The sequence below is a fragment of the Brachybacterium phenoliresistens genome (genome assembly GCF_000576425.1).
GTDB lineage: Bacteria > Actinomycetota > Actinomycetes > Actinomycetales > Dermabacteraceae > Brachybacterium > Brachybacterium phenoliresistens.
This window is the reverse complement of sequence record NZ_KK069991.1, coordinates 205,133-260,515: the sequence shown is the minus strand read 5'-3', so window position 1 is coordinate 260,515 and position 55,383 is coordinate 205,133. Positions and strand designations below refer to the sequence as shown.

Genomic DNA, 55,383 nt, shown 5'->3' with positions numbered 1-55,383 from the left:
GGCGAGGATGGTGGTGGGCGCCGGGAAGAACCGCGGGTCGATGATCAGCGCGCGGGCGCAGACCTCCCACAGCAGCACCAGCACCACCGGCGCGGCGATCGAGAGCACCAGGTCGCGGGTGCGCAGGGCGTTCTCCCGCGCCCGATGCGCCCGGGCGGCGACCAGGGTGCGGTCCTCACGGTCGGCGGGTCGCGGCGACGGGGCGGGGGCCGATGCGGCGTCCGGGGCAGGGGTGGTGCTCATGCGGTCTCCTCGGCCGCGCGGACGTCCTCGCGCAGCAGGTTCCAGATGCGGGCGCGCAGCTCGCCGAACTCGCCGGTGCGCTCGATGTCGACGGTGCGCGGCCGGGCGAACGGCACGGTGATGTCCTCGCGCAGGGTGCCGGGGCGGCCGGACATGACGATGATCCGGTCCGACAGGATGATCGCCTCGTCGATGTCGTGGGTGACCATGAGGACGGTCTTGCGCTCCTGCTCCCACAGGGCGACCAGCTCCTCCTGCATGAGCATGCGGGTCTGCGCGTCCAGGGCGCCGAGGGGCTCGTCCATGAGCAGCAGCGGGGAGCCGGTGGCGAAGGCGCGGGCGATCGCGACGCGCTGGCGCATGCCGCCGGACAGCTGGTGCGGGTAGGAGGCGGCGAAGTCGCCCAGGCGCACCCGGTCCAGCCACTGCCGGGCGATGTCCTCGCGCTCGCGGCGGCCGGTGCCGGCCATCCGCAGCCCGAAGGCGACGTTGTCCAGCACGGTCATCCACGGGAAGACGCCGTGCTCCTGGAAGACGAAGGCGGCCGGCACGGCGTGCTCCGCGCCGGTGAGGGCGACCTCGCCGACGGTCCGCTCCTCGAGGCCGCCGAGGATCCGCAGGAAGGTCGACTTCCCGCAGCCGGACGGGCCGACGATGCAGGTGAAGGAGCCGGGCTCGAGGTCGAGGGAGAAGTCCTCGAGCGCCCACACGGGCTCGGTGCCGGAGAAGAAGACCTTCGAGACGTCCTGGGCGCGGACGGAGGCCTGACCTCCTTCCGACGGCGGCGTCGGACCTGGGTTCATCGGAGCACTCCTGGAGGGTTCCCGGCAGCCCGGAGCTGCGGCGGGGGTGGGGCACGGGGCACCCGATCCTACTGACCGTCCCACCCTCCGATCCGCGCGTCTCGCACCGTGGTCGGCGCGCCGTGCCGCCGGGGGTGCCGGCGGGTCCCGGGCGGCGCGGGAGTCACCGGCCGCGACGGGCGCGGAAGAAGGCGCGCAGCAGGTCCCCGCACTCCGCGGCGCGGACGCCGTCGGTGAGCTCGACCCGATGGTTCAGCCGTGGCTCGCGCACCAGGTCGTAGAGCGATCCGGCGGCTCCGGCCTTGGGGTCCGGCGCCCCGACGACCACCCGCGCGATCCGGGCCAGCACGATCGCCCCCGCGCACATGGTGCACGGCTCGAGGGTGACCACCAGGGTGCAGCCCGTGAGGTTCCATCGGCCGCGGATGCGCGCGGCCTCGCGCAGGGCGAGGATCTCGGCGTGCGCGGTGGGGTCCTCGTCCGCCTCGCGGCGGTTGGCGGCCCGTGCGATGACGGCGCCGTGCTCGTCCACGACGAGGGCGCCGATGGGCACATCGGCCGGCTCCCGCCGCGCGGCCGCCGCCGCGTGCTCGAGGGCGAGCCCCATCAGCTCGTGGTCGCGGGCAGTGGCTGCGGTCATGCCCCCATTGTCGCCGACGCGGTCAGCTCCCCGAGGCGCCGGGTCGACCCGCGACGGCGTACCGCGCGCAGGCGAAGGCCTCGTTGCGGGCCAGCTCGACCAGCTCGAGGTCCAGGCGATCCGGGAACAGGGGGCGCCCGGCGCCGAGCATGACCGGCGCATAGGAGATGAGGACCTCGTCGAGCATGCCGGCGCGCGCGAACTGGGCGGCCAGGTCCCCGCCGCCGACGATCCACACGTCCTTCCCGGCGGCCGCCTCCTCGAGCCGGGGGCGCAGCGCCGCGACGTCGCCGGAGACCACGGCGACGTGGCCGGCCGGGGCCGCCAGGTCGCGGTGGGTGAGGACGAAGCTGGGCTGGGAGTAGGGCCAGGGCCGCGGGCCCGACTCCTCGTGCTCGAGGATCCAGGCGCAGGTGGTCGCGCCCATGACGATCGCGCCGATGCCTGCGATGAACTCCTCGTAGTTCATCGGCCCCGCCGCGTCGAGGGGCTGGGACAGGAGCCAGTCCAGGCTGTCGTCCGCGGTCGCGATGAAGCCGTCGAGGCTGCTGGCGGTGTAGTAGCGGTAGGCGGTCATGACGGGGCGTCTCCTCCGGTGAGGGTCCTGCGTCGCCACAGGATGGGGTCGGGGTCGGGCGGGGCGTGCTCGGGGCCGATGCCCGCATCGGCGAGCATCCAGCGGGCGAGCTGGCGGCGGTGGGCGGAGAAGGTGAGCTCGTGGGCGACGATCTCGGCGAGCAGGAACGACTCCGGCGGTTCGCACAGGGCGTCGACGATGCGGTCCTGCCAGGCGCCGCGGTGCTCGACGTCGCGGATCATCGCCAGCCACCGCGGGGCGACGTCCCGGTGCCGCTCCCGGAGCGCGGGGACGGCGTCGGGCACGTCCAGGTCGGGCGCCGCGGCGCCCTCGATGCTGGCCAGCCACGGCTCCTTGCTGACCACCAGGTGGCGCAGGACCTCGGCGATCGAGGTGTCGGGGCCGTCCCAGGCGCGCGGGGCGCTGCCCGGCAGGCGCACCCGGCGGCAGGCGTCCTCGTCCAGGGCGGCGGCGGAGTCCAGCAGGGCGTCGATGTCGTCGAGATCGTGGGAGACCAGCAGCGCGAGCACGTCCCCGGCAGGGTGCTCCCGTACCCCTCCGGCGTCGACGTACAGGACCGTCGGCGAATGGAAGTGGATCCCGTTGGGCGCCGGCAGCCAGTGGCCGCGCTCGCGCGGCGGCGGCATCGCGCTCGGCGGATGCCCGTAGGCGCGGCGGAACGCCCGGGAGAAGCCCTCGAGGGAGTCGTAGCCGGCGGCGAACGCGGCATCGGTCGCGCTGGTGCCGCGCTGGATGCTCCATGCCGCCTGCTCGAGGGCGACCCTCCGGCGCAGGGCGGTGGGCGTCTCCCCCGCACCGGCCCGCACGGAGCGGTGGAAGTGGAAGGGCGAGAGGTGCGCGCTGGCGGCCATCTCCTCGAGGGAGGAGCCGTCGGCGTCCAGCACCGCATCCAGCAGGCGCCGCAGGGGATCGTTCTCGCGCATGCCGCCAGTATCCGCACACCCCGCGCCGGGGCGCTTGACCGTGCTTGCTCACCTGCTGCGACGGGCGCCTGCGCCGCCACGGACCCGCGGCGCGTGAGAACCGCCTCCCGCGCGCCCGGCGGGACGGGGATCGGGGTGTGCGCGCCGGGGCGCTCCGGTAGATTCCCCCCATGCGCGTCCTCGAGATCGACCACCCCCTCGTCGCCCACAAGCTCACCGTGCTGCGCGATGCCACCACGCACTCCTCGGTGTTCCGCCAGCTCGCCGATGAGCTGGTCACCCTGCTGGCGTACGAGGCGACCCGCCAGGTGCGCGTGGGCGACGTGGAGATCAGCACGCCGGTGACGGAGATGACCGGCACCAAGCTCACCAACCCCAAGCCGATGGTCGTGCCGATCCTCCGCGCCGGCCTGGGCATGCTGGACGGCCTGACCCGCCTGCTGCCCACCGCCGAGGTGGGCTTCCTCGGCATGGTCCGCAACGAGGAGACCCTCGAGGTCACCACCTACGCCAACCGGCTCCCGGAGGACCTCACCGGCCGCCAGTGCTTCGTGCTGGATCCGATGCTCGCCACCGGTCACACCCTCATCGCCGCCGTCGAGTACCTCACCGAGCGCGGCGCGAGCGACGTCACCTGCGTGACGCTGCTGTGCGCCCCCGAGGGCCTGGCGGCCATGGAGGCCGCGGTGGATCCCGAGATCGACCTGACCATCGTCACCGCCTCCATCGACGAGAAGCTCAACGAGAAGGGCTACATCGTCCCCGGCCTCGGCGACGCGGGCGACCGCCTCTTCGGCGTCGTCGACTGATCGTCCCTCCCCTGCCCCTGGTCCCCTGCCCTCTCCCGGCGGCGCGGACCGGGCAGCCGCGTCATCCGCGGACACGCCGCGACATGGGGCGTCATCCCCGGACCGGCGGCGGCATCGGGCGAGAGCCACGCCACATGCGCGACATCGCCGCAGGCAGCGGGCTCGTCCGGGCGGCGGGCGCGCCCCGCGGGAGCACCGCGGCCCTCGCACCGGTCCCAGATCGTGGAACGTCGATTGCGCTCCGCCGCGCGCCGCAGGCATTGTTGCCGCTATGACCTCGCTCGCGCATCGCTCCGAGGCCGCCCGCCGGGCGGCCCGCTCGATGATGCGCTCGATGCGAATGATGATGTGCATGTGCATGATGCACCGTCAGCCGAGCCTCTGAGCGCTCGAGAATCCTCCGGGGTCGGCTGACAGGAGCCGGCCGAGAGGCGCGGGCTCCAGGTGCCACCGGGAGCACAGCCCGCAGATCCGCCCACCACAGGCGTCGATCACCACGGGATCCCGGGTCCGCCACCGCTCGCGCAGCAGCGCACCGCATCCCCGGAGCCACATCATGACCGTCACCCTGGACCGTCCCGCCGCCCGCACCGCCGCCCGCCCCTACGACCGCGGCGTCGCCTCCGCCTCGCCGGCCCCCGCCGGACAGGCCGTCACCATCACCCTGACCGTGACCCTCCCCTCCGGCACCGCCGATGTGGAGGCCGCGAACCTCGCCGACTCCCTGCGGGCCCACGCCCAGCGCCTGACCTCGGGCCGTCGCGCCCGCGCCAGCGTGCACGTCTCCTCCCCGCACCCCTTCACCGCCACCACGCAGGGCGCCGCCCGGACCCTGCCGCCGACGGGCCAGACCCCCGCCGCCTCGCCCCTGCGCCCCCGCCGGGCCGGGATCGTCTCCCCCACCTCCCCCGCCCGCCGCGACGCGGAGGCCGCCCGCCGCCGCGTGCTGCAGGCGACCGCCGTGAGCCCCTCCTCGGCCGCGGTCCCCACCGGCGCCGCGCTGGTCATCGACCTCTACGGTCGCCGCGTGCGGATCGACGGCCAGGACGTCGACTTCACGTACAAGGAGTTCGAGCTGCTCGCCCACCTGGCGCGCAACGCCCGCACCATCATCACGCGCGAGGACCTCATGAACTCCGTCTGGTCCGGCGCCGGCACGGAGACCGGCGAGCGCACCGTGGACGTGCACGTGCGCCGCGTGCGCAGCAAGCTCGGCGAGTACCGGAAGCTGATCAGCACGGTGCGCGGCGCCGGCTACCGCCTGGACCCCGGAAGCGACGTCGCGATCCTCGGCTGAGGCGAGCTCCACCACCGGGCCCCCACGGCGGGGCCGTGGTGCGGGGCGCCCGTCACGAGGGCGCCCCGCACCCTTGTGCCCGCACGACGGCGAGTCCTTTCCGCACGCCCGGGCGGCCCTGGCGCGGATTTCTTCGCGCGCCCGGCCCGCGGCCGCCGGACCGCCGCAGCCGCATCCTGCGGGGAACGGGATCGGCCCGCGGATCGGGGCTTGCGCCCTATGCCGCCGCCCCGTGCGGAATGCACCGCCGCGGCCCGCGCAGACGTCGACCGGGAACCGCAGACCGATTCCGAATTCCGCATTCTGCTCTGCACCCGGTCGCGCCGCGAACCGCATTCCTCCCCGAGGGAAAACCTCTCGGACATCGGCCCGGACCGCGACAATCACCCCGCAGACACGCGCCCAGAATATGCGCCAGACACCCGCCCATAACCTTCCAGCGGACGACCGACCACAATCTCGAGTAGCCAGATTCGCAGGTCACGGGATGATCACGGACCGCTCTCAGGAACTTCCAAGACGCCCTTGACCCGTGTGCCGCAGGTCACGTAGGTTCAGTGCCGTGCCAGGATCAGTCCAGGTCGCACCCAGTTCGGGCCGCATCGCGGCGGGCGCGCCTCGATGCCTCCCGGCGCGGCACGCATTCGATGGAAAGGTCAGTGGAATGTCAAACAAGACCGGTCGGCGTTGGTATGCGAAGGCGGCGGTCGCGGTGGCCGCATCGGCTCTCGCCCTGAGCAGCGCCCCTCTCGCATATGCCGAAGGTGAACACGACGGCGGACATGGCGGCGGGCATGGCGGCGGTGACGCCTGCACATTCTTCCTCGAGCACATGTGGGCGAATGAGGACGGAATTCCTCTGCTCGGAAGCCCCTCGCACCTGAACGAGTACCACACGGATCCCACGTACGACAATCTCGTCCTCTCCCTCGCGAGCGGCGCCATCGGCAACTCGCAGATGCCGGTCATCGACATCTACGGCGGCCCGCTGGGGTGGATCCCCGTGTTCAACCCCTCCCACGTCAAGGGCCACGGGACCGACTACGTCACCCTCCTGACCTCCTGCGGCGGCGTCGGCATCCCGCTGAACAGCAACGACCTCACCGCGCTGAACGTCGACTCGGTCGAGCAGCTGGCGGACATGTCCGACCTGATCATGCCGGGCCTGCCCTCCCCCGAGATGCTCACGGACCCGACCTACATCTGGAAGACGACGGACGCCTCCGACATCCTGGCGCGCGTCACCCCCGAGACCCTCCTGAACATGGAGGAGTACGCGGGCTTCGCCGGCGACCACTTCGACACCTGGCGCCTGCTGTGGGAGACCGCGCTGAGCGACGTCTCCAGCGGCAACCCGACCGGCGTCCTGGACGTCCTGAAGATCACCGACAACATCCATACCCTCGAGTCGCTCTCCGGCCCCCTCGGCGGCGTCACCGAATCGGATCTCCTCGGCGAGGGCGGCGTGACCGACCTCCTCGGCGAGCAGGGCACCACGGGGCTGCTGGGTCCGGACGGCGTCGGAGGCCTCCTCGGCGAGGACGCGACCTCCGGCTTCCTGGACGGCCTGCCCACGGACGACCTGCTCGGCGGGGACGCCGCCGGCGGCCTGCTCGGCGGGCTCCTCGGCGGGGACACCACCGGCGGCCTGCTCGGCGGCGCGGGCGGCCTCCTCGGCGGCGGTGGCAGCGACGGCGACGGCGACGGTGACGGTGACGGCGACACGATCCCGGGCACCACCAAGTTCTCCTCGATCGCGGACGGCAGCGCCGACGGCGCCGGGGTCGCCCAGTGCCAGGGCTCGCTCACCGGCGACGTCCTGTCGATCACCTGCGTGTACGCCCAGATGCCCTCCGAGGACACCACGGTGGCGCTGAACATCGGCGATGACACGCTCGAGCTGGAGTCCTCCGGCGGGACCAGCGGAGGCGCCGTCGGCTCCTTCGAGCTGACCGAGGACCAGAAGGCCTCGCTCGCCGCCGGCGATGCCACGCTCACGGTGACCTCCACCGGTTCGACCTCGAGCGAGCTCACCTCGTCCCTCGCGCCCTGCTGATCGGCGCACCCTCGAATCCCTGACGTCCCCGTGACGTGCAGCGCGGGACGGGGCGGAGCCGTGGAACCACGGCTCCGCCCCGTCTCCTCGTGGGCCCTCCCCGGGCCCGCTCCGCGCCCGTCGAGGCCCCGTCACCGGCGCCCCGACGGCCCTCCCCCACGGCACGAGCACGACGACAGGAACGACCCCGCATGACCCGCACCGCCGAGACCCGCCCCGCCCTGCGCCCGCGGCCCCGAGGATGGCTCGGCCCGCTCCTGCAGCGCCTGCACTTCTACGCCGGGATCCTCGTGGGCCCCTTCATCCTCGTCGCCGCCACCAGCGGCGCCCTGTACGTCATCTCCCCGCAGATCGAGGAGGTCGTCTACGCGGACACGCTGCACGTGGCTCCGTCCGCCACGACGCTCTCGCTCGGCGAGCAGGTCGAGATCGCCCAGGCGCACGTCGACGGGCAGGCGCCGCTGTCGGCGATCCGTCCTGCCCCGCGCCCCGGGGACACCACGCGCGTGATGTTCGCCCAGGAGGGCCTCGGCGAGAGCGAGTCCCGGGCGATCTTCATCGACCCCGGCACCGGCGAGATCCGCGGCGACCTCACCGTCTACGGCACGAGCGGCTCCCTGCCCCTGCGCTCCTGGATCGACCATCTGCACCGCGGCCTCCACCTCGGGGACGTGGGCCGGCTCTACAGCGAGCTCGCCGCGTCCTGGCTGTGGATCGTCGCCTCCGCGGGCCTCGCGCTCTGGATCGTCCGGGCGGGCCGGACCCGGATCGGCCGGCATCGGGAGCCGTCCCGCCCCCGGGCCGGCGGCCGCCGCCGGCTGCTGCGCTGGCACACCGTGATCGGGTCCGTGGTCCTGCTCGCGGCCCTGTTCCTCTCCGCCACCGGGATCACCTGGTCCCAGCACGCCGGGGCGAACGTCACCGGCCTGCGGGCGAGCCTGGGGTGGGCCACGCCCGCGATCAGCGCCTCGCTCGGCGGGACGGAGCCCGCCGCGGACGAGCACGCCGAGCACTCCGGGCATGCTGAGCACTCCGGGGGGTCCGAGCACGCCGGCCATCACGGCGGGACGACCGATCCATCCGGCGCGGCGGTGGATCCGATGGATCCGATGCACGTCGACCACGTCCTCGAGGTCGCGCGCGGCGTGAACATCGACTCGACCGCCGTGGAGATCCTCCCGCCCGCGCAGCCGGGCACCGCCTGGGTGGTGCAGGAGATCCACCGCAGCTACCCGACCGAGGTCGACGTCGTCGCCATCGACGGCACCACCCTCGAGGTCGTGGACCGCGTCGACTTCGGCGACTACCCCCTGATGGCGAAGCTCGCCCGATGGGGCGTGGACATCCACATGGGCACGATGTTCGGGCTCGTGAACCAGATCGTCCTGTTCCTGGTCGCGATGGGGATCGCGAGCATGGTCGTGCTCGGCTACGCGATGTGGTGGAGGCGGCGTCCCCACGGGGCGCCCCGGGTCCTCGGCGGCCGGGCCCCGCGCCGCGGCGCCCTGCGCGCGGCGCCCTGGTGGGGCCTCGCCGCCGTCGGCGCGGTCGCCGTGGCCATCGGCCTGGTCCTCCCGCTGGTCGGCTGGACGCTGCTGGGGTTCCTGGCCGTCGACCTGGCCCTGGCCCTGCGTCCGGCGCGGGCACCGGCCGCATCGCCGCGCTGAGCGGCGGGACGTCCCCCGGGCGGCGCGCGCCCGGCTCGCTATCCTGACCCTCGGTGCCGCTCGGCGCCATCGGCCCCGGACCGGAGGACTCATGGGCGGCACGCACGCGCACGGCGGATCCCACGACCGCCTCGACCTCCCGGCGTCCCAGGCGCGCCGCGCACGGATCGTGCTGGGCGCGATCACGGGGCTGCTGCTCGTGGCGACGCTGGTGGGGCTGGTGGCCCTGTGGCCCTCCTCGGCGGACCGCCCCGAACGGACCTCCCTGCTCGCCCCGGGCGTGGAGCTGATCAGCGCCACCGTCACGTCCGTCCCCTCCGGCGCGGCGCCGACGGAGGCGGTGGAGATCTCCGCGGAGGTGACCTCCGGGGACGACGCCGGGCTGACGATCCCGGTGGAGGTCCCGCCCGAGGTCGCCGGCAGCGGGCTCGAGCCGGGCGACCGCCTGCGGGTCATGTCCGTCGTCCCCGTCGACGAGGACGGCGAGGTCATCGAGGACGAGTCCCTCGGCGGCGGCGTGTCCTACTACTACTTCGACCACGACCGCTCGCTCCCGCTGCTGCTGCTGTTCCTGGTCTACCTCGTGGTCGTGGCGCTGGTCGCGCGGGGACGCGGACTGCGCGCGGTGGTGGGCCTGTCCGCCGGCGTGGCGGTGGTCGTGTGGTTCATGCTGCCGGCCCTGCTCACCGGGACGGAGCCGATGCTGGTGGCGATCGTGGGCTCGGCGGCGATGATGTTCCCGGCCGTCTACTTCGCCCACGGCGTGTCGATCCGCACCACCACGGCGCTGCTGGGGACCTTCGGCGGCCTGGCCCTGACGGTGCTGCTGGCGATGGCCGGCGCGGATCCGGCGGGGATGACGGGCGCCGAGGGCGACTCCGCCGCCATGCTCTACGGGGCGGATCCGGGGCTGTCGCTCTCGGGCGTGTTCATCGCCGGGGTCGTCGTCTCGGCCCTGGGCGCGCTGAACGACGTGACGATCACGCAGGCGTCCTCGGTGTGGGAGCTGCGGGCCGCGATGCCCGGCGCCTCGCGCCGCCGTCTGTTCACGGCGGCGATGCGGATCGGGCGCGATCACATCGCCTCGACCGTGTACACCCTGGCCTACGCCTACATCGGGGCGGCGCTGCCGCTGCTGCTGATCGCCTCGACCATCGACCGCTCGCTGCTGGCGACCCTCGTGTCCGGGGAGATCTCCGCCGAGGTGTTCCGCACCCTGGTCGCCTCCATCGGGCTCGTGCTCACCATCCCCCTGACCACCGGGATCGCTGCGATGCTGGCCGGCTCCGCGGACGGGGCCGATGCCGGTGCGGCGGGAACGCCGACGCCTGAGGGGGCGGCACGGATCACGGGGCGGCGGCACAGCTCGCGCACCCGGCCCGTCGCGGAGCGCCCGGCGGGCGATGACGGCGCGGAGCGGTCGCAGACCCCGGAGCGCTGATCCGGGACGAGGCCGAGACACAGGACGCGACGAGGGCCGTCCGAGGTCAGCGCGCCCGGATCGGACCGGGGCAGGATGCGGGACCGGAGGAGAATGCGACGAGCGGCCCGGAGCTCTCGCTCGGCTTGCGCCGGGGGCTCACGGACCGCTCGTCAGGCCTGTCGTCCGTCAGGGGTGGGTGCGGGCGACGAGGCTGGACGGGACCTAGCAGGGGGGACCATTCGGTCCCGTCCGGCCGCTTCCTTCGAGGGGGGATCGATGGAAGCGACACGTCTTCAGTTCTCAACTCCTGTGCTGCCGTCCCGGCTCCGTGCCCGGCCGACCGCACGTCCCGATTCTAAGCAGGTATCGCCGCGCATGTAAATCGGAACGCGGGATCCGATGACGCAGGTCGCCGGAGAGTTTCCCGCCGGCTCCCGCCTGGGGCGACGGAACGCCCCTGTTCGGCCATATTTGAGCAAAGAATCCGTCAAGCACGTCTGGAGTCTTCCGGGGAGATGCCCCTGAGCTGACCGAACGCCGCGGGCGAAGAAGCGTCCGACCTGCAGATCCCGCCGGCGGCCCGCTCCGATCCCCGTAGAGTGGGCGTGTGACCTCGCGCGCCTCACGCGCGCGTGAGGCATCCGCCACAGGAACGAAGGGGACAGGCATGATCGCGCAAGCGCGCATCGCATCGGAGACCCGCGCCGCCGTGCATCTCGCCAGCGAGACGATCGAGCTGCACGGCGCCAACCTCACCGAGGTGCGCGCCCGGGTCAAGCAGGTCTTCATCAACGCGTCCCGTCGCGCGGACGCCCCGCTGGACGTGGTGATCGTGGAGGGCGAGACCCGCCATCACCTGCGCGTCGAGCCCAGCGGCAGGATCGCGGCCCGCCCGGCGGACTCCCGCCCGGTCCACGGCCCCGCGCTCGAGCCCGAGCCGGCCTCCGCCCCGGGCGAGGACCTCGAGGCCACCGTGCTGCGGCCCCTGTCGCTGACCGCCCCCGCCGAGGACACGGCCAAGGACACCCGCTCCCCCTGGGCGCCGCTGGGCGCCGGGTCCTCCGCCGTCCCCGCGCCCGCCCCGGCGCAGGTCGGCGCGGGATCCGCCTCCACCGCACCGGAGCCCGCCCCGGGCGCCGTCGAGGGCGCCGCGGCAGCAGCGGCCGCGTCGACGCCCGCGGCCCCGGAGGCCCCGCCGGAGGAGGATTCCGAGAGCACGCGCGCGCTGCCGGTGATCCGCGACGACGCCGCGGCTCCCACCTCCCCCGCCTCCTCCCCTGCGCGCTCGGACACGGACGTCCCCACCGGCCGGCGGCGCGCCGCGCCGCACGAGGAGGACGACGCCCTCGCCCCGGAGGACACCGAGCCCTCGGCGCCGGCGAACTCCGCGCCCGCCGCGACCTCCACGCCGGCCGGGCCTCCGCGTCCCCCGGCCCCCTCGTTCGCATCGGGCGCCCCGGCATCGGCGCCCGCGCCGACGACCCCGGCGCCCTCGGCTCCCGTGCCCGGTGCGCCCGCCCCCGCCGGGGCCCCCTCCTCCTCGACCGCTGCCGGCGGTTCGACCCCCCGCCCCCTCCCCGCAGAGCAGGCCATGTCCCAGCATTCCTCCCCCACCGCCTCCACCCCGTCGCACCTGGCCGCCGCCCCCGAGGCCGCGCCCGCGGCGACCGCACCGGCCGCGGCACCCCACGGCTCCGCGCCCGCGGCCCCGCAGCACGCCTCCCAGCCCGCCCGTCCCACCTTGCAGGACCTGCAGTCCGCGACCACGCGCACCGCGAGCGACGCGGCGACCCGCGGCTGGCAGGGGTTCGTCCACCGGCTCACCGGCGGCGCCGTCTCCCCCGCCCCGGGCCGGGCCGAGGCGATCGAGCGGGAGAACCTCGCCCGCGTCCGCAAGGCGCTGGACGGCCCCAAGAACATCGCCGTCGTCAACCTCAAGGGCGGCGCGCACAAGACCACGGCCTCGCTGATGATCGCCGCGACGCTGGGCGTCGCCCGCGGCGGGAGCGTCCTGGCCTGGGACAACAACGAGACCCGCGGCACCCTCGGCTGGCGCGGCCGCCCGGCGGACCACCAGCACACCGCGCTGGATCTGCTCCACAACCGCGAGCGCCTGCAGGCGCCCACGGCCACCGTCGCGGACCTGGACCAGTACGTGCGGCCCCAGGGCGACACGCGCTTCGACATCCTCGCCTCCGACGAGGACCCGGGATCCGCGTCCTCGATCGACGGGCCCGCCTTCGAGGAGCTCAACAGCACGCTGTCGCGGTTCTACCGCCTCAAGGTGATCGACACGGGCAACAACGTGCGCGCCTCGAACTGGCTCGCCGCCGTGCACAGCGCCGACCAGCTCGTGATCATCTCCACCGTCCGCGAGGACACCTTCAACGCGGCCGCGTGGATGATCGACGAGCTGCGGGCCACGGGCCTGGCCGAGCAGGTCGACCACGCCGTGACGATCCTGTCGCACTCCTCGAAGAACAAGCTCGAGCCCGGGCTGCAGGAACGCCTGCACGGCCACTTCAGCGCCCACACCCGCGCGGTGACCGAGGTCCCCTACGAGCACCAGTTCGTGGACGGATCCCCGCTGGACTGGGGCCGGATCGCCCCGGCGACCAAGGATGCGTGGCTCGCGGCGACGGCCCTGATCGTCGACGGGCTCTGAGGGGCGCGACCGCGCCGGGGCCCGTGATCCCCGGATGCCGCGGAGGCCGCTGACGCCGCTCCTCCTCCCCCGGGAGGTGGTATCCCCCACCAGGCTCCGGGGCGCCTCCGGTCGGTGCCTCCGCCTACCCTGGTGACCATGCTGCACCGCCTGGACCTGCACCTCGACCCCGGTCACGGCCCCGTGCTGTGGGCGCGGCGGGAGGAGGCCGGGCGGGGCGCGCCGCTGTCGGACCTGACCGCGGTGATCCCCCAGCTGCCGACGCCGCTGGCCGACGCCCTGGACGGCGTCGGCCGGCTGCGGCACCGCATCGACGTGCCGCGGCCCCGGGGCCGGACCCTCGAGGTCCGGGGCCACCTGCTGGACGGCCCGCGCCTGATCGACCTGCTGGACGCGACGGAGGAGGTCCTGCGCCGCGGCGACCGCTCCCGGGACCTGGCCGCGGCGCTCCTGCCCGCCGTCGAGGGCTGGACGTCCGTCCTGGCCACCCCCGAGCTGGCGATCTCGCCCGCCCTGGTCGCGGCCGTGCTGCGGGACCTGCAGGCGCAGCGCCTCGTGCGCACGCGGAGCATCGGCATCCGGATCCATGAGGTCTTCGGGGAGGCCTGGGCGCGCTGGAGCCCGCTCGAGGACGACCCGCCGCCGCTGCTGGACCTGCTGGTCGACGCCCGCGCACGGCGCGCCTTCGGCCACCACCTCGCCCAGTCCGGCTTCCCCGCCGAGGGCGACCCGCACGACGTGCTGCCGGCCCTCGGCGGCGAGTGCGCGCTGAAGGTCGACGTCCCCGCCCTGCGCGGCGTGCAGCGTGCGGTGGACGCCTATCTGGACTCCGGCCGCGCCCGGGTGGCCCTCCGCTCCGAGGACAGCGAGCTGGTGGTGAGGCTGTTCGAACCGCCGGACGGCTCCCGGTGGCCGCTGCAGACGTGCCTGCGCGAGCCCGACGGGACCGTGCACCCGGTGGCGGATCTGCGCGCCGTAGGCGACATCGGCACGGCCGGAGCCATGGAGGCATCGGCCGAGGTCATGCGCCTGGCACCGACGGTCCGCGACGCGCAGGTGGACGAGACCGGGGTGGACTGGCTGCTCACGACGGCGCAGGCCTCGGACTTCCTCGCCCATGACACCCCGGCGCTCGAGGCCGCGGGCGTGACCGTCCTGCTGCCCCGGGACTGGACGAAGACCCGCACCACGCTGAAGGCCGAGGCCACCGAGGAGCCCCAGCCCGAGGGCGGCGGCTCCGGGGTGGGCGTGCGCGCCATGGCCGGGTTCCGCTGGAGCGTCTCCGTCGGGGAGACGGAGCTGACCGACGAGGAGCTCGCGGAGATCCGCGAGGCGCAGTCCGAGCTGGTGCGGCTGCGCGGCCGGTGGGTGCGCCTGGACGCCGCGACCCTGCGGGCCGCAGAACGCTTCCTGGACGCCTTCACCGCCCGCGCCCGTCGGCGCGGCGACGTCGACGGGCTGCCCGCCCGCGACCCCGAGGCCCGGGCCGCACGGCTGCCCGCCCCCCGGCCCCTGGGGCCGGACCTGTCCCGCGGCTCCGCCGCCGCGCCGGGCGGCCGGGCGCCGGAGGAGCTGGTCACCGACTGGGCCAGCGTGTTCTCCCTGCTGCTGTCCAGCACCGCGCAGGAGCTGGACGTCGACCTCACCTCCCTGGTGCGCGGCGACGAGAGCGGCTGGTCCAACACCCTGGCGCGCCTGCTGCCCGGCGGCCCCGGCGCGCTGCCCCATCCCTCCCCGGCCACCCTGCGGGCGCAGCTGCGCGGGTACCAGGTCGAGGGCCTGAACTGGATGTGGGCGCTGCACGAGCTGGGCCTGGGCGGGATCCTCGCCGACGACATGGGGCTGGGCAAGACGATGCAGGTCCTCGCGCTGCTGTGCCGCGAACGGGAGGACATCGCCCTGCTCGCCGGTCCCGGCGCGGCGGAGCCGGCCGAGCCCGCCGCGCTGCCGGACCCCGGGGACGACGCCCGGCATCGGCGCCTGCTCGCGGCCCACGGCATCGACGAGGAGCTGCGCCCCGGCCCGACGCTGCTGGTGTGCCCGATGTCCGTGGTCGGGTCCTGGCAGCGGGAGGCCCGCACCTTCGCCCCGCACCTGGCCGTGCACGTCCACCACGGCGGGGACCGGATCCGCGACGAGTCCTTCGGCGAGGGCGCGGCGGACATGGACCTCGTGATCACCACCTACTCCCTGCTGGCCCGCGACCTCGCCGTGCTGCAGCAGGTGCCCTGGCAGCGGATCGTCTTCGACGAGGCCCAGCACCTCAAGAACCGCGCCACCGGCGTCTCCCGCGCCGCCCGCAGCCTGAGCGCCCGCCACCGCCTGGCGCTGACCGGCACGCCGGTGGAGAACCGCCTCGCGGACCTGCACTCCCTCATGGACGTCGTCAACCCCGGGGTGCTGGGGCCCGCCGCCGCCTTCCACGAGCAGATCGCCGCGCCGATCGAGAACGACGGCGACCCCTCCGCGGTGAGCCGCCTGCGCTGGGTGACCGCGCCGTTCGTGCTGCGGCGCGTGAAGACGGACCGGGCGATCATCTCCGACCTGCCCGAGAAGATCGAGATGACCTCGACGGTGCGCCTCACCCCCGAGCAGGCCGGCCTGTACGAGGCCCTCGTCGCCGAGCTCATGACCGAGATCGACGGGGCCGAGCAGAACCAGCGGCGCAGCCTCGTGACCTCCACGCTCACCCGGCTGAAGCAGGTCTGCAACCATCCCGCGCACTATCTGGGCGACGGCTCCGGGATCCTCCGGGAGGGCCAGCACCGCTCCGGCAAGCTGGAGCACGTCGACGACCTGCTGGAGAAGGCCTTCGACAAGGGCGAGAAGGTCCTGCTGTTCACCCAGTTCACGACGTTCGGGCACATGCTGGTGCCCTATTGGCGCGAGCGCTTCGGCCGGGACGTCCCGTTCCTGCACGGCGGGGTCTCCAAGCAGGACCGCGACCACATGGTGGCCGAGTTCCAGGGCCGCCCCGACGAGCCCGGGGCGATGCTGCTGAGCCTGCGCGCGGGCGGCACCGGCATCACCCTGACCGCCGCGAACCACGTCGTCCACCTGGACCGATGGTGGAACCCGGCGGTCGAGAACCAGGCCACCGACCGGGCCTTCCGGATCGGCCAGCGCAAGGACGTGCAGGTGCGCAAGCTGGTCTCCCTCGGCACGGTCGAGGAGCGCATCGACCAGGTGCTCTCCGAGAAGCAGGGCCTGGCGGACCTCACCATCGCCCCCGGCGAGTCCTGGCTCGCGGACCTCGACGACCAGAGCCTGCTGCGCCTGCTGTCCTACGACGTCCCCGAGGAGGAGGGCCGATGAGCATCACCCTGCGCTCGCGGCGCGGCGCGATCGGCGAGGGCTGGCACGCCGTCGCCCTGCGCCGGGCCCTGGAGGCGCTGCTGGGCTCGCGCACCCTCGCGGCCGGGCGCCGCCTCGCCCGGTCTCAGGCGGTGCAGTGGATCGACGTCGGCCCCGGGACGGTGCGGGCCGAGGCGCTCGACCCCGACGGGGAGCTGCGCCGCCCCCAGCTGGGCATCTCCGCGTTCTCCGCCGACGAGCGGTCGGCGGTGCTCCGGGTCGCCGCGCGACGCCACGACCTGGCCCTGCGCATGTCCGCCGGCGAGTACCCCGAGGAGTTCGAGGCCGACCTCGCCCGCGAGGAGATGTCCCTGCTGCCGCACACCACCTCCGACGGCACCTTCCACTGCACCTGCATGGACTGGCCCGGCCCCTGCCAGCACGTCTCCGCGCTGCTGTACCTGCTGGTCGAGGCGGTGGACGAGGATCCGCTGCTGCTGCTGACCCTGCGCGGGCTCGACCTCTCCGACCTCGCCGGCGCCCGGGCCGATGCCGATCCCGGGACGGGCCGCGGGAGCGAGCCCCCGGCGCCCTCCGAGGACGATCCGGCGCCGGAGGACGACTCCGCGCAGGAGCCGGACGGGGAGGGGACGGACCCGCACTCCGCCTCCTTCGACCCGCTCATCGCCGACCCGTCGCTGCTGGTCGAGGGCCTCGGCCCGGAGGCCGCCCGGATCATCGGCGAGTTCTACCGCACGGCGCCGGAGCGGGACGGCGAGACCTGAGCGGCGTCCGGTCCCGCGGTGCGAGCATCCCGCCGCGCCGTCCTACAGTGGGATCCATGTCCCGCTCCCCTCTCGCTCCGTCCCCTGCCGCCTCCCCTGCTCCCTCCGCCGCCGCGGCCGTGCCGGCCGATGTCCCCGCGGATGTTCCCGAGGAGGTCCGCGCCGAGATCGCCGCGCTGTTCGAGCAGGCCGTCGCCGAGCACCGGACCTCCGGCGTGACCTGGGCGGTCATCGGCGGGCACGCCCACGACCGGCCGATCCTGGCCCACGGCGCCGCCGGCGGCGAGCACCTGGTCGACGGCGCCCCGGCACCGGGCAGCGGGCCGATGCGGCGCGAGAGCATCTCGCGCATCGCCTCGATGACGAAGTCCTTCACCGCCGCGGCGATCCTCGCCCTGCGCGACGAGGGCCGCCTGCGGCTGGACGACGAGGTCGCCGAGCACGTCCCCGAGGCGGCCGGCCTGCTGCGCGGGACCCAGCACCCGCTGCTGGCGGACTCCCCCGCCCTCACCCTGCGCCACCTGCTGACGATGAGCGCGGGCCTGGTCACCGACACCCCCTGGGGCGACCGGCAGGAGGCGATGACCCGCGAGGAGTTCGCCGGGCTGCTCGCCGAGGGGCTGGGCTTCGTGCATCGGCCCGGGACCGGGTTCGAGTACTCGAACACGGGATACGCCCTGCTGGGACGGGTGATCGACGAGGTCGCCGGCGCCCCGTACCCGCAGGTCATCCACGACCGCTTCCTGCGGCCCCTCGGCATGGGGGACACGGCGTTCTCCCGGGAGGGCCTGCCCGAGGACCGGGTGGCCACCGGGCACCGCCTGGCCGACCGGCAGGACGCCACCCGTTTCGAGGCGGTCCCCTTCGACGCCCCCGGCGTGTACGGGGCGATGGCCGGGCTGTACTCGAGCGTGGACGACGTGGCCCGCTGGGTGCGCTTCCTCGCCGCCGCCGAGCTCCCGCCGGAGCGCGCCGCGGAGGCCGGCGCCGCGTCGGCGGGCGGGGACGCCCTGCTCTCCGCCGCCTCCCGCCGGGAGATGCAGCAGGCGCATCGCCTGCAGGTCACGCCGCCGCTGCCGGCGGGACCGGACGGCGTCTCCCCCGGCTTCGACCGGGTGCGCGGCTACGGCATGGGCCTGGTCGTGGAGCGCTTCGTCGACCTCGGCGAGATCATCTCCCACTCGGGCGGCTACCCGGGGTACGGATCCTTCATGGCCTGGCATCGCGGGAGCGGGGTGGGCATCGTCGCGCTCGCGAACTCGAAGTACGCCCCCGCGGTCCCGCTGGGGATGCAGGCCCTGCGCCTGCTCGCCCGCCGGGTCCCCGCCCTGCTGACCGCCCCCGCCCCCGAGGCCGATCCGCGCGCCCTGGAGGCCGCCGCGGCGATCCTGGACTGGCTGCGCACCGGGGACGACGCGCCGGCCGATGCCTGGTTCGCGGACTCGATGGACCTCGATCAGCCGCGCGAGGAGCGTCTGCGACGCCGAGACGCCGCGCTCGAGGCCGCCGGCCTGCGCCGGGAGGACCTCGACCGGCTCTCCGCCGGATCGGCCGAGGTGATCGGCCGTGCCCATCTGCGCTGGACCCTGCCGGCGGCCGATGCCGGCCCGACGCCCCAGCAGCTGCGGATCGACCTGGAGATGGACCCGCGCCGGCTCGCGCTCGTGCAGGCGGTGACGGTGCGCACGGCCCCGGTGACCTGAGCGGGCACCGCTCCCCGGCGCGCCGGCCCCCGGACCTCAGACGAGGGCCGCTGCCTGCGGGGGTGCTCCGTCCGCCTGCTGCCCGGTGGTGTGCGGGGCGCTGACGACCTCGGCGGCGCCCCCGTGCTCGGCCGGCAGGGCGCCGACCGAGAAGCTGCGCAGCAGGATGACGACCGCGACCGCGCCGAGGACGACGGCGGCGATCGCCCCCAGCACCACGGCGACCATGAGGGTCTGGCGGTCGCTGATGCCCCCGCCGGCCCTCCCCCCGGTGCCCTGGCCGCCGGTGCCGGTGACCGGGCTCGTCGGCGCCTGCCCGGGGCCCGGGCCGGTCATGAAGCCCTGCGGGGTCGTGCCCTGGGCCCACTGCGGGCCCGTGCGCGGCGAGCCCGCGGAGGCCTGCGCGGCAGGGCTGGGGCTGGGCATCGGGCCCCGTGCCTCGCCGGGGGCGGGGCGCACGGAGCCCTGCGCCGCCTGCCCGCCGACGCCGGCCTGCGTCGCGTGCTGCGGGACCGGTGTCCCGGGGTGCGGCGTCTGCTGCGGGGGCGTCTGCGACGGGGCGGGCGACGAGCCCGGCATGCCGTGGTCCTGGCTCGGGCGCGTGGTCATGCCGTACGCCTGGTCCATCTCCCCCTGGCGGATCGCCTCCATCGCCCCCGGGGCGGCGTTGCTGCGGGGCTTCTCGCGGTCGCGACCCGGAGCATCGGGCGGCAGCGGGGGCAGGGTGTCCTCGAAGGTGAGGGGCGCCCCGTCGGCGAAAGTGAGCGGGTAGCGGGTGGGCACGCGCGGCAGGTCCCGGCGCACGGTCTCCGCGTCCTGGTAGCGCTGGTCCGGCTGCGGCGCCACCAGGCGGCGGATCACCGCCGCGAACTTGGGGCTGACCCCGCGCAGCAGGCCGTCGAGCTCGTCGCGGCGGAAGGCGCCGTCGCGCAGCTTGATCGGCCCGTTCAGGGCCACCAGCGCCACCACGCCGGCCGCGTAGAGGTCGTGGGAGGGGGCGGGCTCGGCCATGGAGAACAGCTCCGGGGCCATGTATCCGGGCGTGCCGTTGACCATCCCGACGTGGGTGAAGCGCACGTCGGACTCGTGCACGGCGATGCCGAAGTCGGCCAGCCGCGAATGGGGCCGCGCGGCGCCGCGCGGCTCGAACATGATGTTGGCGGGCTTGACGTCCCGGTGGATCCAGCCCTGGGAGTGCACGTGCGCGAGCCCGTCCAGCAGCTGGTCGAGGATCACGACGACGGCGGGCTCGGACAGCTTGCCGCGCTGCTTCACCGCGGACTCGAGGGTCCCGCCGGAGACCAGCGGCATGGCGATGACGACGTGCTCGTCCTCCGCGCCCCAGCCGTAGGGGGTCAGCAGGTGCGGATGGTCGAAGCTGACGCCCTTCTCGCGCACGAACCGCATGAGGTCCGCGGAGTCGCGCTGGCGCAGGACCTTGGCGGCGCAGTCCTTGCGCGTCTTCATGTCGTAGGCGCGCCAGACGGACCCCGATCCCCCCTTGGCGATGAGGTCGATCAGGGCGAATCGCCCGACGATCACGTCTGCCATAGCCGCCTTCTGTTGTCCGAGAACCGCCTGCGCACCACCGCGCAGGGGCAGGCCGACCGCCCCACAGTACGATGGATGGAGGCCTCCCGCATCCGCGCGCCCGCGGATGAGCACCTGCGGGCCGGGCCGTCAGGCCCCCGGATCGGCGAGGAGGACACCCATGGTGGACATATGGGCTCCCCTGTCCGGCACCGACTGGATGACCTTCCTGATCCTCGCCGCCGGCATCGCGCTGCTCACGATCATCGGCGTGATCCTCCTGGTCCTCACCCCGGAGGAGCCGCCGGACACCACCGCCGAGGCCCGGGAGCGGCTGATCGCGAAGGACCGTCATACGGCCGATCTCCACCGTCGCCGGCTGGACGCCGATGCCGGTCGCGCCGACCGCATCACCCGCGACCTCACCTGACCCCGGTCCCGCCCGGCCCGGCCTCCCCGGCCCGGTCCCCGGGAGCCGCCCGTGGGCACCGCGGCCGGTACGTCCACCGGCTGTTCATGTCCTGGTGACCGGACGCTCACCAGGCCCTTCCGCGCCGTCAACACCCCCGCCCTAGCGTGGCCGACCAGGCCCGCGGCGCTGCTGCGTGCAGTACCCGTGGACCACGAGAAGGGGGACCCTATGACCGGCGGCCGGACGCTGCTGATCGCGATCGACGGCATCGACGGGACGGATCTGGAGCGTCTGCGCCGCGTCGCGCTCCCCGAGGGGGCCGCGACGCCCCGGCGGCTGCGCGTCCTGCCGGGAGGCCCCAGCGAGGCCTACCCCTCCCTGGTCAGCGTGTGCACGGGGACCTCGGCGGGGCGCAGCGGCGTCCCGACCGATGCGGCCTTCGATCCCGGGAGCCCCTCGGCGGGCCTGCACTGGTACGCGGACTCGCTGCGGGTCCCCACCGTCTTCGACGCCGCCGCGGACGCCGGGATGACCACGGCGGCGCTGCAGTGGCCGGCGACGGCCGGCTCCGGGATCGACCTGTGCCTGCCGCTGGTCGAGGACCTGCGCCGGTACCGGGAGCGCTGGACGATGGCGCGCGAGACGAGCTCCGCCGCCATGTGGGAGCGCCACCTGCGGCCCCGCCAGGAGGCCGGGGTGCATCTGTCGAGCGCCCCGCCCGATGCGCTGGTCGCCGAGATCGCGGCCGAGGCCCTCGCGGGCGGCCGCATCGACCTGATGGCCGTGCGCCTGGCCGCCTACGCCGATGCGCAGCGCCGCAGCGGCCCCGATTCCTCCGCCGCCCGCCGCGCCCTCGGGGACCTCGCCGACCGCCAGCAGCAGATCCTCGAGGCCTTCTCCCCCGGGGCCGAGGACCGGGTGATCCTCCTGCCCGGCCGGCCGTGCGTCGCGGTGCGGGCGCTGGTCCACCCCAACACGGCCCTGGTCGCCGCGGGGCTGGTCCGCACCGACGGACCGCACGTCAGCGACTGGGACGCCTTCGTCATGCCCGATGGCCCCTACGCGGCGCTGCACGTGGACCGCTCCGCCCCCGAGGGCACCGCCGCCCGGGCGCTGCAGGCGCTCTCCGCTCTCGCCGCGGAGCACGGCCTGTGCCTGAGGGAGGTCGACGACGGCATCGGCGGCACCCCGCAGACGGATGTGGTGGCGGTCCTCGAGGGGCACCGCGGCACCGTGTTCGGGCAGGCCGCGACCCAGCGCGCCCGCATCGCGGGCGAGGACCCGTACTACTCGGGCCCCCTGGCCGTGACGGATCCGGACGCCGAGGTCACCGCCGTCGCGACCGGGCCGGGGCTGCCGGCGGACGGCAGCGCCGGCTCCTGGGCCGATCTCGGGGTGAGCATCGCCCGGTCGATGGGGCTCGCGCTGCCCGGCGCGACGGCGCAGGGGCTCCGGGACCGGGCCGCCGCCCCGGACGGCCCCTGACCTCGTCGGCCCGACCGGGTTCCGTTCGACTGTGACGCCGGTTACCGTGGAGGGGACGCACCGACTCCCGTCGCACATCGCACGATCGAGGAGGAATGTCCGATGACCGACCACGTCGAGAACATGCTGCGCACCACCCCCGCCGATCTGGGCGGCATCGACCGCCGGCTCCTGGCGGACTGCATCGCCGCCTGCGCGGACTGCGCCCAGACCTGCACCGCCTGCGCCGACGCCTGCCTGTCCGAGGGGATGGTCGCCGAGCTCACGAAGTGCATCCGCCGCAACCAGGACTGCGCGGACCTCTGCGCGGCCACGTCCCGGGTGCTCTCGCGCCGCACCGCGAAGGATCCGGCGGAGGACCGCGCCCTGCTCACCGCGTGCCGTGACGCCTGCCGCGCCTGCGCGGAGGAGTGCGAGAAGCACGTGGACATGCACGAGCACTGCGCGGTGTGCGCCGCCGCCTGCCGCCGGTGCGAGAAGGCCTGCGAGGACCTGCTGGCCGCCCTGGGGTGAGCCGAGCGACCGCGCACGACCCGCCGCGGCCCCGCCCGGTTCCTGGTTCCCGGCGCCCGGGCGTCCCGGTGCCCGGGCGTCTGCCACGATGGCGGCATGACCCGCGCCGATCGCGCCCTCGTGCCCGAGCTCCTCGTCGAGGACGTCGCGCGGAGCCTCGCGTTCTGGCGCGGCCTGTGCGGCTTCGCGATCGACTACGAGCGCCCCGACGAGGGGTTCGCCTAAATCGTCCGCGACGGCGCGCACCTGATGCTGGAGCAGCAGGGCATCGGCCGGACCTGGATCACCGGGCCGCTGGAGCGGCCGCTGGGCCGGGGGATCAATCTCCAGATCGCCGTCCGGGACCTCGCGCCGATCCTCGCGGCGCTGCGCGGAGCGGGGCACCGGCTGTTCCTCGAGCCCGAGACCCGCTGGTACCGCGTCGGCGACGAGGAGGAGGTCGGCGTCGAGCAGTTCCTGGTCACCGACCCCGACGGCTACCTGATCCGCTTCCAGGCCTCGCAGGGACGGCGGACGATCGGCGGGGCCTGACCGGAACCCGGGCATCTCCGGACCCCGCCCCTGCGCTCGACGCCGGATGCGCTCAGCGCCGGATGCGTTCGAGGCGCGAGGTCATGGTCCCCAGCAGCCGCCGCAGGCGCCCGCCCTGCGGGGCGCTGCGGCGCTCGCGGAGCTCCTCGAGCTCGTCGGCATGGTGCTGGATCTGGTGACGGCCGTCGTGGATCTCGCCGCCGGCGCAGCCCGGTGCGAGCAGCGCCGCGGGCAGCGCCTCTCCCGTGCGCAGGTGCAGGTCGGATCCGCCGTCGGCGTCGATCCGCAGCGTGTACCCCGACAAGCCCTCGCGCGCGAAGATCATGGCGTCCAGGGCGGCGACGGCCTCCTCGAGGGCCGAGCCCTCCACGGTGCGGGGGCCGCGCTCGGGCCACAGGCGCAGGGGGACGAGGTTGCCGGAGACGTCCATCACGGCGTCCAGCAGCCGCAGGCGGCCGGGCCTCTCCCCCTCGCCGCGCAGCGCGACGTGCTGGAGCACCAGGCGCAGCGTTCCCGCCGGCGCGAGGGCCCGCGCGGCCCGCACCACCGCCTCGCAGATCTCGCTCGCGGCGGCTTCCCGATCCTCGCCCGTCGCCTCCGACGGGCGATGCATGCCGATAGTCACCCTCGGATGTTACAACGATAGAACGGCGGGGGGAATGCTCTGCGAGACACCTGCTCAGAACTCCCCGAGCCCTCGCGTACCCTGCAGGCATGCACAGCTCCACACCCGACCAGGTCACGATACGCCCCGCCGCGGAGGCCGATGCCGACGCCGTCGGCGCGATCCGGGCGGACGCGATCGCGACCTCCACCGGGCTGTGGATCGACGAGCCGCCGACGGCGGAGTCCTCCGCGGCCTGGGCGCGCGGGCACCGCGAGCGCGGCTCCATGCTCGTCGCCTGCGATGACGCGAGCGGCGCGGTGCTGGGGTATGCGACCTTCGGCCCGCTGCGGGACTACTCCGGGTACCGCCGCACCGCCGAGGTCTCGATCTACCTGCACGCCGACGCGCAGGGCCGCGGCATCGGCCGGGCGCTGCTGGAGCGGCTCGTCGAGCTCGCCCGCGAGGCGGGCATGCACTCCCTGCAGGGCTGGATCGAGGCGGGCAACGCCGCCTCGATCGCCCTGCACGCCCGCTGCGGCTTCACCGAGGTGGCCCGGATCCCCGAGTCGGGCTACAAGTTCGGCCGCTGGTGGGACCTGGTGATCATGCAGCGCCTGCTGTGACGGGCGCGGGCGCCTCGGCCTCGGCGGGGCGCGGCCGCGCCGTGCCGCGCCGCCGGACGGCCTCGGCGACCAGCAGCGTGACCAGCGCCCCGGCGGTGAGGACCGCGCCCACCTGCAGCGGGGACGTGTAGCCGCCGCCCGCGCTGATCGCGAGCCCGCCCAGCCAGGCGCCGAGGGCGTTGCCGATGTTGAACGCGGCGATGTTGGCGCCGGAGGCGAGCGTGGGGGCATCGCCCGCATCGCCCATGATCCGCAGCTGCAGGGCGGGGACGGTCGCGAAGCCGAGCACGCCCATCGCGATCAGCAGGACCACCGCGGCGACGGGCTGCGCCGCGAGCGCGGCGAACGCCGCGAGCACGAGGACCAGCGCGCCGAGGACGACGACGAGGGTGCGCGGGACGCTGCGATCGGCCGCCCGTCCGCCCGCCCAGTTGCCCGCGAACATGCCCAGGCCGAACAGCACCAGCAGCCACGGCACCCACGAGGAGGCGAAGCCGGAGACCCCGGTGAGGGTGAAGGCGATGTAGGTGAAGGCGCCGAACATGCCGCCGAAGCCGAGCACGGTCACGGCCAGGGAGAACCAGACCTGCGGGCGGGCGAAGGCGCGCAGCTCTCCGCGGAGGCCGCCGCCGGCATCGGCCGCATCGGCCGGATCAGCCGCACCCGCGCGGGCGGGCAGCAGCAGGGCGATGCCGATCAGGGCGAGGACGCCGATCACGGTGATCGCCCAGAAGGTGGCGCGCCATCCCAGCTGCTGCCCCAGCAGGGTCCCGAAGGGGACGCCGAGGACGTTGGCGATGGTCAGCCCGCCGAACATGAGCGCGATCGCGCCGGCGCGCTTCTCCGCCGCGACGAGGGAGGCCGCGACGACCGCGCCGATGCCGAAGAAGGCGCCGTGGGTCAGGGCCGAGAGGACGCGGCCGATCATGAGCGCCTCGTACCCCGGGGCGAGGGCCGAGACGAGGTTCCCGGCGATGAACAGCACCATGAGCCCCACCAGCACGCGCTTGCGGTCGAAGCGGTGCACGGCGGCGGTCAGGCCGATGGCGCCGACCGCGACGGACAGGGCGTAGCCGGAGATGAGCATCCCCGCGGCGGCCTCGGTGACGCCGAGGTCGCGGGAGACCTCGGGCAGGAGTCCGGCGATCACGAACTCCGTGAGGCCGATGCCGAAGCCGCCGAGGGCCAGGGCGAGCAGAGCGATGGGCATCGCAGTCCTTTCGAGGGAGGGATGGGCCCGAAGGGGCCGCGCGGGCAGCCGGATGGCCCCGCGTGGGTCGATAGTCCGCGCATGCAACTACCGGCGTCGGACGCGACGTTAGTTGCATACGCGCGATATTGCAAGGGCGCGTATCATCGGGAGGCGACACAGGCCGCGCACCGGAGAGGAGGCCCGCATGTCCATCGCGGACGATGCCGAGGAGATCCGCGCCCGCGGGTGGCGCACCCTCGCCTCCCTGCACGCCCTCATCGAGACCCGCCTGGAGAAGGCGCTCAGCAGCGAGCACCGCCTCTCGGTCGTGGAGTTCACGGTGCTGGACGCCCTGAGCCGCCAGCACGGCTGGCACATGCGCATGAGCCAGCTGGCCCGCGCCGCGGCGCTCTCGGCGAGCGCGGCCACCCGGCTGGTCAACCGCCTCGAGGATCGCGGGCTGCTCACCCGCGTGCTGTGCGCGGACGACCGCCGCGGCATCTACACCGAGCTGACCCCGGCGGCGGTCACCCTGCTCGAGCAGGCCCGCCCCACCCATGACCGCGTCCTCACGGAGGTGCTGGACGAGGCCCGCGACCGCGAGGAGCTCGCGCCGCTGGTCGACGCCCTCGAGCGCCTGCCCTCCCCCGCCGGGGCCTGAGCCCGGAGGGTCCGCGCGGGCCCGGCCCGCTCACTCCCGGGCGCGGAGGAGGTGGCGCTTGCTGGCGTGGAAGAGCGCGGGGTCCTCGTCGAGCTCGGTGCGGACACGGCGGGGCCGCCAGGTGGACCGCGCGGCGTCGAGGTCGGCGGTCGCCGCGGCCAGGAAGTCCGCGGCCTCCTCCAGCACCGGCGGCTCGCAGGTGGGGCACGAGTTGACCTCGTAGACGACGTGCCCGCCGGTCTCGAGATCCTCGCCGATGTCGACCCCGCCGATGACCGTGCCCGCGGCCCGGGAGGCGCGGGCGGCGAGGTCGATGAGCTCCGGGGTGAGGGGGCACATCGCGATGCTGCCGCCGGCGGTGACGTTGGTGACCCAGTCATCGCCCGGGGCGTACCGGTACATCGCGAAGACGGGGTGGTGGTCGATCGTGTACACGCGGATGTCCCGGCCCGGGTTCTCCACCCACGGCATCGCGCAGAACCCGGAGTCGGGCGAGGCCTCCTCCCGGCGGAAGGCGTCGTAGTCGGCCGCGGTCTCGAGCCGTGCGATCCCCTGGCCGCCGTAGCCGTTCAGAGGCTTGACGACCGTCACGCCGTCCTCGGTGAACCCGGGCGTGAGCGCCGTGCGGTCGTATCCGGCCAGCACGGGATGCCGCAGGAGCCCGTGGGCGGCCAGCCGCGAGCTGTCCAGGAGCTTGTTCTCGGCGCGGAACAGGGTCATCGCGTCGTTGAGGACGGGGATGCCCGCGCGGGCGAGGACGTCCAGCTGCACCATCCCGGGGGTCAGCAGCTCGCCGAGCACCCAGCCGAGGACCAGGTCCGGCCGGATCGGCCGTCCGTCCACCGTGAACGCGGCGCCGGTCGGCGCCAGATGGACGACGAGGTCGTAGGGGTGGATCCGCACCACGGACACGCCCCGCGCCCGGATCGCCGGGAACAGGACGTCGTGGTCCTCCTCGTCGCGATCATCGGCCAGGACCACGAGGAGGGGCCGGTCCCCGTCGAGGCCGTCGTCGAGACGGCTGCGCATGGTGATCCCTCCGGTCGGGTGCTGCTGCCGCGGGCTCTGCTCCGCACGGTCATGGCGGTGATTCTGGGGCAGCCGAGGGCCCGGGTCCAGGCGCGAGGGGCGCTCCGCGCCTCCGTCGGACCGGGCGGTCCGGGGACTTGACGTGCGGGGCCCGCCCTGCCTCGCCCACCCCAGGGCCGCGCACCGCGATGGTCACCCAGGGCAGGACGAGATGGACGATCGGCCCGATCGCCGCGGCATAGAGCACCGTGCCCACGCCGACCGGACCGCCGAGGCTCCAGCCGACCGCGAGCACGGCCGCCTCGAGGACCAGCCGCACCGGGCCGATCGGCAGGCCCCAGCGCCGGTGGATGCCGGTCATCAGGCCGTCGCGCGGCCCCGGCCCCAGCTGCGCGCCGATGTAGACGGCGTCGCTCACCGCGTTCAGGACGATCCCTCCGGCCAGCAGCCCGATCCCGCCGCCGAGCGTGGTCGCCTCCGGGATGACCCGCAGGGCGGCGTCGGCCGCGACGCCGACCCACAGCGCGTTGGCGAGGGTGCCGATGCCCAGGTGCTGGCGCAGCGGGATCCACGCCACCAGCACCAGCACGCTCACCGCGATGATCACGGTGCCGATGCTGAGCCCGGTGCGCGCGGCCACGGCGACGTGGAGCACGTCCCACGGGTCGGCCCCGAGGGCGGAGCGGATGATCATGGCCAGCCCCGCGCCGTAGCCGGTCAGGCCCAGGGCGAGGGTGGCGAGGCGCAGGGGGAGGCGGTCCACGCGCAGCTGGGCGCGCAGCGAGAGGTTCTCCAGGGACATGGCCCCATCGTGCGCCGGATCGGACCCCTCGGACAGGTCCACCTGTGGTGCACTGGTCCCATGGCCCGCCCCGCCGCCCCTCCCCCGCATCCGGTGCGGCTGCTCGTCGAACAGCTGGGGCCGCGGCCGGCCTCCGCCGTCACCGCCTGGCTCGCCGACCGGATCGGCGCGCTGATCGGCGAGGGCCGCATCCCCCTCGGCGCCCGGCTGCCCTCGGACCGGGCGCTCGCGCAGGCAGTCGGCGTCACCCGCGGGACCGCGGTGCGGGCCCTCGCCCTGCTCGAGGAGCGCGAGCTGATCACCTCCCGGCAGGGATCGGGGCGCACGGTGCGCCTGCCCCGCGGCACGGTGGCCCCGGTGGAGTCCCTCTCCGCCCGGTCGACGCCGGCGCAGGCCGGCACCCTGGATCTGCGCGCCACCGTGCTGCCGCCGCATCCGCAGGCGGAGGCGGCGGCCCTCGAGGCCGTCGCCGGGATCGGCCGCGACCCCTCGCGGGGCACGGCCCCCGCGCACGGGCTGCCCGAGCTGCTCGAGGCGATCTGCGCGCACTACGACCGGCGCGGCCTGCCGACCTCCCCCGACGAGGTCACGGTGACCACCGGCGCGGTCGCCGGGCTGCACCTCGCGCTGCGCGCGGTGACGCGCCGCGGGGACCGGGTCGCCGTCGAGAGCCCCTGCTACCCCAACACCGCCCGCGTCGCCCGCGGGACCCGGCGCCGGATCATCCCCCTGGATGCCGGCGCGGCGGCCGAGGGGATGGCGGAGGTCCTCGCCTCCGGAAGCCTGGACGCGGCGATGCTCACCCCGGACTTCCACAACCCGACCGGCCGGCTGCGGGACGCGCGGGAGCGGGGCCTGCTGCTGGAGGCGGCGCGGCTCTCGGGCACGCCCCTGGTCGTCGACGAGACCCTGGTGGGCATGAACTGGCGGGGCCTCACGATGCCGCCGCCGATGGTCCGGCCGGGGACGACGACGCTGCTGGTGGGATCGGCCTCGAAGAGCCTGTGGGCGGGGCTGCGCATCGGCTGGATCCGGGCGCCGCGCGCGCTCACCGAGACCATCGGCCACCTGCGCCTGGGGGTGGACCTCGGGGCGGCCGTCCTCGAGCAGCGGATCACGGCGGCCCTGCTGCCGCAGGGACCGGATCCGCAGATCCTCGCGGAGGTCGCCGCGCAGCACGAGGCCCTGCGCGCGGGCCTGGCCCGGCATCTGCCGCACTGGAGCGCCCCCGCGGCCGACGGGGGCCTGTCGCTGTGGTGCACGGGGCTGCGCCGTCCCAGCCCGGAGCTGGTGGCGCGGGCCGCGGCGCGCGGCCTCGCGCTGACCCCCGGCGGGCTGTTCTCGCCGACGGGCCGCGGCGGGGACGACGCGATCCGCCTGCCGTTCTCCGCCCCGGCCGACCGCATCGGCCGGGCGCTGGAGATCCTCGGGGAGATCGAGTCCGATCAGGCGTGATCGCCGGCGTGCGCGTCCTGCGGGGCCTGCTGGCCGAGGCCGCAGATGCGGCGCACGAAGGCGATCTGGCGGCGCAGCGCCCACTGGGCGCTCGGCCCCTGGATGAGGATCGGGTAGTCGTGCGGGGCGCCGACCTGCTCGTGGTACTCGACGGGGACGCCGGCATCGGCCAGGGAGGCGTGGGCGGCGCGCGCATCGCCCAGCAGGATGTCGTCCCCGCCGGCGACGAGATGCACCGGCGGCAGGCCGTGGAAGCCGCCGAAGCGCGGGCTCAGGCGCGGGTCGGTGCGCACGTACTGCCCGGCGTACAGCCGGCCCGCGCGCTCCAGGGCCTGCGGGGTCAGCACCTCGTCGCGACCCGCCTGGAGCGCGATCACGGGATCGGAGAGGGTCAGGTCCGTCCACGGGCTGGTGAGCAGCAGCGCGGCCGGGGCGCCGTGGCCCTCGTCGCGCAGGCGCTGCGCGACGGCGAGGGCGAGCCCGCCCCCGGAGCTGTCCCCGGACAGGATCCAGCGGCCGGGGGTCAGCTCCGCCTCGCGCACCAGCTCGGCGACCACGCCCGCGGCGTCCTCGAGGGCGCGCGGGAAGGGATGCCCGGGGGGCATGCGGTAGTGGACCATCGCCGCAGCGGTGCCGGCCCGGCGGCGCAGCTCTTCCAGCCACCGCCAGTGCGCCGGCGTCTCCCCGATGGTGTGCGCCCCGCCGTGCAGGTGGATGACGGCCGCCTGCCGCGCCCGGTCCCGGTCGATCCAGGTCACGGGCACCCCCGGCACGGTCCGGTCGCCGATGCGAGTGACCTCGCGGGTCACCAGCGCGCGGTCGACCACGTCCCGCCCGGGGAGCGTGGGCCGCTGCGAGGCCCGCAGCGCCAGCCGGTAGGGCGTGTCCGGGAGCGCGGACAGCAGGCGCAGGCCCCGGCCCGCGGCCCGGGCGGGGGCGAGGTCCTCCGGCGCGGGAGGCACAGGGAGGTCCGGGGTCGTCTCGGCGGCGCGCGCATCGCTCATGGGCACATCCTTCCACGCCCCGCGCCGCGGGTCAGGCGGCCGGCGCCAGCTCGTCGTCGACCATCCGGGCGGCCGACGCCTTCCACGCCACCGCGCCCATCACCAGGGACAGCACCAGCAGCACCACGAGGATCGCGGTCCATCCGGCCAGGGCCTCATGGGCCAGGCCCACCGCGAAGGGGCCGATGGCCGCGAGCATGTACCCGACCGGCTGGACCATCCCGGACAGCCGCGCCGTCACCCGGGCGTCCCGGGTGCGGGCGGGCAGCAGGGCGATGGTCGCCGGGAAGACGAAGCCGCCGATGCCCAGCAGCAGCATCCACAGCAGCGGCGCGGTCCCCGGGGCCAGCAGCAGTCCCGCATAGCCGGAGGCGGTGAGCACGCCCATGGCCAGCATGATCGGCTGCAGGTTCCGCACCCGGGCGATCACCATCGGCATCACCAGCCCGCCGAGCATGCCGCAGGCGAAGGAGACCGAGGCCAGCGCCCCGGCGGTCGCCGGGGCCAGCCCGGCGTCCGCGAGGATCGAGGGGGTCCACCCCATCTGGATGTAGGCGTGCATCGACTGCAGGCCGAAGGTGATGGTCAGGGCGATGGCCATCGGCGAGCGCAGCAGGCTGCCGGGGGCGCGGCCGCCGCCGGCCGGGGGCTGGAAGTCGTGGCCCGTGCGCCGCAGCACCAGCAGCCACACCAGCGCCGGCACCGCCGCGCCCAGCGACCACACGCCCAGAGCGGTGCGCCAGCCATCCGGGGCGGCCTCGGCGATGGGCACGGAGAACAGGGTCCCGGCGGTGCCGCCGGCGGCCAGGACGATCGAGTACATGGTCATCAGCGCGACGGTGCGGGAGCCGCCGTGGCGCTTGACCCACGCGGGCACCAGCACGTTCCCGAGCGCCGGCCCGGCCAGCGCCAGCACCGTGAGCAGGGCGAAGACGGCGCCCCCGCCGGACAGCGGCCGAAGCGCCAGTCCCAGCGCCGCGATCCCGATGGCGACGACGATGCTGCCGGTGAGGCCCAGCCGCTTGGCGACGGGCACCGCCAGCAGCCCGATCACGCCGAAGCACAGCCCCGGCATGGCGGTCAGCAGCCCGCCGTAGGTCTCCCCGCGGCCGAAGGCCTCCGAGATCGGGTCCAGCAGCGGCCCCACCGAGGAGGCGCCGGGACGCAGGGCGAAGGAGATGGTGAGCAGGGCGATCGCGGCCAGCGCGAAGCCGAACGCCCCGCGGCCGCGACGGGCGGGCGCGGCGCCCCCGGCCTCGGCGCCCCCTGCCGCGGCGCCCCCTGCCTCGGCGCCGGCCTCCGGCTCGACGGCGGGCTCGTCGGCGAAGACATCGGCCTCGACCGCATAGGAGTCCGCGCAGACCTCCCGGTCCCCGGGCTCCCCGGCGGGATCGACGGCGGCGGGGGCGGGCACGGGGCGGGGGTCAGGGCTCACCGATCCGTTCTATACCCCGCGGCCCGGCCGCGGCCAGATACCGTGACGCGGATCGGCTCCGCGTGGATCGGCCTCTACCCTGGGCCCATGCCCGACAGCTCCGGCCCGCCGCCCGCCGCAGGCCCCACGATCTTCCTCACCGGCGAGGCGAAGTCGCCCAGCAACAATCCGATCACCACGCAGTGGGGGCTGTTCTTCATCGGCCTCGTGGTCGATACTGAGACCCACGTCATCCGGGCGGCGGACTGCACCGCCACCCTCTCCCTCACGGTCGACTTCGTGCGGGAGCTGCTGGTGGGACGCTCGCTGCTCGAGGATGACGCCCTGGTGGAGTCCATCACCGACAGGTACCACGGGTCCTCGCAGAGGGCGCTCGCCGCCGCCGTGCGCAGCGCCGCCGCGAAGTACCGCGACCTGGCGGCGGACCCGCCGGACATGACCCCATAGCCGCTCTCCGCCCGCCCGGGACCTCACAGGACCGGATCCGCCGGAAGCACCCCGCACGCGCCCGCAGCCGCCGGCGCCGTGCAGGGTGCTTCCGGCGTTCTCTGTTTCTGGGGGTGTTTCCGGCGGCGGACCCATCCCTTCGAGGAGCTCCCCCGTGATCACCGACGGCCTGCTCATGCTCGGCGTCCTGCTGGGACTGTCGTGCGCGCTGATCGTGCTCGAGCGCACGACCGGCTGGACGCTGTTCCGGTACGTGCCCGGCATGGTGCTGATGTACCTGCTGTGCGCGACCCTCAACTCCCTGGGCGTGTTCAGCCACGACGAGGCGACCCGCGCCCCCATCGGCGAGGTCAAGACGGTGATCCTGCCGGCGATGATCTTCCTGTTCCTCTTCGGCTGCGACCTGCGCCGGATCATCCGCCTGGGCCCGAAGCTGCTGATGACCTACGTGGTCGCGGCGGCCTCCCTGAGCATCGGCATGGTGGTGGCTTTCCTGCTGTTCCGGGCCGCGCTGCACCCGGACGCCTGGAAGGTGCTCGGCGCGCTGCTGGCCTCGTGGACCGGCGGCAGCGCCAACATGGTCGCGGTGCAGGACATCCTGCAGGCCCCCGAGTCGATCTTCGGCTACGCCCTGATCACCGACACGATCATGTACTCCGTCTGGCTCATGCTCATGTTCGCCTCGGTCGCGGTCTCCCCGGCCTTCAACCGCTGGACGCGGGCCGATGACTCCTACCTCGCCGCCCACGCCGGCGACGCGGAGGACGAGCAGGCCCGCCCCGTCACCGTCGCCTCCCTCGCGATCACCCTGTTCGGCTCGATCTTCGTGGCGACCCTCGCCCTGTGGATCGGCTCGCTGCTGCCGGAGATCGGCCAGGTCGTCAACGCCACCACCTGGACCATCCTCATCGTCTCCGTGCTGGGCCTGATCGTCGCCCTCACCCCGCTGGGGCGCACGGCCGGCGCCATGGAGGTCGCCTCGCTGATGCTGTTCGTGGTGATCGGCCAGATCGCCTCCGGCTCGGACTTCTCCGCCATCACGCAGGCGCCGCTGTACCTGCTGATCGGCGTGATCGTGCTGGTCATCCACGCCGCGATCATGGTCGTGTACGCCAAGCTCACCCGGACCGAGCTGTTCTCGCTGGCCGTCGCCTCGACCGCGAACATCGGCGGCATCGCCTCGGCCCCCGTGGTCGCGAGCGCCTTCAACCGCCAGCTGGTGCCGGTGGGTGTGCTGTTCGCCCTGCTCGGATCGCTGCTGGGCACCTTCACCGGGCTCGCGATGGCGCAGGTGATGGCGTGGCTGTGAGCATTCCTCCGGCCGATGGCGCGCCGGCCGCCCGGCCCGACGACGCCGTGCTGACGGTCCGGGCGGTGCGGGTGCACCGGCACCGGGCGGCGCTGCTGCGCCCCTTCGTCACCGCCGCCCGGCGCACCGAGGCCGTCGACTACGTGGTCGCGGAGGTCGAGCTGGACGGCGGCGCCGTCGGCCAGGGATCCGCGGCCGATGCCGTCGCCGTGACCGGCCAGAGCGCCGCCTCGATCACGGCCGCCCTGGACGGCCCGGGCCGGCGCGCCCTGACGGGGGCCTCCGGCACGATCGCGGAGCTCTCGGCCCGGATCTCGGCGGCCCTGCCGCAGGCCACCAGCGCCGCGGCCGCCCTCGAGGTGGCCCTGCACGACGCCTGGGCGCGCGGCCACGACGCACCGCTGGCCGCGCTGCTGGGCGGCAGCATCGCCGGCGCGATGGAGAACGACATGACCATCTCCCTCGAGGACCCTCCGGCGATGGCCGCCCGGGCCCGCCAGGCGCGGGCCGCCGGCACCCGCATCCTCAAGGTGAAGCTGGGCCGGGACATCGACGAGGACCGGCGCCGCCTGCACGCCGTCCTCGAGGCGGCGCCCGACGTGCGCCTGCGCCTGGACGCGAACCAGGGCTGGTCCCCCGCCGAGGCGATCCGCATCATCGGCGGCCTCGAGGCCGAGGACCTGCCCCTGGACCTCGTCGAACAGCCCGTCCCGGCGGCCGATGTCGCCGGCCTCGCGCAGGTGCGCGCCGCGGTGGGCGTGCCGATCATGGCCGATGAGGCCGTGTGGTCCCGCGAGGACGCGCTGCGTCTCATCGACGCCGGCGCGGCGGACCTGCTGAACATCAAGCTCGCGAAATCCGGGGGGATCCGCCCCGCGCTCGCCATCGCCGATGCGGCCGCCGAGGCCGGCCTGACCTGCATGGTCGGCGCGATGATGGAGCCGCGCATCTCCATCACCGCGGCCGCGCACCTGGCCTTCTCCCACCGGGCGATCACCCTGATCGACCTGGACCCGCCGGCCTGGTTCGCCTCCCCCGCCCCGGCCGGCGGCTACACCGAGGACGGCGGCATGCTGCGCCTGCTGGGCGGTCCCGGCCTGGGGCTCGACCGGTTGGACGCCCAGGTCGACCCCGCGACGCACGCCCCTGCCCGGCACGACCCTGCCCGGCACGACCCTGTGCCGAGCGACCCCCCGCCGGAGCATCCGGCCCCCTGAAACCCCGGTATCCGCACGACGAAGGAGTCCATCATGGGAACGCACCGACACCACCGCACACCCGGCCGCGAGGAGACCGGCGCCCTGCCGCCGCTCGACGGTCCGCGCCTCACCCGCCGCGGCGGGCTGAGGCTGGCCGCGGCCGGCGCCGCCGGCCTGGTGACCGCGCTCGGCACTGGAGGAGCCATGGCCGCAGGCCCCGCCCCCACCGGCACCGGCGGCAGGGCCGGCGGAACGCCCGCCCGGCCCCCGCAGGACCTCCCGGTCCCGGGCGAGGGCCTCGCCCCGGGCGTGCACGCCCACTGCGCGGTCACGGCCACGACGCTGTGGGTCGAGCCCCGAGGCAATCGGCCCGGGATCGACGACCCGTCCCTGACCACCCCCGTCGACCTCGACGCCTGGAACGCGAACATGCAGGACACCGAGACCCGGCGCTGGCTGACCGGGGAGCTGGAGTCGCAGGCCGTGCTCGGCAGCCCCGTGATCGTCGACGAGGTCGACGGCGACTGGGCACGGATCGTGGTCACCGCCCAGCCCACCCCGCGCGACCCGCGCGGCTACCCGGGCTGGGTGCCGACGACGCAGCTGGTGGTCGACGAGGACTTCGCCGCGGCCGCCGCCTCCTCGCCCACCGCCACCGTCACGGCGCTGACCAGCATGCTCTCGCGCACGCCGTCCGGCAGCGCACCCCTGATCCCGGTCTCCTTCGACACGGTCCTGCCGGTCCTGGGCCGCACCGGGCGCTCGGTGCGGGTCGCGGTCCCCGGCGGCGGATCCGCGCATCTGCCGGCCGAGGACGTCGTGGTCCGCGCCCCGGGCGAGCAGCCGCCCCTGCCGAGCGTCGAGGACATCATCGCCACCGGCGAACGGTTCCTGGGGCTGCGCTACCTGTGGGCCGGCGTCAGCGCCTACGGCTACGACTGCTCCGGGTTCACCTACACCCTGTTCCACCACCACGGGATCACGATCTGCCGCGACGCCGGCCCGCAGATGCGCGACTCCGGCCTCGAGGAGGTGGACCGTGAGGATCTGCAGCGCGGCGACCTGGTGTTCTTCGCGACCGAGCCGGGCGGGGACTCGATCCGGCACGTGGCCCTGTACCTGGGCGAGGACATGATCCTGCAGTCCCCCAACGCCGCGCGCAGCGTCGAGATCATGTCGCTGAGCGAGTACGACCCCGACGGCGAGTACGCCGGAGCGCGCCGCGTCGCGCTCGCGCGCTGAGCCGGCCGCGGGTCAGCGGGCGAGGTCCGGCAGCAGCGCCCGGACGAGGCGGCCGATGTGCGCATCGGCCGCCTCCTGCCCCCTGCCCGCGGTCATCACCGCGAGGTACCGCACCGTGGTCGTGTCCGGGTCGCCGAGGAACGCGACGTCGTGGCGGTAGTCGTCGACCCACCCGGTCTTGGAGCCGACCTCCACGTCCGGCCGCAGCGCGTCGGCGATCACGCGGATCCGCTGGGCGCGCAGCGCCTCCCGGGCGAGCGACCGCGAGCGGGGCTCGAGCCCGCCGGGCCCGGGAGCGCCCGCGACCAGCGCGCGGATCGTGCGGGCGAGGTCGGCGGCGCTGGTCTCGTTGGTCGCCCCCGCCGCGATCGCCGAGGCGTCGCCGATCATCCGCTCCACCCGGGTGCTCGTCAGACCCAGCCGGGCGATCTCCTCCGCGACCGCCGGCAGCCCGACCAGGGAGAGCACGTGGTCGGTCGCCTCGTTGCTGGACCGGTCGATCATCCGCACCAGCAGCTCCCGCACGGCGATCGGCGTGCCCTCGGGCGGATGCGTGGCATCCCGGTGGTCCCCGCCGAGGGCGAAGACCTCCCCGTCGGCCCCGCGGAACCGGGACGTCGCCGTGACGCGGGCCGCGAGGTCGAGCCCTCCGGCGTCGACCGCGCGCAGCGCCGCCAGCAGGACGTGGAGCTTGATAGTGCTGGCGGCGTAGAAGGGACGGTCGGCATCGGCCGCATCCAGCACGCGGCCGGCGTGGTCCAGCAGGCAATGGGCGGTGCGCTCCTCGCCCGGCGCGGGGGCGGTGGGGATGCTCATGCGTCCCGACGGTACCGGGCACGACGACGGCATCGCAGCGCGGGCACCCCGGCGCGGCATTCCGGCGCGGGCACCCCGGCGCGGGCATCCCGGCGGGCCGGCGCCGCGCGGCGGGACCCAGGTCCACCTCGACGGCGCGAGAGACGGGACCAGGGGTGGTGGTGCTCGGCAGGCGGGGTGCCTAGGCTGGCTCCTGGGGACCATCAGGGGGACACCGGTCCCCGGAGCGACCGAGGGGGACGAGGATGACGGTGGAGACGCGCCGATACAAGGTACGACGGGCACTGCCGGGTCTCCTGGTCGCCATCGCCTGCGTGGTCCTGGTGGCCGGGCTGCTGGCGATCTCCCTCGGCAGTCCCGCGAGCCTGCCCCTGGCCATCGGTCTCGCCGCCGTCTCCGTCACCCTGCTGATCCTGGCCGTGGTGCGGCTGCGCGACCGCTGATCCTCCCGCACTCGATCGCGCGCGCTCGCGCACGGCACCTGTCGCCCCGCCGCCGGGCGTGGTAGGCAGGGCGCATGAGGACTCCCCCGCGCCATTGGGCGCCGGCCGAGCAGCCTGCGCACGTCGACGGCCGCGACATCCGCCTGCGCATCTGGGGCAGCTCGACCACCTCCGAGGAGGACGCCCGCGCGGCGGCGCGCTCCCGGCTGCAGGCGATCCTCGCCGCAGGAGGTCCGGGCCGCGGCGACGCCGCCTGGTACTACCCGCGCGGCCCGCTGCGCGAGGAGCTCCTCGAGGAGATCCGCGACGGGGACGGCACGCTGCTGGCCACGATCACCCGCAACCGCTACGGCGCGCAGATCCTCTCCACCGACGCCGTGCTCATCGCCGACGTCGACCTCCCCGTGCGCCGCCACCCGGCACGCCGGCCGGCACCGCGCGGGAGCCTGCTGGATCGGATCCTGCGCCGCGCCCCGGCGCAGGAGGCCGCCGCCCGCGCCGTGTTCGAGGAGTTCGTCGCCGCCCACCCCGACCTCGGGGTGCAGGTACACCGCACCCGCGCCGGATTCCGTGTACTGGTCACCGGCGCTGAGGCGCAGCCCGGAGGCGAACGCGCGCGGCAGCTGCTCGAGGAGCTGGGCAGCGATCCGCTGTACGTCACCCTGTGCCGCTCCGACGGCTCCTTCCGGGCGCGGCTGACCCCGAAGCCGTGGCGGGCCGGCACGGCGGCGCCGCGCGTGACCTGGCCGGCGCGAGCCCCGGCGGAGGCCGAGCGGCTGCGAGCCTGGGTACGGGACTACGAACGGTGCTGCGACCCGTTCGCCGTCACCCGGCGGGAGTCCGCCCACGGCCCCGCGCCGAGCGCGTCCGAGCGCCAGGTGATCGACCTGCACGATCGGCTCGCGCGGGCGGACTCCGGGCTCCCGCTCGCCTGAACCGCGCCGGCGCCTCGCCTCGTGCCGCCGCGGACGGACAGGATCGGGAGGAGAATCCTGTATCCCATAAGATTCATGGACCATCGTTCCCGGCGCCCATCGGCGGGCACCGGGGCAGACCCCGGGAGTGCTCATGAGTGTCAAGCGGCAGGTGCTGCGTGCCGAGGTCCAGGAGATGATCCTGGACCGGCTGACCCAGGGGAGCTGGCGCCCTGGTGCCCGGCTCAGCATCGACGGCCTGGCCCGGGATCTCGACGTCTCCCCCACCCCGGTGCGCGAGGCGCTCGTGGCGCTCGAGAGATCCGGGCTGATCCGCTACCAGGCGCTCAAGGGCTACGTCGTCGCCGAACCGCTGACCCCGCAGCAGATCGCGGAGCTCATCGACGCCCGCGTGGTCATCGAGACCGCGGCGATGACCCGCGCCTTCGCGCACTGGGAGGAGCTCACCGCCGACCTGGTCGAGGCCCATGCCGCGCACCAGGCGCTGGCCGATCGGATCGCCGAGACCGACGAGCCGCCCTACGAGCTGATCCACGAGTACTTCCTGGCCGATGCCGCCTTCCACGAGGCGATCTTCCGCCACGCCGGGAACCGTTTCCTGGACTCCATGCGCGAGACCATCCATGCGCACGCGCATCGGATGCGGCAGACCTGGTCCGCGGGCCCCGGGCAGATCGACTCCGCCGAGGCGATCGCCGAGCACGCCGCGGTCCTGGCGCGGGTCCAGGAGCGCAACCACGACGGCGCGCTGCAGACCCTGCGCACGCACCTCGAGGCGGTCGGCGAGCGCTCGGGCGGCATGCAGGAGGCCGCGCAGGAGTAGGCCGCGGTCGCTCGGTCACTCCCGCGCGCTGCGGCGAAGAGCGCGCGGGGAGGCGCCGGTGACGGCCCGGCACGCCTTGTTGAACGCCTGCAGATCGCTGAAGCCGACGCTGGCCGCGATCGCCGGGATCGACATGGTGCTGCTGGTCAGCAGCCGCCGGGCATGGTCGATCCGGCGTCGCCGGATGTAGGCGACCACAGACTCGGACAGCTCGCCGCGGAACACCCGGGTCAGGTGGTTGGCCGAGATCCCCACGTGGGCGGCGACCTCGGGGACGGTCGGCGGCTCCGACAGCCGCGACTCGATGTAGGACATCGCCGCGCTCGCATGGCTGCGGGCCGGGCGCCCGTCGCTGCTGCGCGGCCTCTCGTCCAGGCGCAGCAGCGCCATCCAGATGTCGGCACGGGTGCGGGCGGGACGGGTGACGGCGGAGGCGATCGCCGAGGTCATGAGGTCCGTGATCGCCGGCAGTTCCGCCCCGGGTCGCATCACGACCTCCAGCCGCCCGCCCGGACCGGGACGCCCGCCGGCCGCGCCGGTGCCCGGGGACGCGATCGGGTCCCCGCGCAGATGGGCGTAGAGGTGGGTCGACGGGCCGCGATAGCGGTAGCGGATCCGGCAGGCCGGCGGCACGAGAGAGACCGATCCGGGGGTGATCCCGTGCTCGACGCCGTCCACCTCGAGCACGGCGTCGTACTCGTACAGGTGCAGGGACCACAGCTCGGGGAGCTGGAACTCCTCCTCGTCGCGCTGCACGCCATGGGTGCTGCGGCCGATGTTCCGGACCTCCGGCGGGGAGGTCAGGTCCAGAGGGGCTGGCTCCGCCGTCGGCATGCTCATGCAGGAATTGAACCAGCATCGGCCGGATGAGCACCATCCGCCACGGGGGCGGCCCTGCCTACGGTGGATCCGCAGCGTCGCCCCGATCTCGCGCCGACCTGCACGGACTACGACACGCCCCTCGGAAAGGACCCGTCATGACTGCGACGGTCGACCGCGAACATCTGCTCAGCTCGGTGGAAATGGCCCATTTCGTCTCGCACGGCGCCTTCGCCCTCCAGGCGGTGGTCCCGGAGGAGATGAACGAGCGGGCCATCGAGGTCCTCGACGCCGGGATCCCCGGCTACCCCTACGGCACGCCCCTGGACACGGCGTTCCCCACCGGCACCTTCGTCCGCGAGCTGCTGGACCTCCCGGCGATCGCCGGGGCGGTGCAGAGCCTGGTGGGTCCGGACCCGGTGATCGACCATCACGCCGTGCACATCCGCCCGCCGCGCGGCGGGGAGGCGCAGAACATGCACGGCGACGCCATCCTCGACACCCGCACCGACGCCTTCGACATGCAGCTGATGTACTACCCGCGGGAGGTCACCCTGGAGCAGGGCGGGACGCTGAGCGTGCCGGGCACCCATCTGCGCCGGATCAACCAGACCGGCATCGGCCGCTACCAGAACCTGGCCGGGCAGACCCGCCTCACCTGTCCTGCCGGCACCGTCGTCTTCCTCCATCACGGCATCTGGCACGGCGGGCGCCGCAACGACTCCGACGTCGCGCGCTACATGTTCAAGATCCGCTTCAACCCGACGGTCCGCCAGCTGCGCCTGTGGAACACCGATGACATCGACGATCCGGCTGTCGTCGAGACGCTGCGGACCTCCTTCGGGTGGACGAACGCGAACGAGGGCCGTCTCGAGCTGGTCAACCGGGCGAAGCTCTGGCGCGTGCTGACCGGCGACCAGCTGTTCGACATCGACAACTACCTGACCCGCGAGCAGCTGCGCCCGCAGTTCGTCGCGCCCGGCGCCACGGACGTGCGCCTGGGATCGAACGCCACCGCAGGGGGCTGGGGTCTCTGACCCGGGCGACCCGCCCCTCGCCCCTCCGCCGCCCGGCTCGACAGCAACTCTCCGACCAGAAGAACAGGACCATCATGACCCTCTCCGTCGACGAATCCTTCGCCGCGAAGCCGATCGACCCGCATCTGCGCCAGCAGGTGCTCATCCTCTACCTGGGCACCTCCGCCCTCGACTCCGAGGTGATCGGCTGGAGCCGCTACGACGGCACCGGCCGATCCCGCCCGACGATGGGCGACAGCGACGAGCCGCCCTTCCGCACCGGTCTGGATGCGCTGCTCGCCGGCTGGCGGCTGATCCAGATGTCGCAGCTGATGCCCCACCAGCCCGGCCACGAGTACGACGTGTCCTACCTGCCCTACGAGTTCGTCTTCGAGCGCCTGGTCGAGACCAGCCGCTGACGGCGCCCGGCCCGTCGGGCGGCGACGCCGGTCGCAGATACCGGCCGGCGAGGTCAGCGCCCGGCGGGCGCCGTCGCCGCGGCCGTCGTCCCGTCCTCGGCGGGGCGGCGGCTCAGCAGCCCCGAGACGGCATCGTCGCGGTGGAAGTCGTAGCCGCCGGTGGTCGGGGCGATCCGGACGTCGCCCGCGCCCCAGTGCAGGGGCGGCGTCGAGGCGTCGATGATCTTCAGCGGGTGCCCGACCTCCGCCGGCGCCACCCGGGCGTGCTCGAGGACATGCGGCCACCACGCCTGCACCGGGCGACCGCTGCGGTCGCGGACCTCGAAGCGGGAGGCTCCGCGGGCCGCGGCCTCCCCGCCGCCGTCTCGCAGACGGTGCAGGGTGAGCCCGCCCTCGTGGACCATCATGTGGTGGCGCCGGCACAGCAGGACCAGGTCCTCGATGTCGGTGCTGCCGCCGTCGCTCCACGGCACCAGGTGGTGGGCGTCCAGATGCCGGGACTGGTGGCAGCCCGGGAACTGGCAGGTGCCCTGGGTGGCGCGCAGGGCGCGGCGCTGGGCGGGCGAGGCCAGGCGTCGCGTGCGCCCCAGGTGCAGGACCTCCCCGTCCTCGTCCGTGACCAGCAGCGCCAGCATCCCGGTGCAGGCCAGGCGCTGCGCCGTGGCCGGCTCCAGCGGCCCCATCCCGACGATCCCGCACCGGTCCCGGTGCCCGCCGGTGTCCAGGGACGGCGCGGGAGGATCGCTCGGCGCCGCGGGCTCCTCCCCCGGCGCGGCAGGCGTTCCCGCGGGAACGCCGTCGGCGGCGAGGGCGTCCGGCGTGACGTGCACCAGGACCAGGTGGCGGTCCTCCCCGCTGCAGTCGGCCGGCGCGGTCTCGAGGTAGGTGCGCGCCAGGTCGAGGAGAGCATCGGCCTTGCGCTGCGGGATGTCCGGGGTGCCGAAGTCGGCGCGGGCGGAGCGGGCATCGTCGTCCTCCCCGATCGGGGCGTCGTCCCGCTGCAGAGCCAGATCCAGCGCTGTCACGATCTCGGCGCCGACCTCCGCCGGGAGCACCGCACGGAGCTCGACCATGCCGTCCTCCCGGACACGCCAGGATGCCGCGCGGGCGGCCTCCTGGGGCATGCGGGTGCCCTCGGCCGCCCGGAAGCCGGAGATGGTGCGGGCCAGCTGCGAGGCGGTCATCGATCGGGCCATCTCCAGCAGAGCCTCCTCCTCGACCCGCCCCACCAGGCGCGTCATCTCGCGGACCTTGGAGAAGGACAGGCGGCCCCGCCGGAACTCCTCGACGGTCGCGGGCATCCGCGGGAGGGCGCGCGCCACCCGGACGTGCTCGCGGGCGGTGCCCGGCGACATCGAGCAGGCCCACGCCAGCCAGTGCGCCGTCGACTTCAGCCCGACGTACCAGCGCAGGGCGTCGCGGGACTCGAACTCCGCCACGAGCAGCAGGAACGCGCACATCGCCTCGGCGATGTGGGCGGCATGCGCCTGGATGCGCGTGCCGAGCCGCTCGGCGTCCTCCCGGTTCAGCGGCGTCACCTGCCCGATCGCGGCATCGGCCGCTGCCCGTGCCTCAGCTGCTGCCCGTCCCTCGGCCGATGCCGGTCCCTCGGCGGCGGTCCGTGTCCTGTCCGCGCCCTTGGTCTCGCTCATGAGAGCACCTCTGTCCCCCGATCCCCGGCGACAGCCCCATCGCCGCCGCCGCAGATCCATCCCACCAGAGGGCACCGACGGTCGACGCCGCCGGACCCGCCGGTGGACGAGCACGGGGTGGGGAGGACCAGCGGATGCTCGGCCTGCTCCCCCGCCGACGGCCGGGACCTGTGCCGCGCCATGGCGCGGGCGGACCATGATCGAAGGCCCCGGAGGCGTTCCCGCGGGAACGTCTCCGGGGCCTCCGGATGGCGGCGGCGGCCCGGGGCCTCCGGGATCCGCCGGGGATCTACGAGACGATCAGCCAGGCCAGGGAGATGATCGCCATCCCGGTGAAGCCGAGCACGGTGCACATCAGCGTCCACGTCTTCAGGCCGCCCGCGACCGACAGCCCCAGGAAGCGGGTCATGATCCAGAAGCCGGAGTCGTTGATGTGCGACAGCGCGAGCGATCCCATGCCGATCGCGAGGATGATCAGCGCGACCTGGATCGCGGAGAAGTCGCCCGCGAGGACCGTGGACTGCACCAGCCCGGCGGCCGTCAGCGTCGCCACGGTGCCCGAGCCCTGCGCCACCTTGAAGATCAGCGCGAGCAGGAACGCCAGCAGCAGCACCGGCACCCCGGCGTCGACCAGCAGGCCCGAGACGGCCGTCCCGATCCCGGAGACGGTCAGCACCTTCGCGAACACGCCGCCCGCGCCGGTCACGAACACGACGATGGCGGCCGGGCCGAGGGCGCCGTCCATGACGTCGGCGAGGTCCTGGCGACCCCAGCCGTGGCGGAAGCCGAGCACGTACATCGACAGCAGACCCGCCACGAGCAGGGCGAAGCCGGGGGCGCCGAGGAAGGAGAGCACGTTCAGGGCGGGCGAGCCCTCGGGCAGGAGCACCTTTCCGATGGTGCCGCAGGCGATGAGCAGGATCGGCAGCAGGATCATCGCGATGACCGTCGCGGCCGAGGGCTCGGTGACGCGGCGCGCGGGGGCGGCGTCGGCGCCGGACGACGCGTCGGCATCGGCCGATGCTCCCTGAGCACCGCCCGCCCCGGACCCGGACCCGCCGTCGCGGGAGCCGCCGGAGCCCGCCGGGACGGTGACCGCGCCCGCGCGGGCGGCCACGAACCGGGCCGCGCCCGCATCGGCGTACTTCTGCGCGACCTCGGGCGAGACCGAGAAGGTGGTGCTGCGCATGATGCGTCCGGACAGGAAGAAGACCAGGAAGCCCATCGGGATCGCGAGCAGGATGCCCAGCACGGTCACCAGGCCCAGCTGCTCCGGCCCCAGCAGCGTGGTGGAGCCGACGATCCCCGGGTGCGGCGGCACCGCGTTGTGGATGAACACCATGAGCACCGCGACCGGGGCGCCCAGGGCGATCGGCGAGCGATGCCCGGCGGCCTTCGCGAAGCTGAAGATGATCGGCACCAGGATGATGAAGGCGACGTCGAAGAAGATCGGGATCGCGACCAGGCCCGAGGCGATCAGCAGGGCCGGGCCCAGGCGCTTCTCGCCGAGGACCTCCGCCGCGCGGTGCGCGATGATCTCCGCGCCGCCGGTCTTCTCGATGATGCCGCCGAGCATGGCGCCGAGGCCGACCAGCAGGGCGACATTGCCGAGCGTGCCTCCCATGCCCTCGATGACGGTGGGGATCACGTCCTGGATCGGGATGCCCGCGAGGACCGCGGTGAGGACGGAGACGAACAGGAGGGAGATGAAGGCCGGCCATCTCAGCTTCATGACCGTGAACAGGAGGATGGCGATCGCCAGGACGGCGACGCCGATGAGATATGCGGTGCTCATGACTGCCTCTCCCCGGGCGGCGCAGCGCTGCGCCGCCCGGGATCGGGGGTGGGGGTGGGGGTGCTCAGCGCTCCTCGGCGCGGTCGAGCTTCAGCATCGTGGCGATGACGGAGTCGAGCTCGCTGTCGTCCCAGATGCGCTTCCAGTCGTCCTTGATGATCGCCTCGCGCCCGTAGTCCATCGCCAGCAGGCAGGCGTCGGAGAACGGGTTGGAGCCGCGCAGGGCGTTGGTCAGGGAGATGAAGATGTGGCCGTAGAAGATCGCCTTCACGGCGTCCTCGGGGATCCCCTTCTCATGGATGGCGTGGTCCATCGAGTCCTTGAGGAACTGGCCGATCATGCATCCGGTGGTCTCCACCAGGGTCGGCTCGAGCTGGGCGAGCTGCTTCACCGTGACCCAGTGGACGTCGATGACGGGGGCATAGATCGCCCGGATGACCTGCTCGAGGCGACCCTTCGCGTCCTGGTCCTCGCCCTCGAAGGCGGCGACGACCTCCTGCGGGGCGGCGATGCCGCCGAAGGTGTCGGCCCACTCCTCGGGGGTGGTGCGCTCGAGGAACACGGAGGGGTGGGCGGGGTGGGCGCACGCCTGGAAGACGTCCTCGCGGGTGGCGAGCAGTCCCGCGTAGGCGGCGGCGGGGTCCAGCGTCAGCAGCACGGACCCGGGCTTCATCTGCGGGACGACGGACTCGGAGACCGTCCCGAGGACCACGTCGGGCACGGCGAGGATGACGACGTCGGCCTCGCCGGCGACGTCGTCGATGCTGCTCACGGTGCGGCCCAGCGCCTCGACGCGCTCGCGGCCCGCCGGGGAGGACTCGCAGTAATGGATGGTCGCATCGGTGAGGTTCAGGTTGTTGGACACGCGCGTGCCCATCTTCCCGGCGGCGCCGACGACGGCGACGGTGAGGCTCGCATCGAGGTCGACCTGCTTGCCCTTGAGGGGGTTGAGGTCCTTGCTGCGATCGGTGGTCATGGTGATCTCCTTGCTCGGGGTGAAGGCGGGTGCGGTGCGGGCTGGGCCGATGGGTCGATGGGCCGATGGGCCGATGGGCCGATGGCCGATGGCCGATGGTCAGGGTGCGGGCGCGGGGGCGGCCTGCGCTGAGGTGCGCAGGGCGTCGAGGGTGGCGCGGGTCCAGTCGCGCTCGATGCGCAGCGTGGTCTCGAGGTCGCCCTGCCAGGGCAGCCAGTGCTCGACGATCGCGGCAGGCGTGCGCCCCTCGCGATAGACCGCGTCGAGCTCGTGGTCGAGGTCGAGCAGGCCCTCCCCCATCCGTGCGCCGGAGAGGGTGAAGCCCACCCAGCCCTCGGCGCGGTCGAAGCGGAAGTCCTTCACGTGCAGGTCGACCACGTGCGCGGCGGTCCGCTCGACGACGTCGCGGGGATGCTCGAGGGCGGAGACGCAGTTGGCGGGGTCCAGGCAGATCCCCACGTGGGGCGAGGCGACCTCCTCGACGACGGCGATCAGCTCGGCGGTGGGGACCTGCTCGTAGGTCTCCAGGGCGAGGGTCGCGCCCTGCGACTCGAGCCGCGGAAGGACCTCCCGCAGCGCGGCGACGGCCTGATCGCGGCCGCCGGCGATCTCGGGGCGCTGGATCATCGAGCGCAGCACCGGGGCGCCCAGCGCCTCGGCGATGTCGAGGTAGCGGCGCAGATGGTCGGGGCCGATGGTGCGGGTGCCGAGCTCGAGGCGCAGCCCCAGGTCGCGTGCCTGATCGCGCAGAGCCGTGAGCTCCGCCCGGGAGAGTCCGTCCACGCACGGGTCGTCGCAGATCTGGAAGACCTGGCAGTCCAGCTCCGCCGCCCGGTCGAGCATCCCGGCGATGCTCATCGGCCGCGGGTTGGCGTCCTGCCATTCCCAGAACAGCGCGTACGTGCCGATCCCGATGTCCATCCGCGTCACCTCGTCGTGGTCCGCCCCGGCCGGTCGTGCCGGGCGCGTGGCCTCACGCTAACCTCGCCACCCCCAACTGGTCAACCAGTTGACCGTCCGCGCGCAGGTGCTCGCCGCACAGCGAGATCGCGGGACGATGAAGAACGGGACGGTGGGCGCGGGAACGCCGATGCAAGGGGCGGGGTCGCCGCGGCGGGCATCGCCGTGCGGCCGGAACGCCGGAGCCGGGGCGCACTAGTCTGGTCGGGTGCCCGAGACCTCCCGCCCGTCCCGATCCGATTCCGCAGCTGCGCCGGCCCCGGCCTCCGATCCGCGCACGCCCTCCGAGCCGGTGGACCCGCTGGATCTGCTGCGCCGCGACGCGCAGGGTTCCCGCTCCCCCAGCGGATCGGTGGCGAGCCGCCTGCTGGACGTGCTGCTGGGCGATTCCATGCGGCCGGGCGACCGGCTGCCCTCGGAGCGTCGGCTGACCGAGGCGATGGGCGTGGGACGTTCGGCGATCCGGGAGGCGATCTCTGCGCTCGAGGTGCTCGGCGTGGTCGAGACCCGAGCCGGATCCGGCACCTACCTGCGCGCCTCCACCTCGGAGCTGCTGCCGCAGACGCTCTCCTGGAGCCTGCTGGTGGACCAGGACGCTACGGAGGACCTCGCCGTGGTGCGCGGGGCGCTCGAGCGCTCGGCGGCCCAGGAGGCGGCACGGGAGCCGGCGGCCGACCAGGTGGCGCGGCTGGAGGAGCTCGTCGCCGCCCAGGAGGCCGCCCGTGGGGACGCCGCCGCCTACATCGAGGCGGACATGGCCTTCCACCAGCACCTCGCCGCGATGGCCGGGAACCCCATCCTTGCCGCGCTGCTGTCGACGTCGCGCTCGCTGCTGCGGGTGTGGTTCGAGCGCGGCGTGGAGGACCCGGCGGACATCGACGTCGCCATCCGGGAGCATCGGGCGGTGTGCGAGGCGATCGCCGCCCAGGATCCGCAGGCCGCCGCGAGCGCCATGGAGTCGCACATGCGCACCGCCGCGGAGCGCCTGGTCCGCACGCCCGTCGACGGCGCCTGAGGCCGCCGACGGCAGGCCGCGCCGACCACAGGCCACGCCGGCAGCCTGTGCCGACGGCTAGCAGCTGACGGCTAGCGGCCGATGACTGGCGGGTAGCGGCCGATGACTGGCGGGTAGCGGCCGACGAATGACGGCCGGCGGGGTCAGCCGGCCCGATGGGCCTCGGCGATGCGCAGCAGCTCGAGGTAGTCCTCGAGCTTCCAGGCCGTGCGGCCGACGAACAGGCCGGTCACGTGCTCGATGCCGAGCAGGTCGGCCGCGTTGTCGAGGTTGACGGAGCCGCCGTAGAGCAGTCCGGCGACGCGGTCGCCGTAGGCCTCGGCGAGGGCGGCGAAGGGCTCGCGCAGCTCCTCGACGGTGGCGGGGCGGCCCTTCTCGCCGATGGCCCAGATGGGCTCGTAGGCGATGACGACCCGGGACAGCTCCGCGGCGTCGAGGCCGTCCAGGGCTCCGGCGGCCTGCTCGAGGATGAACGCGCTGGAACCTCCCTCGGCCTTGACCTGGGCGTCCTCGCCGATGCACAGCAGCGGGGTGAGCCCGTGGCGCAGGGCGGCGGCGACCTTCAGACGGGTGGTCTCCACGGTCTCGCCGAAGTGCTCGCGGCGCTCGGAATGGCCGATCTCGACGAGCTGGGCCCCGGCGTCCTTCGCCTGCGGGACGGAGACCTCCCCGGTCCACGCCCCGGCGTCCTCCCAGTGCGCGTTCTGCACGCCCAGCAGCACCGGCGAGTCCTGGCCCAGCAGCGCGCGCACGGTCGTGGTCGCGGTGAAGGACGGGATGACGAAGGGCTGGATCCCGGCGGGCGCGGAGTCGCCGAGCGCGTCGACCAGTCCCGTCGTCCAGGCGCGGGCCTCGTCGAGGGTCTTGTTCATCTTCCAGCTGGTGCCGATCCACAGGTCGGTCATGGCAGGGCCCTTTCGGAGGCGGGAGAAGATGTGAGAGGTGCGGCGGCCGACACGGGGTCGCCGCCGGGAGCCGCCGACCCACGGGACCAAGCCGGGAGCCGCCGACCCACGGGACCAATACGGGCACATGGGCCGAAATATGCGCCATGTCCCCGCATTGGTCCCGTGGATCGCGCCCGGGCAGCGGCGCAGGGAGGCCGCCGCCGGGCACGGGTCAGGCAGGTGAGGTCACTCGCCCTCGTACGCGCAGATCGCGTCGACCTTCTCGGCGGAGGCCGAGGTCGGGTCGAACTCGAGGTCCAGCCAGACCTTCACCAGCTCCTTGGCGAGCTCGAGGCCCACCACGCGCTCGCCCATGCACAGCACCTGCGCATTGTTGGAGAGCACGGAGCGCTGCACGGAGTACAGGTCGTGCGCGGTCACGGCGCGCACGCCCTTGACCTTGTTCGCCGCGATCGCGACGCCGAGCCCGGTGCCGCAGATCAGCAGGGCGCGGTCGGCCTCGCCGGCGGCGACCTTCTCGGCGGCGGCGACGGCGACGTTGGGGTACAGCTCGGCGTCGTCACGGCCGGTGACGCCGACGTCGGTCACGGACTCGACGCGATCATCGGCCTCCAGGAGGGCCTTGAGCTCCTCCTTGTAGCCGTAGCCTGCGTTGTCTCCTCCGACGACGATCTTCCACGTCATGATGCTCTCCTTGGGTTGCGGGGGTGGTGCGGGGGTCACTTCGCCAGGTGGGCGCCCAGCTCGGCCATGAGGATCGAGAAGGACAGCGCGCCCGGGTCCGGGGTGCCGAGGCTCTTCTCGCCGAGCACGCGCGAGCGGCCCTTCTCCGCGGTGATGTCCGCGGTGGCATCGGCCGCGGTGCGCGCGGCGGCGGCGGCCTCGGAGATGCGGCGGGCGGTATCGGCGGCATCGGCCGGGTCCTCGCTGCCCAGGGCCTCCAGGAAGGGGACGGCCGCGTCGATCATGGTCTTCTGGCCGACCTTCGCGCCGCCCAGGCGCTGGATGGCGTCGATGCCGGACCGCAGGGACTGCAGGGTCTGCGCCGGGGAGCCGGCGGCGTCGTCGCTGTGGACGCTCCCGGCGGCGGTGAGCGCCGCACCCCAGAGCGCGCCGGAGGTGCCGCCGGCGGACTCGGCCCAGGCGTCGCCCGCGTGGACCAGCACGGTGCGCGCGCCCGCCCCGGCGGCGAGGGCCTCGCGGGCCGCGGCCGCCGCGCCGCGGGAGCCGTAGGCCATGCCCTGGCCGTGGTCGCCGTCGCCGGCGATGGCGTCCAGGCGGCCCAGCTCCACCTCCTCGCGGGCGCAGACCTGCTCGAACAGGTCCAGGACGCCGCTGATCTTCGCGGCGTACGCGCGGGACTCCTCGGTGGCGGCCGGGATCTCGACGGCGTCCGCGGTCCAGAAGGACTCGCGGGCGGGACGCTCGACCTCGGGCGTCGCGCCGCGGTGGAAGGCGGGGGTGTCGGCGGGGGCCAGCCAGTGCTGCTCGAGCTCCTCGTCGAGGAAGACGAGGGTGAGGGAGGCCCCGGCCATGTCCAGGCTGGTGATGAACTCGCCGACCTCGGGGCGCACCGGGGTGATGCCGGCCTCGGCGAGGCGCTCGGCCACGCGGGCGTAGACGACGAACAGCTCCTCGTACTTCACGGTGCCCAGGCCGTTGAGGATCACGGCGGCGCGGCCCTGGTAGCCGCCCTCGACGCGCTCGGGCTGCTCGGCGAGGATGCCGTCGACCAGGAGGTCCGCGATCTCGGAGGCGGTGCCCAGGGGCTCGTCGCGCACGCCGGGCTCGCCGTGGATGCCCAGGCCGACGCCCATCTGGCCCTTCTCGACGTGGAACAGCGGCTCGGCGGCGCCGGGCAGGGTGCATCCCTCGAAGGCGACGCCGAAGGAGCGGGTGGCGTCGTTGGCCTTCCAGGCGATCCGCTCGGCCTCGTCGATGTCCGCCCCCGCCTCGATGGCGGCGCCGGCGATCTTGAACACGGGCAGGTCGCCGGCGATGCCGCGGCGGTCGCGGTGGTTCTCGGGGGTGTTGGAGACGATGTCGTCGCTGACGCGGATGATGCGCACGTCCACGCCCTCGGCGCGCAGCTTCTCCGCGGCGACGCCGAAGTGGAGGACGTCGCCGGCGTAGTTGCCGAAGCCGAGGATCACGCCGCCGCCGTTCTCGGCGTTGCGGGCCACGGAGTAGACCTGCGAGGAGGAGGGGGAGGCGAACACGTTGCCGCAGGGGGCGCCGTGGCCCATGCCCGGGCCGACCCAGCCGGCGAAGGCCGGGTAGTGCCCGGAGCCGCCGCCGATCACGAGGGCGACCTGTCCCTGCGGGGTCTGGGTCGAGCGGACCACGCCGCCGTGGACCGAGGCCACGTGCTGGGGATGCGCCGCCACGAGGCCGGCGACGGCATCGGCCGCGAAGTCGGACGGGGAGTTGAAGAGATACGTCATTGTGGATCCTCCGTGGTGGGACGTGCCGCGCAGCGCTTCCGCACCGGCCGAGTACGGGGTCGGCGGCACAGGGCCGCCCAGAGTCGAGATAATCCTATAGGCAACAGGGGTGTCGCGGAAGGGTCTCGTCTCTCAGCATGCCTGACCCGCGCGGAGGATGGGAGCCCGCTCCCGAGCTCAGGGACCCCGCAGCGCCGCGGAGGAGACCTCGCTCACGCCGCCGCCGCGAGCCCGGGCCGCATCGGCGCCGGGGCACCATCTCGGATCGGCGGGACGGGAGAGAGTAGCACGCAGGGCAGATGCTCCGCCGTCGCGGGCACGGAGCCGCGCGCGGGGCCCGCACGGGACGCCTGCGCCGCGGCCGCCCCGCCGCGCTCGCCCCTTCGAACCCCCGTGAGCCTCGCCACGGCGCGCAGGGCGGATAGGTCGGACCACCGGGCGGCACGGATCCCGCGCTGATCGGCGCGGATGCCCCGGGGATCCCGCGCGGGGCCGACGGTTCCGCGCGCCGGCCGCCCTCCGGGCAGCGGCCACAGGGTTGACAGCGCCACAGCGAGGATTGATCCTATAGGAACCTGACCTTCTCGAAGGAGACAACGATGTTCACAGCTGAGACCTGGCCGATCGCGGCCAACATGCTGTCCTTCGGTGCGACCGCCCCCGACGGCGGCCACATCAAGGACGCGCCCGCCACGGTCTGGGCCAGCCAGCTGCGCCAGGTCAAGGCGCTCGGGATCGACCAGATCGACCCCACCGACGCCTGGGTGCCCCTGGCCTCCCTCTCCGACGCCCGCGTCGAGGAGTTCCGCTCCGTGCTGGACGGCGAGGGCATCTCGATCCCCTCGATCTCCATGACCCGCAACTCCGTGGTCGACCGCGAGCACGGCGAGCGCAACCTCGCCGACGCGCACCGCCTGATCGACCTCGCCCCGAGCTTCGGCGCCCTCGTCGTCAACACCGGCTTCATGCAGGCCATCACCGAGAAGCAGGCCGCCGCCGTGTGGTTCTGGCTCGAGGACGGCCACGTCGACGACCCGGCGCTGCGCGACCTGGCCATCGAGCGGGTGCGCGAGCTCGGCGACCACGCCCGGGCCCAGGGCATCCAGCTGAGCCTGGAGATGTACGAGGACACGTACATCGGCACCCCCGACGACGCCGTCGCCTTCATCACCGACGTCGACCACGACGCCGTGGGCCTGAACCCGGACCTGGGCAACCTGGTGCGCCTGCATCGGCCGATGGAGCACCCCACCGCGATGTACGAGAAGGTCCTCCCCTACGCCAACTTCTGGCACATCAAGAACTACACGCGCGACGTCGACACCGCGACCGGCGCCTACAGCTCCGACCCGATGCCGCTGAAGTACGGGTACATCAACTACCGCCAGGTGATCCTGCGCGCCCTCGAGCTGGGCTTCTCCGGGCCGTTCTGCTGCGAGCACTACGGCTCCGACTCCCTGGGCGTCATCGCCGAGAACCGCGAGTACATCCGCCAGGTGCTGGCCTCCGCCGAGCTCTGAGCCACCGGCCGGGGCCGGGGAGCATCCCCCGGCCCCGCCGCCCCCGCGCACCGCCGCGCGCCCCGCGGCCCGCGCACCTCCGATCGCGCACCCCGCGCACCCCTGACCTGCGAAGGAGCAGCTGGCATGACCTCTCAGCCCTCTGGATTCCCCGAGAAGCGCACCGCCGTCGTCACCGGGGCCGGCGCCCCGCGCGGCATCGGCCGCCACGTGGCCCGCAAGCTCGCCGCCGGCGGCTGGGACCTCGCCGTCCTGGACATCGACGGGGACGCCGTCGAGGCCTTCGCCGCCGAGCTGGCCGCCGAGAGCGGCCGCACCGTCGTCGGAATCGGCGTCGACATCGCCGACCCCGCCAGCGTCGAGGCCGCCTTCGCGCGCATCGACGAGACGCTCCCGCCCGTGATCGCCGAGGTCAACCTGGCCGGCATCGCGAGCCCCGCCTCCCTATTCGAGCTGGACGAGGCCACCTTCGACCGCGTCATGGCGGTCAACGCCAAGGGCACCCTGTTCATGATGCAGGCCGCCGCGCAGCGCATGATCGAGCACGGCCTCGGCGGGCGGATCGTGAACACCTCGTCGATCACCGCCTACGACGGCGGCGGCACCTTCTCCAAGATCGGCTACGCGGCCGCGAAGGCCGCCGTGCTGGGCCTGACCCGCGGCGGCGCCCGCGAGCTGGGCCAGCACGGGATCACCGTGAACTCGATCGTCCCCGGCCCCATCGACACCGACATCATGGGCGGAAAGCTCACCGACGAGCGCAAGGCCGGCATGAGCGCCGACATCCCGCTGCGCCGCGTGGGCCAGCCGCAGGAGGTTGCCGGCCTCATCAGCTTCCTGGTCAGCGAGGATGCCAGCTTCGTCAGCGGGGACAGCGTCTTCGTCGACGGCGGCAAGCACATGGTCTGATCCGGCCGCGCCGGCTCCGGCCGCGCCGCCCCCGGCCGGGCCCCGGCCGGACCGCATCGCTCCTCCGCACGTCCCGCGCCCCGCGCGCACCCTTCGAAAGGAACTCCGCATGAGCATCTCCCCCGTCTCCAGCATCCAGACCGTCACCGTCGTCGGCGCCGGCTACATGGGCGGCGGCATCGCCCAGGTCCTGGCCGCCGCCGGCCTTCCCGTCCAGCTGGCCGATGTCAGCGTCGAGGCGGCCGATGCCGCGCTCGAGCGCATCGTCTCCGAGGCCCGCGCCTCCGAGGAGCAGGGCCTCATCCCCGCCGGCCACGCGGAGAAGATCGCCGCGAACCTCTCCGCCGGCAAGACCATCGAGGAGGCCGTCGCCGAGGCGGACTTCATCGAGGAGGCCGTCTTCGAGCTGCCCGAGGTCAAGCAGGAGGTCCTCGGCCGCGTCTCCGCCGCCGCCCGCCCCGAGGCGATCATCGGCACCAACACCTCCACCATCCCGGTGAAGGTGCTGGCCCCGGCCGTGACCAACCCCGAGCGCTTCCTCACCGTGCACTTCTCCAACCCGATGCCGTTCATCCCCGGCGTCGAGCTGGTCGCGGGCGAGGCCACCGACCAGGTCGCCATCGACGCGATCAAGGACCTGCTGCAGCGCGCCGACTGCGAGGGCGCCCAGGTCGCCGACACCCCCGGCATGGTGCTCAACCGCCTCCAGTACGTGCTGCTGAAGGAGGCCACCTCGATCGTCGAGGAGGGCGTGGCGACCGTCGAGGACGTCGACACCATCGTCCGCACCACCTTCGGCTTCCGCCTGGGCTTCTTCGGTCCCTTCGCGATCGCCGACCAGGCCGGCCTGGACGTGTACGCCAACTCCTTCAAGACCTTCGAGGACGCCTACGGCGAGCGCCTGTCGACCCCGAAGCTGCTGCAGGACGCGGCCGCCGCGGACCGCAAGGGCCTCAAGAACGGCAAGGGCCTCGTCGAGGACTACGACGACGAGACCAAGGCCGAGCTCATCGCCTACCGCAACAAGGCCTACGCGAAGATGCGCGAGCTGCTGCGCGAGCTGGGCCCCGCCCCGCGCGGCACCGCCATCTGATCCCCGGGCCGGTGCCCGGCGCCGGCGCCCCGCCTGACGGGCGCGTCGCCCCGCTCCACCGCCCCGATCCGATCGTGCGGCCGCACGGCCCGCTGCGCGCGGCCGCACGATCAGACCCGACCCTCTCCTCCCCGGAACCGGAGCCGTTTCCACCATGGACCCCATCGTCATCGCAGAGCGCCCGACGCTGCTGCTGATCACCATCGCCGTCGTGGCGATCGCAGCACTGCTGCTGCTCATCATCAAGGCGAAGATGCATGCCTTCTTCGCCCTCACCATCGTCTCGGTCGCCACGGCCCTCGCGGCCGGGATCGGCGTCGGCGACACCGTGAACGTCATCATCGAAGGATTCAGCAAGACCGTCGGCACGGTGGCGCTGCTCGTCGGATTCGGCGCCGTCCTCGGACGGCTCGTCGAGGTGTCCGGCGGCGCCCAGGTGCTCGCCGACAAGATGCTGG

General features: G+C 74.2%; 52 protein-coding genes (2 of these 52 only partly in view). 31 read left to right on the top strand and 21 right to left on the bottom strand.

All coding sequences use genetic code 11. The features are described from left to right. From BF93_RS07615 to BF93_RS07595, 5 genes are all read right to left on the bottom strand, one after another. Positions 1-243: the 5' end (the start) of an ABC transporter permease gene (locus tag BF93_RS07615; RefSeq protein WP_051486669.1), read on the bottom strand. It extends 627 nt beyond the left edge of the window; the window shows 243 of its 870 coding nt (coding positions 1-243); the start codon lies at positions 241-243; the stop codon falls past the left edge of the window. Beyond that, positions 240-1,046 carry an ABC transporter ATP-binding protein gene (locus BF93_RS07610; protein ID WP_038371709.1) on the bottom strand — a complete coding sequence of 269 codons (807 nt, stop codon included), beginning with the start codon at positions 1,044-1,046 and terminating at the stop codon, positions 240-242. Before BF93_RS07610 ends, BF93_RS07615 begins: the two co-directional genes overlap by 4 nt. A 163-nt stretch (positions 1,047-1,209) precedes the next feature. Continuing rightward, positions 1,210-1,686 carry a tRNA adenosine(34) deaminase TadA gene (tadA, locus tag BF93_RS07605; protein WP_038371707.1) on the bottom strand — a complete coding sequence of 159 codons (477 nt, stop codon included), beginning with the start codon at positions 1,684-1,686 and terminating at the stop codon, positions 1,210-1,212. Between the two features lie 22 nt (positions 1,687-1,708). Beyond that, entirely contained in the window at positions 1,709-2,263 is a 555-nt protein-coding gene (locus BF93_RS07600) for a dihydrofolate reductase family protein (protein ID WP_038371706.1), read from the bottom strand. Next, positions 2,260-3,207, bottom strand: a complete 948-nt coding sequence (locus tag BF93_RS07595; protein WP_038371705.1) for a helix-turn-helix domain-containing protein — start codon at positions 3,205-3,207, stop codon at positions 2,260-2,262. Before BF93_RS07595 ends, BF93_RS07600 begins: the two co-directional genes overlap by 4 nt. A gap of 170 nt (positions 3,208-3,377) precedes the next feature. Here BF93_RS07595 and upp point away from each other — a divergent pair, with 170 nt between their 5' ends. The 9 genes from upp to BF93_RS07550 all read left to right on the top strand — a co-directional run bounded on the left by upp (position 3,378) and on the right by BF93_RS07550 (position 18,906). After that, positions 3,378-4,016: a uracil phosphoribosyltransferase gene (gene upp, locus BF93_RS07590; RefSeq protein WP_038371703.1), complete on the top strand. Its 639-nt coding sequence runs from the start codon at positions 3,378-3,380 to the stop codon at positions 4,014-4,016. A gap of 556 nt (positions 4,017-4,572) precedes the next feature. After that, positions 4,573-5,313: a winged helix-turn-helix domain-containing protein gene (locus BF93_RS07585; protein ID WP_038371702.1), complete on the top strand. Its 741-nt coding sequence runs from the start codon at positions 4,573-4,575 to the stop codon at positions 5,311-5,313. A gap of 832 nt (positions 5,314-6,145) precedes the next feature. Beyond that, positions 6,146-7,369 carry a hypothetical protein gene (locus BF93_RS07580; RefSeq protein ID WP_038371701.1) on the top strand — a complete coding sequence of 408 codons (1,224 nt, stop codon included), beginning with the start codon at positions 6,146-6,148 and terminating at the stop codon, positions 7,367-7,369. Positions 7,370-7,560: 191 nt separating this feature from the next. Further along, positions 7,561-9,036, top strand: a complete 1,476-nt coding sequence (locus BF93_RS07575) for a PepSY-associated TM helix domain-containing protein (protein WP_038371700.1) — start codon at positions 7,561-7,563, stop codon at positions 9,034-9,036. A gap of 91 nt (positions 9,037-9,127) precedes the next feature. Then, positions 9,128-10,477 (top strand): YibE/F family protein, encoded by a 1,350-nt coding sequence (locus tag BF93_RS07570; RefSeq protein ID WP_084148358.1) that lies wholly within the window; start codon positions 9,128-9,130, stop codon positions 10,475-10,477. Positions 10,478-11,126: 649 nt separating this feature from the next. Next, positions 11,127-13,124, top strand: a complete 1,998-nt coding sequence (locus BF93_RS07565; RefSeq protein WP_038371698.1) for a MinD/ParA family ATP-binding protein — start codon at positions 11,127-11,129, stop codon at positions 13,122-13,124. A 138-nt stretch (positions 13,125-13,262) separates the two neighbouring features. After that, the gene (locus tag BF93_RS07560) at positions 13,263-16,439 is read left to right on the top strand and encodes a DEAD/DEAH box helicase (protein ID WP_038371697.1); all 3,177 of its coding nucleotides are present in this window, start codon (positions 13,263-13,265) and stop codon (positions 16,437-16,439) included. Next, on the top strand, positions 16,436-17,203 hold the full coding sequence (locus BF93_RS07555) for an SWIM zinc finger family protein (RefSeq protein ID WP_038371696.1): 768 nt from the start codon (positions 16,436-16,438) through the stop codon (positions 17,201-17,203). Before BF93_RS07560 ends, BF93_RS07555 begins: the two co-directional genes overlap by 4 nt. Before the next feature lie 56 nt (positions 17,204-17,259). After that, a complete protein-coding gene (locus BF93_RS07550) occupies positions 17,260-18,906 on the top strand; it encodes a serine hydrolase domain-containing protein (protein WP_084148357.1) in 1,647 nt (548 codons plus the stop codon). 36 nt (positions 18,907-18,942) lie between these two features. Here BF93_RS07550 and BF93_RS19285 read toward each other — a convergent pair whose 3' ends face one another. Beyond that, a complete protein-coding gene (locus BF93_RS19285) occupies positions 18,943-20,457 on the bottom strand; it encodes a serine/threonine-protein kinase (RefSeq protein ID WP_084148356.1) in 1,515 nt (504 codons plus the stop codon). 160 nt (positions 20,458-20,617) lie between these two features. Here BF93_RS19285 and BF93_RS07535 point away from each other — a divergent pair, with 160 nt between their 5' ends. The 5 genes from BF93_RS07535 to BF93_RS19755 all read left to right on the top strand — a co-directional run bounded on the left by BF93_RS07535 (position 20,618) and on the right by BF93_RS19755 (position 23,377). Then, the gene (locus tag BF93_RS07535) at positions 20,618-20,866 is read left to right on the top strand and encodes a hypothetical protein (RefSeq protein WP_051486668.1); all 249 of its coding nucleotides are present in this window, start codon (positions 20,618-20,620) and stop codon (positions 20,864-20,866) included. A 210-nt stretch (positions 20,867-21,076) separates the two neighbouring features. Further along, positions 21,077-22,333, top strand: a complete 1,257-nt coding sequence (locus BF93_RS07530; RefSeq protein ID WP_038371694.1) for an alkaline phosphatase family protein — start codon at positions 21,077-21,079, stop codon at positions 22,331-22,333. A gap of 102 nt (positions 22,334-22,435) precedes the next feature. Beyond that, entirely contained in the window at positions 22,436-22,846 is a 411-nt protein-coding gene (locus BF93_RS07525) for a four-helix bundle copper-binding protein (protein WP_038371693.1), read from the top strand. Between the two features lie 96 nt (positions 22,847-22,942). Further along, entirely contained in the window at positions 22,943-23,071 is a 129-nt protein-coding gene (locus tag BF93_RS20210; RefSeq protein ID WP_269519524.1) for a VOC family protein, read from the top strand. Positions 23,072-23,095: 24 nt separating this feature from the next. Further along, the gene (locus BF93_RS19755) at positions 23,096-23,377 is read left to right on the top strand and encodes a VOC family protein (protein WP_198025379.1); all 282 of its coding nucleotides are present in this window, start codon (positions 23,096-23,098) and stop codon (positions 23,375-23,377) included. Positions 23,378-23,429: 52 nt separating this feature from the next. Here BF93_RS19755 and BF93_RS07515 read toward each other — a convergent pair whose 3' ends face one another. Continuing rightward, a complete protein-coding gene (locus BF93_RS07515) occupies positions 23,430-23,990 on the bottom strand; it encodes a hypothetical protein (RefSeq protein ID WP_038371692.1) in 561 nt (186 codons plus the stop codon). A gap of 101 nt (positions 23,991-24,091) precedes the next feature. On the opposite strand from BF93_RS07515, the gene BF93_RS07510 reads away from it, so the two are divergent. Beyond that, positions 24,092-24,607 (top strand): GNAT family N-acetyltransferase, encoded by a 516-nt coding sequence (locus tag BF93_RS07510; RefSeq protein ID WP_038371691.1) that lies wholly within the window; start codon positions 24,092-24,094, stop codon positions 24,605-24,607. Here the strand turns inward: BF93_RS07510 and BF93_RS07505 are convergent. Continuing rightward, positions 24,588-25,817 (bottom strand): MFS transporter, encoded by a 1,230-nt coding sequence (locus tag BF93_RS07505; protein WP_038371689.1) that lies wholly within the window; start codon positions 25,815-25,817, stop codon positions 24,588-24,590. The two genes, BF93_RS07510 and BF93_RS07505, sit on opposite strands and share 20 nt — an antisense overlap. A gap of 187 nt (positions 25,818-26,004) precedes the next feature. Between BF93_RS07505 and BF93_RS07500 the strand changes: the two genes are divergently transcribed. Then, entirely contained in the window at positions 26,005-26,460 is a 456-nt protein-coding gene (locus tag BF93_RS07500) for a MarR family winged helix-turn-helix transcriptional regulator (RefSeq protein ID WP_038371688.1), read from the top strand. 30 nt (positions 26,461-26,490) lie between these two features. Here the strand turns inward: BF93_RS07500 and BF93_RS07495 are convergent, their stop codons facing one another. Next, positions 26,491-27,489, bottom strand: a complete 999-nt coding sequence (locus BF93_RS07495; protein WP_038371687.1) for an ATP-grasp domain-containing protein — start codon at positions 27,487-27,489, stop codon at positions 26,491-26,493. A gap of 49 nt (positions 27,490-27,538) precedes the next feature. Continuing rightward, positions 27,539-28,291, bottom strand: a complete 753-nt coding sequence (gene yczE, locus BF93_RS07490) for a membrane protein YczE (RefSeq protein ID WP_051486667.1) — start codon at positions 28,289-28,291, stop codon at positions 27,539-27,541. Between the two features lie 60 nt (positions 28,292-28,351). Here yczE and BF93_RS07485 point away from each other — a divergent pair, with 60 nt between their 5' ends. Beyond that, positions 28,352-29,746, top strand: coding sequence for an aminotransferase-like domain-containing protein (locus tag BF93_RS07485; protein ID WP_051486666.1), 1,395 nt, complete (start codon positions 28,352-28,354; stop codon positions 29,744-29,746). On the opposite strand, the gene BF93_RS07480 is transcribed toward BF93_RS07485, so the two are convergent. Next, the gene (locus BF93_RS07480; protein ID WP_051486665.1) at positions 29,737-30,750 is read right to left on the bottom strand and encodes an alpha/beta hydrolase; all 1,014 of its coding nucleotides are present in this window, start codon (positions 30,748-30,750) and stop codon (positions 29,737-29,739) included. The genes BF93_RS07485 and BF93_RS07480 overlap by 10 nt on opposite strands. A gap of 31 nt (positions 30,751-30,781) precedes the next feature. After that, complete coding sequence (locus tag BF93_RS07475) at positions 30,782-32,185, bottom strand: MFS transporter (RefSeq protein ID WP_156954078.1); 1,404 nt, start codon at positions 32,183-32,185, stop codon at positions 30,782-30,784. Positions 32,186-32,272: 87 nt separating this feature from the next. Here BF93_RS07475 and BF93_RS07470 point away from each other — a divergent pair, with 87 nt between their 5' ends. The 4 genes from BF93_RS07470 (at position 32,273) to BF93_RS07455 (ending at position 36,382) form a co-directional block, all read left to right on the top strand. Beyond that, positions 32,273-32,632, top strand: coding sequence for a DUF3870 domain-containing protein (locus BF93_RS07470; RefSeq protein WP_051486664.1), 360 nt, complete (start codon positions 32,273-32,275; stop codon positions 32,630-32,632). 154 nt (positions 32,633-32,786) lie between these two features. Then, the gene (locus tag BF93_RS07465; protein WP_038371685.1) at positions 32,787-33,941 is read left to right on the top strand and encodes a DUF819 family protein; all 1,155 of its coding nucleotides are present in this window, start codon (positions 32,787-32,789) and stop codon (positions 33,939-33,941) included. After that, positions 33,932-35,158 carry a dipeptide epimerase gene (locus BF93_RS07460; protein WP_232226251.1) on the top strand — a complete coding sequence of 409 codons (1,227 nt, stop codon included), beginning with the start codon at positions 33,932-33,934 and terminating at the stop codon, positions 35,156-35,158. Before BF93_RS07465 ends, BF93_RS07460 begins: the two co-directional genes overlap by 10 nt. Positions 35,159-35,191: 33 nt before the next feature. Beyond that, positions 35,192-36,382 (top strand): C40 family peptidase, encoded by a 1,191-nt coding sequence (locus BF93_RS07455; RefSeq protein ID WP_084148355.1) that lies wholly within the window; start codon positions 35,192-35,194, stop codon positions 36,380-36,382. 12 nt (positions 36,383-36,394) lie between these two features. Here BF93_RS07455 and BF93_RS07450 read toward each other — a convergent pair whose 3' ends face one another. Next, entirely contained in the window at positions 36,395-37,198 is an 804-nt protein-coding gene (locus BF93_RS07450) for a serine hydrolase (protein WP_038371683.1), read from the bottom strand. 251 nt (positions 37,199-37,449) lie between these two features. Between BF93_RS07450 and BF93_RS07445 the strand changes: the two genes are divergently transcribed. The 3 genes from BF93_RS07445 (at position 37,450) to BF93_RS07435 (ending at position 39,399) form a co-directional block, all read left to right on the top strand. Further along, on the top strand, positions 37,450-37,641 hold the full coding sequence (locus BF93_RS07445) for a hypothetical protein (RefSeq protein ID WP_038371682.1): 192 nt from the start codon (positions 37,450-37,452) through the stop codon (positions 37,639-37,641). A gap of 74 nt (positions 37,642-37,715) precedes the next feature. Beyond that, positions 37,716-38,576: a hypothetical protein gene (locus BF93_RS07440; protein ID WP_038371681.1), complete on the top strand. Its 861-nt coding sequence runs from the start codon at positions 37,716-37,718 to the stop codon at positions 38,574-38,576. 133 nt (positions 38,577-38,709) lie between these two features. Next, positions 38,710-39,399: a GntR family transcriptional regulator gene (locus BF93_RS07435; RefSeq protein WP_038371680.1), complete on the top strand. Its 690-nt coding sequence runs from the start codon at positions 38,710-38,712 to the stop codon at positions 39,397-39,399. A gap of 15 nt (positions 39,400-39,414) precedes the next feature. Here BF93_RS07435 and BF93_RS07430 read toward each other — a convergent pair whose 3' ends face one another. Beyond that, entirely contained in the window at positions 39,415-40,239 is an 825-nt protein-coding gene (locus tag BF93_RS07430; protein WP_232226249.1) for a helix-turn-helix domain-containing protein, read from the bottom strand. A gap of 137 nt (positions 40,240-40,376) precedes the next feature. On the opposite strand from BF93_RS07430, the gene BF93_RS07425 reads away from it, so the two are divergent. Then, complete coding sequence (locus tag BF93_RS07425) at positions 40,377-41,255, top strand: phytanoyl-CoA dioxygenase family protein (RefSeq protein WP_051486663.1); 879 nt, start codon at positions 40,377-40,379, stop codon at positions 41,253-41,255. Positions 41,256-41,329: 74 nt separating this feature from the next. Then, positions 41,330-41,653, top strand: a complete 324-nt coding sequence (locus tag BF93_RS07420) for a hypothetical protein (RefSeq protein WP_232226247.1) — start codon at positions 41,330-41,332, stop codon at positions 41,651-41,653. A gap of 53 nt (positions 41,654-41,706) precedes the next feature. Here BF93_RS07420 and BF93_RS07415 read toward each other — a convergent pair whose 3' ends face one another. The 4 genes from BF93_RS07415 to BF93_RS07400 form a co-directional block, all read right to left on the bottom strand. Beyond that, complete coding sequence (locus tag BF93_RS07415) at positions 41,707-43,305, bottom strand: HNH endonuclease signature motif containing protein (RefSeq protein ID WP_038371677.1); 1,599 nt, start codon at positions 43,303-43,305, stop codon at positions 41,707-41,709. A gap of 289 nt (positions 43,306-43,594) precedes the next feature. Continuing rightward, on the bottom strand, positions 43,595-45,100 hold the full coding sequence (locus BF93_RS07410) for a GntT/GntP/DsdX family permease (RefSeq protein ID WP_038371675.1): 1,506 nt from the start codon (positions 45,098-45,100) through the stop codon (positions 43,595-43,597). A 64-nt stretch (positions 45,101-45,164) separates the two neighbouring features. Continuing rightward, positions 45,165-46,076, bottom strand: a complete 912-nt coding sequence (locus BF93_RS07405; RefSeq protein WP_051486662.1) for a phosphogluconate dehydrogenase C-terminal domain-containing protein — start codon at positions 46,074-46,076, stop codon at positions 45,165-45,167. A gap of 99 nt (positions 46,077-46,175) precedes the next feature. Next, the gene (locus BF93_RS07400; RefSeq protein WP_038371673.1) at positions 46,176-46,997 is read right to left on the bottom strand and encodes a sugar phosphate isomerase/epimerase family protein; all 822 of its coding nucleotides are present in this window, start codon (positions 46,995-46,997) and stop codon (positions 46,176-46,178) included. Between the two features lie 247 nt (positions 46,998-47,244). Between BF93_RS07400 and BF93_RS07395 the strand changes: the two genes are divergently transcribed. Next, positions 47,245-48,051: a FadR/GntR family transcriptional regulator gene (locus BF93_RS07395; protein ID WP_051486661.1), complete on the top strand. Its 807-nt coding sequence runs from the start codon at positions 47,245-47,247 to the stop codon at positions 48,049-48,051. Between the two features lie 143 nt (positions 48,052-48,194). Here BF93_RS07395 and BF93_RS07390 read toward each other — a convergent pair whose 3' ends face one another. From BF93_RS07390 to BF93_RS07380, 3 genes are all read right to left on the bottom strand, one after another. Then, entirely contained in the window at positions 48,195-48,956 is a 762-nt protein-coding gene (locus tag BF93_RS07390) for a triose-phosphate isomerase (RefSeq protein ID WP_038371671.1), read from the bottom strand. 228 nt (positions 48,957-49,184) lie between these two features. Then, positions 49,185-49,643 (bottom strand): ribose-5-phosphate isomerase, encoded by a 459-nt coding sequence (locus tag BF93_RS07385; protein ID WP_038371670.1) that lies wholly within the window; start codon positions 49,641-49,643, stop codon positions 49,185-49,187. 35 nt (positions 49,644-49,678) lie between these two features. After that, positions 49,679-51,403 carry a dihydroxyacetone kinase family protein gene (locus tag BF93_RS07380; protein ID WP_038371669.1) on the bottom strand — a complete coding sequence of 575 codons (1,725 nt, stop codon included), beginning with the start codon at positions 51,401-51,403 and terminating at the stop codon, positions 49,679-49,681. A gap of 599 nt (positions 51,404-52,002) precedes the next feature. Between BF93_RS07380 and BF93_RS07375 the strand changes: the two genes are divergently transcribed. From BF93_RS07375 to BF93_RS07360, 4 genes are all read left to right on the top strand, one after another. Then, the gene (locus BF93_RS07375) at positions 52,003-52,923 is read left to right on the top strand and encodes a sugar phosphate isomerase/epimerase family protein (RefSeq protein ID WP_038371667.1); all 921 of its coding nucleotides are present in this window, start codon (positions 52,003-52,005) and stop codon (positions 52,921-52,923) included. Positions 52,924-53,049: 126 nt separating this feature from the next. Then, positions 53,050-53,832: an SDR family NAD(P)-dependent oxidoreductase gene (locus BF93_RS07370; protein WP_038371666.1), complete on the top strand. Its 783-nt coding sequence runs from the start codon at positions 53,050-53,052 to the stop codon at positions 53,830-53,832. A 109-nt stretch (positions 53,833-53,941) separates the two neighbouring features. After that, positions 53,942-54,925 carry a 3-hydroxyacyl-CoA dehydrogenase family protein gene (locus BF93_RS07365; protein ID WP_038371664.1) on the top strand — a complete coding sequence of 328 codons (984 nt, stop codon included), beginning with the start codon at positions 53,942-53,944 and terminating at the stop codon, positions 54,923-54,925. Positions 54,926-55,079: 154 nt separating this feature from the next. Continuing rightward, a protein-coding gene (locus BF93_RS07360; protein ID WP_038371663.1) for a GntP family permease crosses the window boundary here: on the top strand, positions 55,080-55,383 show its start. Its footprint extends 1,097 nt past the window's final position; only the first 304 of its 1,401 coding nucleotides appear in the window; its start codon is at positions 55,080-55,082; its stop codon lies beyond the right edge, outside the window.

Excerpts from the sequence above, each read along its gene's own strand:
- BF93_RS07610 (WP_038371709.1), bottom strand. The coding sequence starts at position 1,046 with ATGAACCCAGGTCCGACGCCGCCGTCGGAAGGAGGTCAGGCCTCCGTC.
- tadA (WP_038371707.1), bottom strand. The coding sequence starts at position 1,686 with ATGACCGCAGCCACTGCCCGCGACCACGAGCTGATGGGGCTCGCCCTC.
- BF93_RS07600 (WP_038371706.1), bottom strand. The coding sequence starts at position 2,263 with ATGACCGCCTACCGCTACTACACCGCCAGCAGCCTCGACGGCTTCATC.
- BF93_RS07595 (WP_038371705.1), bottom strand. The coding sequence starts at position 3,207 with ATGCGCGAGAACGATCCCCTGCGGCGCCTGCTGGATGCGGTGCTGGAC.
- upp (WP_038371703.1), top strand. The coding sequence starts at position 3,378 with ATGCGCGTCCTCGAGATCGACCACCCCCTCGTCGCCCACAAGCTCACC.
- BF93_RS07585 (WP_038371702.1), top strand. The coding sequence starts at position 4,573 with ATGACCGTCACCCTGGACCGTCCCGCCGCCCGCACCGCCGCCCGCCCC.
- BF93_RS07580 (WP_038371701.1), top strand. The coding sequence starts at position 6,146 with ATGTGGGCGAATGAGGACGGAATTCCTCTGCTCGGAAGCCCCTCGCAC.
- BF93_RS07575 (WP_038371700.1), top strand. The coding sequence starts at position 7,561 with ATGACCCGCACCGCCGAGACCCGCCCCGCCCTGCGCCCGCGGCCCCGA.
- BF93_RS07570 (WP_084148358.1), top strand. The coding sequence starts at position 9,128 with ATGGGCGGCACGCACGCGCACGGCGGATCCCACGACCGCCTCGACCTC.
- BF93_RS07565 (WP_038371698.1), top strand. The coding sequence starts at position 11,127 with ATGATCGCGCAAGCGCGCATCGCATCGGAGACCCGCGCCGCCGTGCAT.
- BF93_RS07560 (WP_038371697.1), top strand. The coding sequence starts at position 13,263 with ATGCTGCACCGCCTGGACCTGCACCTCGACCCCGGTCACGGCCCCGTG.
- BF93_RS07555 (WP_038371696.1), top strand. The coding sequence starts at position 16,436 with ATGAGCATCACCCTGCGCTCGCGGCGCGGCGCGATCGGCGAGGGCTGG.
- BF93_RS07550 (WP_084148357.1), top strand. The coding sequence starts at position 17,260 with ATGTCCCGCTCCCCTCTCGCTCCGTCCCCTGCCGCCTCCCCTGCTCCC.
- BF93_RS19285 (WP_084148356.1), bottom strand. The coding sequence starts at position 20,457 with ATGGCAGACGTGATCGTCGGGCGATTCGCCCTGATCGACCTCATCGCC.
- BF93_RS07535 (WP_051486668.1), top strand. The coding sequence starts at position 20,618 with ATGGTGGACATATGGGCTCCCCTGTCCGGCACCGACTGGATGACCTTC.
- BF93_RS07530 (WP_038371694.1), top strand. The coding sequence starts at position 21,077 with ATGACCGGCGGCCGGACGCTGCTGATCGCGATCGACGGCATCGACGGG.
- BF93_RS07525 (WP_038371693.1), top strand. The coding sequence starts at position 22,436 with ATGACCGACCACGTCGAGAACATGCTGCGCACCACCCCCGCCGATCTG.
- BF93_RS20210 (WP_269519524.1), top strand. The coding sequence starts at position 22,943 with ATGACCCGCGCCGATCGCGCCCTCGTGCCCGAGCTCCTCGTCGAGGAC.
- BF93_RS19755 (WP_198025379.1), top strand. The coding sequence starts at position 23,096 with ATGCTGGAGCAGCAGGGCATCGGCCGGACCTGGATCACCGGGCCGCTG.
- BF93_RS07515 (WP_038371692.1), bottom strand. The coding sequence starts at position 23,990 with ATGCATCGCCCGTCGGAGGCGACGGGCGAGGATCGGGAAGCCGCCGCG.
- BF93_RS07510 (WP_038371691.1), top strand. The coding sequence starts at position 24,092 with ATGCACAGCTCCACACCCGACCAGGTCACGATACGCCCCGCCGCGGAG.
- BF93_RS07505 (WP_038371689.1), bottom strand. The coding sequence starts at position 25,817 with ATGCCCATCGCTCTGCTCGCCCTGGCCCTCGGCGGCTTCGGCATCGGC.
- BF93_RS07500 (WP_038371688.1), top strand. The coding sequence starts at position 26,005 with ATGTCCATCGCGGACGATGCCGAGGAGATCCGCGCCCGCGGGTGGCGC.
- BF93_RS07495 (WP_038371687.1), bottom strand. The coding sequence starts at position 27,489 with ATGCGCAGCCGTCTCGACGACGGCCTCGACGGGGACCGGCCCCTCCTC.
- yczE (WP_051486667.1), bottom strand. The coding sequence starts at position 28,291 with ATGTCCCTGGAGAACCTCTCGCTGCGCGCCCAGCTGCGCGTGGACCGC.
- BF93_RS07485 (WP_051486666.1), top strand. The coding sequence starts at position 28,352 with ATGGCCCGCCCCGCCGCCCCTCCCCCGCATCCGGTGCGGCTGCTCGTC.
- BF93_RS07480 (WP_051486665.1), bottom strand. The coding sequence starts at position 30,750 with ATGAGCGATGCGCGCGCCGCCGAGACGACCCCGGACCTCCCTGTGCCT.
- BF93_RS07470 (WP_051486664.1), top strand. The coding sequence starts at position 32,273 with ATGCCCGACAGCTCCGGCCCGCCGCCCGCCGCAGGCCCCACGATCTTC.
- BF93_RS07455 (WP_084148355.1), top strand. The coding sequence starts at position 35,192 with ATGGGAACGCACCGACACCACCGCACACCCGGCCGCGAGGAGACCGGC.
- BF93_RS07450 (WP_038371683.1), bottom strand. The coding sequence starts at position 37,198 with ATGAGCATCCCCACCGCCCCCGCGCCGGGCGAGGAGCGCACCGCCCAT.
- BF93_RS07440 (WP_038371681.1), top strand. The coding sequence starts at position 37,716 with ATGAGGACTCCCCCGCGCCATTGGGCGCCGGCCGAGCAGCCTGCGCAC.
- BF93_RS07435 (WP_038371680.1), top strand. The coding sequence starts at position 38,710 with ATGAGTGTCAAGCGGCAGGTGCTGCGTGCCGAGGTCCAGGAGATGATC.
- BF93_RS07430 (WP_232226249.1), bottom strand. The coding sequence starts at position 40,239 with ATGAGCATGCCGACGGCGGAGCCAGCCCCTCTGGACCTGACCTCCCCG.
- BF93_RS07425 (WP_051486663.1), top strand. The coding sequence starts at position 40,377 with ATGACTGCGACGGTCGACCGCGAACATCTGCTCAGCTCGGTGGAAATG.
- BF93_RS07420 (WP_232226247.1), top strand. The coding sequence starts at position 41,330 with ATGACCCTCTCCGTCGACGAATCCTTCGCCGCGAAGCCGATCGACCCG.
- BF93_RS07415 (WP_038371677.1), bottom strand. The coding sequence starts at position 43,305 with ATGAGCGAGACCAAGGGCGCGGACAGGACACGGACCGCCGCCGAGGGA.
- BF93_RS07410 (WP_038371675.1), bottom strand. The coding sequence starts at position 45,100 with ATGAGCACCGCATATCTCATCGGCGTCGCCGTCCTGGCGATCGCCATC.
- BF93_RS07405 (WP_051486662.1), bottom strand. The coding sequence starts at position 46,076 with ATGACCACCGATCGCAGCAAGGACCTCAACCCCCTCAAGGGCAAGCAG.
- BF93_RS07400 (WP_038371673.1), bottom strand. The coding sequence starts at position 46,997 with ATGGACATCGGGATCGGCACGTACGCGCTGTTCTGGGAATGGCAGGAC.
- BF93_RS07390 (WP_038371671.1), bottom strand. The coding sequence starts at position 48,956 with ATGACCGACCTGTGGATCGGCACCAGCTGGAAGATGAACAAGACCCTC.
- BF93_RS07385 (WP_038371670.1), bottom strand. The coding sequence starts at position 49,643 with ATGACGTGGAAGATCGTCGTCGGAGGAGACAACGCAGGCTACGGCTAC.
- BF93_RS07380 (WP_038371669.1), bottom strand. The coding sequence starts at position 51,403 with ATGACGTATCTCTTCAACTCCCCGTCCGACTTCGCGGCCGATGCCGTC.
- BF93_RS07375 (WP_038371667.1), top strand. The coding sequence starts at position 52,003 with ATGTTCACAGCTGAGACCTGGCCGATCGCGGCCAACATGCTGTCCTTC.
- BF93_RS07370 (WP_038371666.1), top strand. The coding sequence starts at position 53,050 with ATGACCTCTCAGCCCTCTGGATTCCCCGAGAAGCGCACCGCCGTCGTC.
- BF93_RS07365 (WP_038371664.1), top strand. The coding sequence starts at position 53,942 with ATGAGCATCTCCCCCGTCTCCAGCATCCAGACCGTCACCGTCGTCGGC.